Below are 57503 nucleotides of genomic sequence, written 5' to 3' on the forward strand. Positions count from 1 at the left end.
GACCGCAACACCAGAGACGCGTCGAGGTCCTCGCCGGGCCCCGCCTGGCCGTACGGTGCGATCCGCAGACCCTCGACGCGAGTGCCGCCGAGAATCTCGACCGGCGCGGCCTGGAAGCGTAGCGTGATCCTCCGCCTGCCCGGTTGCGGACGCCGGTGCGCGTACTCGGCGATCGTCTGCAGCTTGATCGAGGCGCCCTCCGGCGCGTCGTAACCGCCGTGGACGGTCACGTCCAGCTCGGGCAACGAGCCCAGCGCCAGCAGTTCCGGTGTCGTGAACGCCCCGTGCTCGGGGCCGCGGCGCCCGAGCACCACCACCTCCTCGATCGCGCTGCGGCGCAGTACATCCAGAGCATGCTCCGCGATGTCGCCGGGCACGAGCCGCTCGGGATCGCGTGCCAGGATCCGCGCTACATCCAACGCGACATTGCCGTTGCCGATCACCACGGCGCGACGCCCCGACAGATCGAACGTACGGTCGGCGTAGTCCGGATGCCCGTTGTACCAGGCCACGAATTCACGTGCGGCAAAGCTGCCCGGCAGGTCTTCCCCCGGGATACCGAGCTTCCGGTCGTCGGAAGCGCCGCCTGCGTGGATCACCGCATGGTGGTGGTCGAGCAGTTCGTCGACGCTGAGGTCACGTCCGACCTCCACACCGAGAAATGCGCGGAAGCCGTTGCGGCCGGCGGTACGGGCGAAGACCCGCTCGACGGCCTTCGTCGTCTGATGATCCGGTGCCACACCGAAGCGGACGAGCCCACCGACGACGGGGAGTCGCTCGAACATGGAGACCTCCACGTCGATGTCACGCCGTTTCAGCAATTCCTCGGCAGCGTAGAAGGCGGACGGACCGGAACCCACGATCGCCACCCGCAGCGGACCGGGCCGCTCGGCGACGACGACGGGCTCCTTCGGCACCTCCGTCGGGCCGGACACGGTCGGGTTCCCCAGGAAGTATGCGGCATTGAGATCCTTGTAGATCTCGGTCTCGGGTGTGAGATCGCTGTCGGGCGCGATCGCCTCCACCGGACACACGTCGGCGCACGCCCCGCAATCGATGCAGGTGTCCGGATCGATGTAGAGCATCTCGGTGCGCGCGTACTGCGCTTCGTCGGGAGTCGGGTGAATGCAGTTCACCGGACACACCGCGACACACGTCGCGTCGTTGCAGCAGGCTTGGGTGACTACGTATGTCATGGATACTCCGGTTGATCGTGTGCTTCCGAACTCTGTTCCGGCGGGAGGAAGCGGTGGCCGTAGCGGTCGGCAAGTTCGCGGGCGCGAGCCGTGAATCCCTCCGCACCACCGGTATAGGACCGCCTGAACGACACGACCCCACCGGTGTGCGCGGGGAATCCGATGCCGAGAACGGATCCGGTGTCTGCGTCGGCCTCGGAACCGATCACACCTTCGTCGAGACAACGCAGCGCTTCGATCACCTCGACGAAGAGCAACCGGTCGCGCATGTCGTCGACCGGGATACTCCGGGTCGTCCCGAACACGTCGCGAAGGCCGGGCCACAACCCGATTCGCGTGCCGTCGGTGTCGTACTCGTAGAATCCGCGTCTCACCGATCGACCGACTCGACCGTGCTCGTCGATCATCCGGTCGCGGACACGGTCCGCACCAGTCGCCCGCCACGCGCCGCCGGCGGTCCCGACAGCGGCTCGGTTCTCTCGCTGCACCGCGCGGTTGAGGGTCAACGTGATCTCGTCGAGCAATTGCAATGGCGGCACCGGGTATCCCGCTTCGAGCGCCGCACGCTCGACGAGGACCGGATCGATTCCTTCCCCGACCGCGACCATCGCCTCGTCCAGATAGGGCTGCATCACCCGGCTGGTGAAGAACCCCCGGCTGTCGCGCACCACGATGGGCGTCTTCCCGAGCTTCCGTGAGTACGTCAAGGATGCCGCGAGAGCGGTCTCCGAGGTGCGCGTACCGGTGATCGTCTCCACCAACGCCATCCGGTCGACGGGCGAGAAGAAGTGCATCCCGACGAAGTTCGCCGGACGTGCCAGCGTGGATGCGAGCGTTGTGATCGGCAGGGTCGACGTCGTCGACGCGAGGAAGGTGCCCGGGTCGGTGACGGCCTCGACCGACTGCAGGACCTGTTGTTTGGCGGCGACGTTCTCCGCCACGGCCTCGACCACCAACGAGGCCGGCGCGAGGTCCGAAACCCGTTCGGTAGGCGTGATGCGGGCGAGCAACGCCTGTGAGACCGCCGTATCCGTCGTCCCGGCCTGCAGTGCACGCATTTCGCGCCGGTCGGCGTACGCCCTTCCGCGGCGCGCACCCTCGAGGGTCCGCGCAACGAGCACGACGTCGGCGCCGGCCCGTGCGCACGTGTACGCGAGGGCCGATCCCATCATCCCGGCGCCGACGACACCGATCGTGGTGCCGGTCAGAGCACCCGACTCCCCGGTCATGACTGCGGCCTTTCCACGCGGGTGACGTCGACGGGGAAACCGTTGAAGATCGGGGCGCCTGTCAGCGGCTCGACCACGGTGTCGTCGACCAGGGCATTGACGTTCGCACCGGGTGCAGCGGCCGAGCGAGTGGTGCGGAGACCACGGCCGTCGTGACCCCACCCGTGCGGCAGGCTCACCACGCCCTGACGCATCGCGTCGGTGATGCGCAGTTCGGCGACGACAGCGCTGGTCTTCGATGCGATACGCACCGTGTCGCCGTCCACGAGGTTGCGTGCGGCAGCGTCGAACGGATTCATGAACAGCGCACACTGACCTGTGTCGGGCTGTGGCAGCGCATTGTGCAGCCAGGAGTTCATACCGCGACGCTGTCGCCGGTTGACGAGGACCAGCTCCGGCACGGGTTGTGCCAGCGTGTCACGCAGGCGCGGCAGGTCGGCGGTCAACGCATCGGGGACGAGGTTGATCCGTCCATTCGGGGTCCGCAGCACCTCGGGGATTCGCGGTTGCAACGGCCCGTAGTCGATGCCGTTGGGATTGCGTTCGAGCAGTTCGAGGGTCAGTCCGCCGGGAACGGCACCGAACCGGTCGCCGTACGGGCCGCTGCGCAACCTCAGGTCCAGCAGCCGCTGCGGGCCGGTGCGGCCCGCGGTCGCCCGTACGACGTCGTCGAGTTCGCAGCCCGCGAGCTTCGCTGCGCGACGGATCGCTGTGGTGGCGACCTCGTCGTCGAGCTCGGTGACCGGCCGCTCCGGTTCGCCACGGACGATTGCCGCGAGGCGCAGCAAAATCTGCCACTCGGGGACCTGGCCCGGACTCGGCTCGAGCAACGGGGCCGTGTACCGGGCCACATTGCGCACCTGGAAGTGGGTGAGCGCGAGGTCGTGGTGGCCCCGCGTCGTCAGCGGTGGAGGTGGCAGGATGACATCGGCATAGCGGGTCGTCTCGTTGAGGTACCCGTCGATGCACACCATGAATTCGAGATCGGCCAGGGCGGCCTCGACAGCGTGGCTGTTCGGAAACGACCGTGCCAGGTTGCCGGAGATCGTGATCAGGCTCCGCACCTGTCCCGGGCCCGGGGTCAGGACTTCCTCGGCGAAACAGACCGCGGGGATCTCTCCCATCGCCTCCGGCATGTTCCGGACCCTCGACCGCCATCGGTCGAACACGAGCGGAGCCTTCGGGTTGGCGGGCCAGGTGGTCGGACCGCCTGCCGGTGGCACGGGGAACATCGCGCCCCCCGGCCGATCGAGGTTGCCGGTCACGATGTTGAGGATCTCGACCATCCAGTTGGCGACCGAACCGAACTCCTGTGTGCACGAACCCATCCGGGAATGGGCAACGGCCGAGTCGGCAGCGGCGAAATCCCGTGCGATCCGGCGGATCACGTCGGCGTCGATACCGCAGATCTCCGCGACCGCGTCCGGGGTGAACTGTTCTGTGAGCCGAAGGACGTCGTCCAATCCGTCGACGTACCCGGTCAGGCGCCCGGGCGCAGCAAGCCCCTCGGTCGCGATCACCGAGACGAGTGCGAGCAGGAGAAACGCATCGGTACCGGGCCGGATGGCGAGATGGAGGTCGGCGACCTCCGCCGTCCGGGTGCGCGCCGGGTCGACCACCACCAGGGTGCCACCGCGCTCTCGCAGCGCTTCCAAACGCCTCCCGATTCCCGGCGCGGTGACGGTGCTGCCGTTCGACACGAGCGGATTCGACCCCAGGATCAGCAGATACGACGTGCGGTCGATATCGGGGACCGCCATTCCGAGCCCGGTTCCGTAGAGCAATGCGTTCGCGTAGTTCTTCGGAAGGGTGTCGATGCTGGCGGGCGAGTAGACATTGCGGGTGCCGATCGCCGAGATCAGCGGCAACGTGTAGAACGACGGGTCCAGGTGGTGCGCGGCCGGGTTGCCCGAGTAGACAGCGCAACTGTTGGGGTCCGCCGCGATGATCGGAGGCAGTCGCCGACCGATCTCGGCAAACGCCTCGTCCCACGTTGCCTCACGGAAATCGTCCCCGTCGCGGATCAACGGAGTGCGGATGACGTCGGGGTCGTTCTCCAGTTGCCCGAGGCCCAGCCCCTTCGCGCAACTGTGCCCTGCGGTGAACACGTCGTCGGGGTTCGGCCTCACCGACGTCACCGTGCGTCCGCCGAGTTCGAAGAGCAGACCGCACGTCGCTTCGCACAGCGGACAGATGCGTGCGCCTACCGTCGTGGCGGAAGTGTCAGTGAGCACCGGCGGGGACCTCCGATTCGACGGCCACCGGGACCGCAGTCATCACCGGCATCGCGTTGATGTTCTGGACTCGGTCGTAGCCGGTCAGGTCGTTGACATTGCTGCCGACTCCGCGGGGGTCCGCGTCGGCGTCGGACGCACCCCAGCAGTGGGTCATCGAGACCGTGCCCTGTCGGACGGTGGGGTCGGTGTGTGCGACAGCCCGGATGCGGCCGTGGGCCGAGCGGATGCGCACGATGTCGCCGTGTTCGATGCCGAGCTGCCGCAGGTCCTGCGGATTCACGTGTGCGGGGTTGTAGCCGAAGCGTGCGAGCCCGCTGACATCCCGGCCCACCGAATTCATCAGCTCCCGCATGCGGCGCACCGTCAGCCGCATGGTGAGCCCGCGTTGTGGCGTCGACTCACCCAGTGCAGCAGCGATTTCTGCGCTCACATCGTCCGGGCACAGGGCGAGGCGATGTTCGGACGCTCCTTCTGCGGGCGGACCGACCACCTTCTCCTCCGGAGGCGCGAGCGTGCCGCGTCGTGCCGACATCACTTCGTCCATGGAAACGCGCCCGCGTTCTGCGAACATCGCGAGCATTTCGTCCGAGGTGGGCGGCACGTCCGGATCGAGCACCCGCCCGGCGAACTTCACCGTGTGCCCGGCCGCAGAGGCAAGGCGGAAGAAGAACTCCCAGTCCTCGATCACGCCTGCGGGCGGAGCCACGAGTCGTGGTGTGTATTGCGCGAAGGGCCGGGCGAAGAAGAACTCCATCAGCAAGGTGTGGTCGGGTCGCTCGTACGCCATCGTCGGCGCGATCACATAGTCGGCCAGCCGGGCGGTGTCGGACATTCGCGTGTCGACGCAGACCAAGAGCTCCAGCTCGCTCAGTGCACGTTCGACCTTCTCCCGATCCGGCAGGGCCCGCGCCGGGTTCCCGCCCGAGACCACCAGTGCCCGCACCCGGTCGGCGCCCGGCTCGAGGATCTCGTCGGCAAGAATGCCCGACGGCAGCTCGCCGTTCATCGTGCCGATCCCGCCGATGCGGCTGCGGAACCCGGATTCCCAGGTCCGGTACGGCGGACGAACCTCCGCCTTCAACGGGGTCGTCCGTGCGAGAACGTTCCGGTTGGGTGTCACCTCGCCTTCGCGGAGGTACCGACCGCAGACGACGTTCAGGCACGCGGCCAGGTGTTCGGCGACATTGGAATGCGGGCCCATGCACACCCCGGTGCCCGTTGTCGCCATGCCCCGCCGCCCCGCCGCGAACATCCGGGCCGCGCGGATGACATCGGCGGCCGGCACGCCCGTCACCGCTTCGGTGTGCGCCGGTGTCGCCGGTGCGACCGCCGCGCCGAGCTCCTCGAGGCCGTCTGCGACGCGCTCGCAGAACCCGTGATCGTGACAACCCTCGGACAGGATCACGTGCAGCAGTCCTGCGAACAGTGCGGCATCGGTGCCGGGGCGGAGCTGCAGGTGCAGGTCCGCACGAACCGCAGTTTCGGTGCGCCGAGGATCGACGACGATGAGCTTCAGCCCTCGCTCGCGCGCCCTGCGGATCGTCACGGACGGGTTCTGGGTGATCGCGCCGTCCCCGTCACCGCCGTTGAGCGACACCATCGGGTTCGTGCCGGCCAGCAGCCACACGTCCGCGGTGTCGAAGCGCTGGCGCCCGCCGAGATACTCCCCCATCCGCGACTGCACGATCCACTTGGCGGACTGATCGATCGTCATGGTCGAGAACAGTTTCCGGGATCCGGTGGTGCGGAACCACGCCCGCGCCATCGGGCCGGTCAGCGCCGCGAAGTTCTGCTGGGTTCCCATGAACAATGCCAGTGCGTCCGGACCGTGCTCCCCCGTGATCGCTTCGAGGCGCTCGGCAATCTCCGCGATCGCCACCTCCACCGGGATGGGCTCGAAGTTGCCGCCGGGGGTGCGGCGCATCGAGGTGGTGAGCCGATCCGGCCCCTGATGGAAGTCGCCACCACGACGTCCTTTCGGACACGAGTAGCCGCCCGACAACGGGTGCAGTCCGTCGCCGACGATGCCGAGGATCCGATCGCCGTCGACCTCCACCCGCACCCCGCACGAGGCGGGGCACAGGCGGCAATAGGACAACTTCACCGGCACTGTCCGCTCCGTCCGCTGTTCGGCAGAGGCGATGGGCTCTGCAGGATGTGATGATCGTCACCGACGTCATCGCAATCTAACATCTGTAGGTAAATGGCACAACATGAGCCTGTTGCGGCGGCCACGAACGGCAAACGGTTATTCACCAGCAGAACTCCATGCGGTGAATAACCGTCAACCGCGTAGGGCTATTCGGCTGCAGCCATGGTGTGGGGTGTCGTAGCGGTCTCGGAACGGCGGTTGCTCTGCGCTCGGCGATTCCGGATGGACATGACCCCGAGGGTCACGACAGCGAGCAGCGTCGGCACGATCGTGAGGAGGAAGATGCTCTGCGCACCCAACCCCGCCGCGATCAGAAGCGCGCCGACCGCCGGACCCGCGATCGAGCCGATTCGCCCGAGGCCCATTGCCCAGCCGACACCCGTCGCGCGGACCGCAACCGGATACACCGTGGCTGCGATCGCGATGATGCCGGCCGAGCTACCGGACATGCCGAATCCGACGAAGAAGACCGCCAGCAGCAGCAACCATCCGCTGCCGAGAAGCATTGCGACCAGCGCAGTGAACACGGCTCCGAGCGTGTAGCCCGCCATCACCACGACGAAGCCGTTGCCGATCCGGTCGGTGATCCGGCCGAATGTCAGCGCACCCGTCATCCCGCCGAGGTTGAACAGCGACGCGGCGAGCAACGCGGTCGATGCGCTCCGACCGCCTTCGCCGAACAGCGTCGGCATCCAGCTGAGCAGAAAATAGATGACCAGGAAGTTGATGACGAACACGCCCCACAACAGGACCGTGTCGACCGCGCGGCCGCCCTGGAACAGGACGCTCACCGGCGACTTCGTCACGGTCGACGTGTCCTGCACGAACCTGGCCGTGGCGGTGACGCGTGCGTGGGGCGCGATCTCGTCGACGATGTGCGCGGCCTCCTCGTTGCGGCCTCGGGCAACGAGGAACTTCACGGATTCCGGCAGCCACCGCATCGCCACAGCCATCAAGATCAGCGGTAACACGCCACCGACGACGAACAGCGCCTGCCACCCGAACTTCGGGATGAGGAACGCGGCCGCGAAACCACCGACGAAGCCACCCAGCGACATGCCCGCGACCGTCACGGTCACCATCGTCGCCCTCATCCGGGCAGGACTGTATTCGCTCACCATCGCGATGAGATTCGGTGTCACACCGCCGAGGCCGAGACCCGCGATCACGCGCAGCACGATCAGCGCCGTCATGGAGGTCACCAGCGCGGTGGCGAGCGTGAACACCGCGAAGATGACAGTGCACACCATGATGATCCTGCGGCGGCCGTAGCGGTCGGCCAGCGGCCCGAAGAGCAGGCTGCCCACGACCATCGCGCCGGTACTCAGCGCGAGCGCGAAGCCGAAGGACGCGGGCGACAGTCCCCAGTCCGCCGACATGGCAGGAATGACGAACCCGATGAGTTGTGCGTCGATGCCATCGAGGATCGCGAGACCGAGGCACAGGGCGAGGACACGCTTCTGCAGGGATGACAGGGGCGAGTCGTCGATGATCTTGGTGATGTCCACATCGCGGGTACTGCTCACGGTGCGTGTCCTCTCGGAGAAGGGGAAATGAACCTCAGGACCGGGACGTCGCGGCATCCGCCGACTGCGCCTCTCGGGGTACCGGGATCGCATGGGCCGGCGGCGTCTGAAAGCGCTCTCGGAGAACAGCCTTCGCGAGCTTGCCCGAGAAGGTGCGCGGCAGCGGTTCGTCGAGCGCGAGCGCCACCGCGGGGCGCTTGAATCTGGCCAGGTTCCCGCTCGCGACGCACGCGATGTCGGTGACGATGTCGTCCGCCGGCCGGTGACTGTGGAACACCACCATCGGGACCTCACCCCATCGGTCGTCCTTGACGCCGATCACCGCGAGGTCGACCAAGCCGTCGATGCCGTGCAGCGCCTTCTCGATCTCGGCCGGGTATACGTTGAGTCCACCGGAGATGAGCATGTCCTTGCGGCGGTCGACGACCTTGAGGAAGCCGCCTTCGTCCTGCAGGCCCAGATCGCCGGTGCGCAACCAGCCGTCGACAAGCGTGTCCGCCGTCGCCTCGGGCTTGTTCCAGTACTCCCGCATGACGTGCTCGCCGCGCACCAGAATCTCGCCGACCTCGTTCGGTGCGGCGAAGCCACCGGCGATGCTGCCGATGCGCACCTGGGTGCCGGCCAGGGCCAGGCCGGCGAAGCCCGGCCGGGTACGAGCGTCCTCGTAGTACAGCGTCGAGACCATTCCCGACGCCTCGGTCAGTCCGTACGCCTGGGTGAGCGGCACGCCGCGGCTGTTGTAGAAGTCGAGCAGGTCCAGGCTTACGGGTGCGCCACCGGCGCCGGCGAACGTGAACTTCGCGAGCTTGCGGGTTCCGAAGTCCGGGAGCTGGGCCATGCGCTCCCAGATCACCGGCACCGTTGTGGTCGCGGTGACCTGCTCACGCTCGAACGTGTCCAGGGCGATCGCCGGATCGAACTCGCGCAGCAGCACCATCGTCGATCCCGGCAGCACCACGAGCTGCATGAAGATCGACAGGACCGAGCCGGTGTAGACGAGGGGCGCCGAGCACATCACGCGGTCGCGGCGGGATATGCCGTGGCTGAGCACCTGCGCGATACCGGGCGCGAGTGCGCTGCGATGTGTGACGAGCGCACCCTTCTGTATACCCGTGGTGCCCGAGGTGTAGCAGATGAATGCCGGATCGGACGCCTCGATGTGAACGTCCGGCACGTTTCCGGGGTCGAGCAGCGTCTCGTATGCACGGTGGTCGCTTCCACCGATCGCGAAGATCTCGAACTCGGTTTCGGCCGCTGCCTCCTCGAGCAACGGAGCCAGCTCGTTCTCCACGATCACGACCCGCGGCGCCGAATCCACGAGCATCGGAGCCAGTTCCTTGCCGAGCAGTCGGAAGTTGAGCGGGACGCTGATCGCACCGAGCTTGAGTGTCGCGAGGATGACGTGCGCCAGTTCCGGTCGATTGAGCATCATCACCCCGACGCGGTCACCCTTACGAACGCCCCGGGCGGCGAGGCCACGGGCCAGCGCGTCGGTGACTGCGTCCACCTCGGACCACGTCTGGGAGGTGTTGCCGAACACGATCGCCTGCTGGGCGGGACGAGTCTTGCCCCAGTATCGAACCAGATCGGTCAGATTCATTGTCGTCTCCTCATGCTCGCCGTGGCGGCGTACCCCGCTCTCGCTCACGGCGGTGGGGGTGCGGCCCGCGCCGGGCCCGTCCACCCGATTCGGACGCGCCTCCGTCGGGCGGCGCGTCTGGAGTTGCTGCGCGACCGTCGGGCCGGATCGCCCACCGAGGCGGTGTGTGATCGCCGTCACCGAGGTCGCAGTTAATCTAACATCTGTAGATAGTTGGCACAACAGAATGCGGGGATTCCGACCTTGCCGCCCCTACCCGCGCGAGATCGGTCCCATCGCGTCGGAATGGTCGGATACACTGCGTGTTAACACTTTTCGGAGGACTTCCGCTGTGTCCGCCCCGAGCTCCGGCGGTAGCGACGGCGCGAACTTCTCATCCTGCACCCGGACCGGGCTCACCACGAACTCGAGCTCACCCACTCCCTCGTACTCGACGCGGTACGTGTTCGCGCGACCGGCGAAGTGTGGATCGGCGATCATGTCCCGGACGCTGTTCACCGGTCCACCCGCGATGTCGTGCGCGAGGAACAGCGCGACCCACTCGTCACGGGTGCGCTGTAGGAAGATCTCGCGAAGCTCGCGGTATACACGGTCGGCGCGCGCCGGCGCTTCCGGATCGGTACCCGCCAGATCGATCTCGAGCAGATCCGGCCGGTCGACGGCCATGCAGAAATTGCGCCAGAACTTGTCGACGTGCGAGCCGAACAGCACGGCCTCGTCGTCCTTCGTGCGGTACGCCTCGAGTCGCGGCCAATCGGGCAGCCGTCCGTCCGGCAGCCACGTGGGGCGATGGATGGATCGATCCTTGTTGAGTTCGGCATCGACCAGGTCCGGCATCCACGACGCGGCCACGTCGATGCCCGCCACCTCGAGCTTGCAGCCGCGACCGGTGCGACCGGCACGATGTACCGCTGCGAGCAGGCCCATCGCGCCGTAGGCACCCAGCGCGTACATCGCGATCGGCGCAGTCGTGGACCCCGCGATCCCGTCGGTCGGCGGTTCCTCCGGCGTGCGCACGTCGCGCAGCCCCGCGTACGCATCGAACACAGGACCCCCGGTCCCGAGCCGGCTGTAGGGCCCATCGGATCCCATACCCGAGACCGTGCAGAAGACGATCTTCGGATTGACCTCTCGCAGCTGGTCGTAGCCGACACCGAGCCAGTCGAGGTAACCGCTGCGCATGCCCTCGACGACCGCGTCACACGTCCGGGCGAGATCGAGGAAAGCCTGCGCGCCTTCGGGGGACCGCAGGTCGAGTGCAACGCTCTTCTTACCCCGGTTCCACCTCAGATGCATGAACGACGGACCGTCCTGGTCGCCGATCGCGCGGCTGCCGCCGATGCGTACCGGATCGCCGAGCGGCCCTGATTCGATCTTGATGACTTCGGCACCCAGGTCGGCAAGGTGCCCACCGACCGATGCGGGCGCCAGTTGTGCGACCTCGAGGATGCGCATGCCCTCGAGCAACGAGTAACCACTCATACGTCTCCTCCTTCGGAAATATTGAGCGTCTGTTCGGGTTTCAGTTCCACCCAGAGTCCGTCCGCATCGGCGACGAGCACCTCGCCGTGGTACATGGTTCCGCGCATGAACCGCTTGCGTCCGTCCTGTCGCAGGTACTCCGCCTCCACACGGAGTTCGACGTCGAGTGGGGCAGGCGCCCGGAAGTTCACGTTCAGATAAGCCGTACGCGCCCAGGGACGTCCGGAATCATTGGCGAGCCGGGCCATGATCTCGTCGAAGATCAGCGGTGTGACACCACCGTTCATCGCGTAACGACCGGCATGGAAGCGCCCGACCGTGACCCGCCCACGAGCGGTCGTTTCCGTCACCGCGTCGATGTGCAGCGGGGGCGCCAGGGCCTGTCCCCGACCGGCAAGATCCCAGCGATGACCCGCGATCTGATCGTCCTCGCCTACCTCGAGTTCTTCCAATCGCTGTGCAACAGAACGCAGTGTCCCGGCGATACCCGACGCGGCGGCAGGGTCGGGACGCGACCGCGTGAAAGCCTCCTGTACCGCACGGACTGCGGCGACCAGCTCGGCGAACTCGTCGCCGGCCTCGACTGTCGGATCGAACGGATCGTTCCAGTCCGGATTCCAGATATCGATCGGTGCGCTCGGGCGTAGCGAGACGTCCATGATGCCCCTTTCAGTCGGTTCCCGCACGGGCACCGAAGAATTCCGTGAACATGTCGCCGATGGGGCGAGGGCGCAGCGCGGTGCGTGCGACCGCGTTCTCGCGGTCGAAGCGGCTGCGCAGATCCTTACCATGCCCGGCGAGCAGAAGCGATTTGATCTCCCGGACCGCCTCGGGTGGTTGCGCTGCGATCTGCGCCGCGGCCTCCAGCGCGGTCCCGAGAACGTCACCGTCACCTGCGTATCGGGTGAGCAGGCCCATCCGATATGCCTCGTCGCCGGCGACGGCACGCGAGGTCATGAGCAGATCTCGCGTCTGTCCGGCCCCGATCAAGGTGTCGAGCACCCAGGTCAGGTTCGCACCACCGTACTTCGCCGCAGTCACGGTGAATTGTGTCGACGATCCGCCGACCCGTAGGTCGGAGCAGACAGCGAGCAGTGTCCCGGCGCCGTACGACACGCCCTGAACTGCCGCGATCGTGGGCTTGGCGAATTCGAGATACCGCCAGAGCAGTTCCTCGCGCTCGAGCATCGCCTCCAGGTTCGCGTCCGACGACAGTGCCGCGAGTTCCTGCAGGTCGTACCCTGCCGAGAAGGCGCGCTCACCGGACCCGGCGATCACCACGACCCGGACGGCGTCGTCGCACGCTGCACGGGTCAGCGTCTCGTCGAGTGCCCGTTGCAGCGACAGCGAGATCGCGTTGTGTACCTCCGGACGATTCAACGTCAGTTGCAGTACACCCGGTGCGGGAGACGATTCGAGCAACTCACGCGAGGTCATGTCGTCACGCCGGCCTTCTTCCGCCGCTCCTCCGCGATCGCAGCGGCATCGCCCGAGATCATCTTGTGGAAGACCTGCCCAGGCAGTTCGTTCCGTCCGTAGACGAGTTCGTCCACCTGGCCGTGCGCGACGTTGTCGGTGATCGTCTTCGTGACGAACCAGTCCTCCGCGTGGAGAGTCTCCATCAGGAGTTCCCAGTTCTTCTCGAGTACCCGCTTCTCCCGGGGAGTCGTGGGTTCGGCCGGAGACAGCAACCGGATGGTGCAGTACGAGACGTTGGGATCGTCGACGTCGGGGACGATGGTCCAGACCTCGAAGTGATTCGGCTCGGTGACCAGCATCGTGCCGGGATAGATCGTGTAGTTCGCGAGCGAGTAGTCGCGGACATCGAAGGAATCCGGATCCGCATCGCGAACCTCCGTGATCGCCTTGCGCGCCACAACGATTCGCCACGACCTGTCGACGAGATCGAAGGCCGTGATGTTGCCCTCGAGGAAGTTGCACACGGTCTTGGTGTGCAGCTGGCACAGATGGTAGGAGTCCTGCACGCCGTCGACCGCGATCTTCCAGTTCATGTCGAGCTTCCAGGTCTCCTTGCGGACCTGGAACGACGTGGCAATACCGGTGTCGGCGACCTCGGCGTCGTGCTTCTCACCGAGCACCCTCGCGATGTCCAGTTCGGCACCGACCGTCGGCACGACCCAGACGAGCCCGTGCCGCACCTCGCACGGGAACTCGACCAGCCCGTACTGCGATCGATCCAGGCCGTCGAACCCTTCGGCGTGAGGCATTCCCCGCAGCGCACCGTCACGGCCGTACGCCCAGTTGTGGTAGGGGCAACTGAAGAGGCGCTTGCATCCCGATTCCTCGAATTCGACCTTGGAACCTCGGTGCCGGCACACGTTGGAGAACGCCTTGACGCTGCCGTCGGACTGCCTGATCACCAGCAGCGGCGTGCCGATGAGCTCGGTGGTGACGAAGTCGCCGGTCTTCTTCAGCTCGTCGATGTGCGCCACGATGTGCGGAAATCGGCGCACGACGTCACGTTCGAGGCTCGCCAGTTCGGGGTCGTTGAACACGGAGAACGGAACACGAAGCATCTCGTCCGCGTAGTCGGTGCTGTTGTTGTCGACGTGCGCGATCAGGCGCCGAGTGAGGTCGATCTTGTCTTCACGCTGCATGACCCCAGCGTGGCACATGAGACATGTGGCGTCTAGTGTCTTATCCAGATTACCCGGCGGTATGGTGCATGCGTGGCACACAAGACGGACACCGAGACCACGGACGTCGGCGCAGCGATCCTTGTCGCCGCCGAATCATGCTTCGAACAGTTCGGTATCACGAAGACCACGATGGCCGACGTCGCGCGAGCTGCAAACATGTCCCGGGCGACCGTCTACCGCTACTTCTCGGACCGCGAATCGCTCATTGTGGCGTCGATCGTCCGCCGCGCACGGATGAACATGGAGCCGTGGCGAGTGCGCATCCGGAAGTACCCGACATTCGGCGAACGGATCGTCGAGGGCCTGTGCGCCAATATCCGCCGAGGCCTCCGCGACCCGATGATCCATCTCCTCGTTTCCCCCGCCGAGGCAACACTCGCCACAACCCTGCTCGCGACCTCGGGCCGTGCCGTCCAACTCACCCGCGAACTGTGGGAGCCGATTCTGCTCGAGGCCCGGGAGTCCGGAGAGCTTCGCGCCGATGTCGATCTGGACCTGCTCTACGAATGGCTGTCGGAGATCGAGATGAACTACATCAGTGCGCTCGGCGCCAGTGCGGGCTCGCTCGACCGGTTGCGGGCGAAGCTGTACGCGTTCGTCGTGCCGTCGCTACTCGCCCGCCCGTAGACCCCGCGGGACCACCACTCCCCATCGACGCCGCGCGATCGGGCGTTCCCCGCCCGCTCCGGGCCGATCACTCGACCCCGTGGGGAGCCGGCCCCGGAGGAGCCGCCGAGGCTCGGGGCCGCGGCGTACCCACGCCGGGGACCGACCGTCGTGCCGTGCGCCGACTCGTGCCCAGTCCCATCGTCCGGCCCCTCCGCACGCGTGCCGCTTCGCCGGGCGACGCGGGGCATTGCGTCACGCACTTGTCCGAACTATAGTCCAGACAACTGTCCAGACAAGGGGCACCCGAGGCACGCAGCGAAGGCGTCAGCATCGCGTACCGACCGGTCCCCGCCATGTGCGCATCCGAATCTCCTACTACACCTGACACTTTCCAATCTCCAGAACGGAAACGTCCGATGTCCCTGATTCCCGGCGACAGCTCGGCTCTGCTCGTCGACGGCAAGCTGGTTCCCGGCTCCGGCGGCACGTTCGAGGTCGTGAACCCGGCCACCGCGGAGGTGCTCGGCACCGCCGCCGACGGCACCGCCGCCGACATGGACGCCGCGATCGAGGCGGCCCGTCGCGCCTTCGACACCACGGGCTGGTCCCGCGAGCACGCCTTCCGCGCCCGCTGCCTGCGTCAGCTCCGCGATGCGCTGCGCGGCCACATCGAGGAACTGCGGGCGATCACCATCGCCGAGGTCGGCGCACCCCGGTTCCTCACCTCCGCCGCCCATCTCGAGGGCCCCGTCGACGATCTCGGGTACTTCGCCGACCTGGCCGAGAACTACCCGTGGCAACAGGATCTCGGCAATGCCGCACCGATGGACATCCCCACCCACCGCTACGTGCTCCGCGAGGCGGTCGGTGTCGTCGGGGCGATCACACCGTGGAACTTCCCGCACCAGATCAACTTCGCCAAGCTGGGTCCCGCGCTCGCCGCCGGCAATACGGTGGTGCTCAAGCCCGCGCCCGACACCCCGTGGTGCGCCGCGGTCGTGGGCCGGATCCTCGCCGAGGAAACCGACATCCCGCCGGGCGTCGTGAACATCGTGACGTCGAGCGACCATGCCGTCGGCGCCCTGCTCGCCACCGACCCGCGGGTGGACCTCGTGTCGTTCACCGGCTCCACCGCCACCGGACGGTCGGTGATGCGCGCCGCCTCGGAGACGCTGAAGAAGGTGTTCCTCGAACTCGGCGGAAAGTCGGCGTTCATCGTGCTCGACGACGCCGACCTCGGAGCCGCATGCTCGATGGCCGCCTTCACCGTGTGTACCCACGCCGGGCAGGGCTGCGCCATCACGACCCGTCTGCTCGTCCCCCGGAACCGCTACGACGAGGCGGTCCGCGTCACCGCCGACGCCCTGCGCGGCATCCGGCCCGGCGACCCGAACGAGCCCGGCACGGTGTGCGGTCCGCTGATCTCCGAGCACCAGCGCGCACGGGTCGAGGGCTACCTGCGGCTCGCCGTCGAGGAGGGCGGGACGATCGTCGTCGGCGGCGGCCGTCCCGCCGAGCACCGGCGTGGCTTCTTCCTCGAACCGACGCTGATCGCCGGGGTCGACAACACCGCTCGCGTCGCCCGGGAGGAGATCTTCGGGCCGGTCCTCGTGATCCTCCCCTACGACGGCGACGACGAGGCGATCCGCATCGCCAACGACTCCCCCTACGGCCTGTCCGGGGCCGTCTGGGGCACCGACGAGGACCGGGTCCGCCGGGTCGTCGAGGGGGTCCGCACCGGCACCCTGGGCGTCAACGGAGGCATCTGGTACGCCGCCGATGCTCCCTTCGGCGGCTACAAGCAGTCCGGAATCGGCCGCGAGATGGGTGTGGCCGGATTCGAGGAATACCTGGAGACCAAGCTCGTCGCCGAACCGGCGGCGAAGCAGAGAGGCTGACGAACATGACCCGCAGCACAACGCGTTTCGCCGACCGCACCGCGATCGTCACCGGATCGGCGCAGGGAATCGGCGAGGCGTACGCCAGAGCCCTTGCCGCCGAGGGCGCCTCCGTCGTCGTCGCGGACATCGACACCGAACGCGGCGAGCAGGTCGCCGAGCAGATCGTCGCCGACGGCGGCATCGCCGTCTTCAAGACCGTCGACGTCTCCGATCCCGACTCGGCCACCGAGCTCGCCGCCTTCACGGTCGAGACGTTCGGCAGCATCGACCACGTCGTCAACAACGCCGCCATCTACGGGGGCATGAAGCTCGACCTGCTGCTCACCGTCCCGTGGGACTACTACAAGAAGTTCATGAGCGTGAACATGGACGGCGCGCTCAACATCACCCGCGCGGCGTGGCCGCACATGACGGACCGCGGCGGTTCCGTCGTCAACCAGTCCTCGACCGCCGCGTGGGTGTACTCCGGCTTCTACGGCCTGGCCAAGGTCGGTGTCAACGGCCTGACCCAGCAGCTGGCCGTCGAACTCGGCGGCTCGAACATCCGCATCAACGCGATCGCCCCGGGTCCGATCGACACCGAGGCCACCCGCACCGTCACGCCGGGAAACATGGTGGCGGACATGGTCTCCACACTGCCGCTGAAGCGGATCGGTACGCCCGGGGACCTGGTGGGAATGTGCCTGTTCCTGCTCTCCGACGAGGCGAACTGGATCACCGGGCAGATCTTCAACGTCGACGGCGGCCAGGTGATCCGCTCGTGACCAGGCTCGGCTACATCGGCCTCGGCAACATGGGCGCGCCGATGGCGAAGCGGCTGCTGGACCGGCCGGGTGGGCTCACCGTCCTCGACGCCCGGCCCGAGGCCGTCGAGCCGTTCACCGCGGCCGGCGCCCGGGTCGCCGGCGACCCCGCCGACCTGGCGCGCGACTGCGACGTCGTCTGCGTCACCGTGGTCGACGACGCGCAGGTCCGCACCGTCGTCGCCGGGCTGCTCGACACGGCCCGGCCCGGCACGGTGATCGCGGTCCACTCGACCATCGCCGACACCACCGCCGTCGAGCTCGCCGCCGAATGCGCCGACCGCGGCGTCGAACTGGTCGACGCGCCCGTCAGCGGCGGGGCCCCCGGCGCCGAGCAGGGCCGGCTCGCGGTGATGGTCGGCGCCTCCGACGCGGCGTTCGACGCGGTACGCGAGCCGTTCTCGCGGTTCGCCGACCTCGTCGTGCACGCCGGTCCGGTCGGCGCGGGCACCCGGATGAAGCTGGCCCGGAATCTACTGCACTTCGTGTCGTTCACCGCGGCCGCGGAGGCGCAGCGCCTCGCCGAGGCGGCCGGGCTGGACATCACCGCGCTCGGGAAGGTGGTCCGCCACACCGACGCGATCACCGGTGGCGCCGGGGCGATCATGCTCCGGGACACCACCGCACCGATCCCGCCGGACGACTTCTGGTTCCCGATCCTCGACCACGTCCGCGCCCTGGGCGAGAAGGACCTGTCGCTGGCCCTCGGCCTCGGCGCCCGTCTCGGCGTCGACCTGCCCCTGGCCACGCGGGCACTGACCGGCCTGGGACCCGGACTCGGCGTCGGCACCGGAGACGTCGCGAGCCGGAACCGACGAGAGGAACGCATATGACCGACGATCGCCGCCGCCGCGGCCTGGACATGATGTCGAAGGTGTACGGCTGGGAGATGCAGGACGGGCCCGGCGACCACTTCGCCGTCACCGCGGACCACCTGTTCGCCGACATCTGGTCCCGGCCCGGGCTCAGTATCCGCGACCGGCGGCTGCTGCTGCTCGGTGCGCTCACCGCACAGGGACTGATCGACGTGGCCGAGATCCAGGTCGGCGCCGCCCTCCACAACGAGGAACTCGACGAACAGCAGCTGAAGGAGATCGCCCTGTTCCTGTGCCACTACGTGGGGTGGCCGCTCGGCACCAAGCTCGACTCGATGATCGGCGGCGTGCTCGCCGAGCGCCGCAAGGCGGCGAAGTGAGCCTGCCACCGGCTCACCGTGCGGCACGAGAACACAGGGAGTGACGAGTGCAGGACTTCGCGGACCGGCCGGGCGCGGCCCTCGTGGCCGGCGGCACCGGCGGGATCGGCCGAGCGGTGTGCCGGGTGCTGGCCGAGCGCGGCAGCGACGTCGCGTTCATGTTCCGCCGCAGCGGGGCGGCCGCCGCAGCCCTGACGACCGAACTGTCCGCGCTCGGCGCGAAGGTGCTGTCGCTGCAGGTGGACCTGGGCGACAGTGCCGCGGCCGCCGGCGGCGTGGACGCGGTGATCGAATCCTTCGGTGCGCTGCACACTCTCGTCTACGCGGCGGGGCCGCACGTGCCGATGCTGCACCTGAGCCGGGTCACGCCCGCGCAGTTCCGCGACCAGCTCGTGGGCGACGCGGGCGCGTTCTTCAACCTCGTCCGTCCCGCCCTGCCCCGGCTACGGGAGTCGCGGGGCAGCATCGTCGCCGTGACCACCGCCGCGACCCGCCGGTTCCCCGTCCGGGACGGTCTGTCGGCCGGGCCCAAGGGTGCGATCGAGGCCCTCGTGCGGGGCCTGGCGGCCGAGGAGGGACGGTTCGGTGTGCGCGTGAACGCGGTGGGGCCGGGCATGCTCACCGACGGCACGGCCGCCCGGCTGATCGGGTCCGGCGATCTCGACGAGCACGCACTGTCGGTCGCGCGGAACAACATTCCGCTGCGCCGCTTCGGCGACGCCGAGGACATCGCCGAGGCGGTCGCGTTCCTCGCCTCGGACCGCGCGGATTTCGTGTCCGGGCAGACACTCGACGTCGACGGCGGTTACGGCGCGTGATCGGCGCCCACCGTGCGCGGGGTACCGCACCGGAACCGGCGATGGGTAATGTGCTCGTCAGTACACGCCGCTTCAGCACCCGCCACCGGACCGCAGCGAACGGAGACCGCCGTCATGACCCGTACCACCCTGCCCCGGGAGATGATCGAACTCGCCGAGGCGACACCGGGTTTCATGCCGATCGACGAGGGCACGGCCCTGCACGACGCCGCGGTGCGCTACCTCGGTGACGGTGTCGGTGTCGAGATCGGCACCTACTGCGGGCGCTCGACCGTCTATCTCGGTGCCGCCGCGAAGGCCACCGGCGGCACGATCGTCACGATCGACCATCATCACGGGTCCGAGGAGCACCAGCCCGGGTGGGAGTACCACGATCCGGCCCTCGTCGACGCGCACACCGGCCGGCTCGACACGGTGGGCCGGTTCCGCCACACCCTCGCCGACGCGGACCTCGAATCCCACGTCGTCGCGGTGCTGGGGCGGTCGGGCCAGGTCGCGGCGTTCTGGCGGACCCCGGCGGCGTTCGTGTTCGTCGACGGCGGTCACAGCAGCGAGGCGGCGCAGGCGGATTACGCGGGCTGGGCTCCCTGGGTGCGTGTCGGCGGGGCCCTGATCATCCACGACGTGTTCCCCGACCCGAAGGACGGCGGACGACCCCCGTACGAGGTCTACCTGCGCGCGCTCGGCAGCGGCGAGTTCGCCGAGGTGTCGGTGACCGGGTCGCTGCGGGTGCTCGAACGCACCGGTGGCACCGTCGGAGTGCTGCCGGGCTGACGGCTCAGACCGTCACCCGGCAGTCCTCGTGGCAGTTCTCGGTCGCGACCCATCCGGAGGGTGCGGCGGCATCGCGGAACACACCGTTGCCCGCGGTGCTGCGTGAGAGCGCGTCGGCGGCGAGGATCACGGCGGCACTGGTCCAGGAGCTCTTCTCCACGGGCCAGCGCTTACCGTCCGTGAAAACCATTCCGGTCCAGTACGACCCGTCCGGATCGCGCAGATGCTGCATGGCCGCGAGCAGTTCCCGGGCCGTCGTGGCCTCACCGATCGCGTCCAGCGCGAGCACGAGTTCGCAGGTCTCGGCCCCCGTCACCCACGGCCGATGGTCGACGCAGCGGATTCCGAGACCTCCGACCACGAAATCGTCCCAGCGTTCCCGGATCCGTTGCCGGGCCGGCGCACCGCGCACCGCGCCGCCGAGGATCGGGTAGTACCAGTCCATCGAGTACTCCGGTTTGGGCGCGAACGCCTCCGGGTGCCGGCGCAGCACGTGCCCGAGCCGATACCATGCGACCTCCCAGTCCGGGTGGGGATCGCCGACCACCTCCGAGAGGCGCAGGCCGCACTGCAGGCTGTGGTGGATGCTCGAGCACCCCGTCAGCAGGGCCTCGTCGGCCGCGCCGTGTTCTCCTCGTGCCCAGTAGATCTCACCGCCTGGCGCCTGCAACTCGAGCACATGGTCGAGGGCCGTCCGCACCGTCGGCCACAGCCGTTCCACGTGGTCGACGTCGCCTGTGACGAGGTAGTGGTGCCACACCCCCACCGCGATGTATGCGGTGAAGTTCGAGTCGGCGTCGTGGTTTTCGACGGCGTCCTCGCGGAACTGCATGGGCCACGAGCCGTCCGGCCGCTGGGTGCGACGGGACCAGTCGAAGGCCGCCTCCGCCTCTTCGAGCAACCCCGCGGCGGTGAGAGCCATCGCGGACTCGATGTGGTCCCACGGATCCGTGTGACCACCGGGGAACCACGGGATCGCTCCGGAGGACTCCTGCATGTCGGCGATCGCGCGGGCGGTGTGCAGGCACTGTTCCTCGGACAGCACTCCCGGCACGGCCGGAACCGCCGGCCGTGCCCCGCCGGGGCGGAAGTCAGCGGCCGGCAACGGGAACCGTCGGCTTCTCGAGGTAGAACACGACGCTCTTGCCGAGCACCGGGTTCAGCAACGACTCGGCGGTGCGCGTCAGCCACGGCCCCTGCATCAGGTCCCACACGAGGAGCCGGTGATACGCCTTCGTCAGGGGGTTGTCGTCGTTGTCGACGCCCACAGCGCATTTGAGCCACCAGTACGGCGAGTGCAGGGCGTGCGCGTGCTCCCGGCCGCGCACCGTCAGGCCTGCCGAGGTCAGCTCGGCCGCGAGCTCGTCGGCCTTGTAGATCCGCACGTGCCCGCCCTCGACCTCGTGATACGCGTCGGACAGCGCCCAGCAGATCTTCTCCGGCAGCCACCGCGGCACGGTGACGGCCGCGACGCCGCCCGGCTTGAGCACACGCACGAATTCGGCGATGGCACGGTCGTCCTCGGGCACGTGCTCGAGCACCTCGGAGATCAGCACGACGTCGAAGGTCTCGTCGTCGTAGGGCAGGGCGAGGGCATCGCCCACCTCGGCCCGGGCGAGGGCACCCTCGGGGACCTGGCCCTCGAGTTCCATCGCCGCGAACATGTCGCCGACGGCCTTCATGTCCTCCGCGCTGCGGTCGAACGCCACCACGTCGGCGCCCCGACGGTAGAGCTCGAACGAGTGCCGGCCCGCGCCCGCCCCGATGTCGATGGCACGGTCGCCGGGCTTGACCCCGAGCCGGTCGAAATCGACTGTCAGCATCAGGTGTTCGTCCTTCCTGCCTGCGCCGCCACGGTGTCCTGGTAGGCCCGGACGGTCCGGGCGGCCACGGCCGCCCAGCTGAATCGCTCGAGCACGCGTGCCCGTGCCACCGACCCGAGACGGATCTGCTCGGCGGGATCGTCGAGAACCCGCGCCAGCGCCGCGGCCAGCTGTTCGCTGTCCCCCGGAGGCACGAGGATGCCCGCGTCGCCGACCACCTCGGGGATCGCGCCGGCGCGGCTCGCGACCAAGGCGGTGGCGCAGGCCATGGCCTCGACCGCGGGCAGCGAGAACCCCTCGTAGAGCGACGGGACCACAGCCACCTGCGCCGAACCGAGCAGCTCGGCCAGCTCGCGGTCGTCGATCCCGGAGACGGTGCGCACCGCGTCGCCGATGGCCAGCTGCTCGATCAGCTTCTCGGTGACCCCGCCGGGCGCGAGCCGGGTGACGAGCACCAGCTCGACCCGCCGTTCGGTGCGCAGCTTCGCCACCGCCTCGAGCAGGTTGGCGACGCCCTTGAGCGGCGCGTCCGCGCTGGCCACGCACACGATGCGGCCGGGCACGCGCTCGGCCGTCGGCGGGGCGAAGACCTCGGTGTCGACGCCCAGCGGGATCGTGCGCAGCCGCCCCTCGGGGATCTCGAAGGCGGTACGGATGTCGTCCTCGGAGGACTTCGAGACGGTGAGCAGGGTGGGGATGCGCCGCGCCACCCGGGCCTGCATGCGCAGGAACCCGTACCAACGGCGCAGGGTGAGCTTGCGGCGCAACGTCGGCGCGCTCGCGAGGTCCAGTTCCCGGTCGCGGGTGATCGGGTGGTGGATCGTCGCGACCAGTGGCAGGCCCGCGTCCGCGATGCGGAGCAGGCCGTAGCCGAGGCACTGATTGTCGTGTACGACGTCGAACTCGGCGGCCCGGGCCCGCAGCAGCCTGGCGGCGCGCAGGCTGAAGGTCAGCGGCTCCGGAAAACCCGCCGTCCACATCGTGCCCAGCTCCAGGAGGTCGATCGCGTCGCGAATCTCGCGCGGGTGCGGAAAGCGGAACGGATCGTCCTCGCGGTAGAGGTCGAGACTGGGCACCTTCACCAGGGTCACCCCGTCGTCCAGCTCGGGGTACGGCTGGCCGGAGAATACCTCGACGTCGTGGCCGAGCGCCGCGAGCTCGCGGCTGAGGTGTCGAACGTACACGCCCTGACCACCGCAGTGCGGCTTGCTGCGGTACGACAGCAGAGCTATTCGCACAGATCACCTCGTTCGTCGTGTCGCCGGAGCGGGTCCGTCCAGAAGATCGAACTCACTCTAGAACATGTTCTCGTCCGACGTGCAACCCGGCGCAGCCCTGCGGATCAGCGCCGGAACCGCACCAGGTCCAGTGCAAACTGAACGTACAGGGTGGCGAGCCGTTCCGCCGTCGAAGACCCGCCGGGACGACACCGGACCGGGCCTGCGGTGCGCATTGCGAGCGGGCGGCGCGCCCTCGTCCTCCGCGGGTTGACACCCGGCGATGTGACCTACACCATAAGCGCACGCTTACCGTACGAACGCTCGGTGAGCGACGAGTGCACCTCGACCCGAAAAGGAGACGGTATGTCCGACGCCCCGTCCATGCGCGAACTGCTCGGCGACGACGCCCCCAGCAACTGGGGACGCTGGGGCGCCGACGATGAGCTCGGAGCTCTGAACTTCCTCGGCACCAAGGAGGTTCTCGGCGGAATCGGCGAGGTCAAGTCCGGCGACGTGTTCACCCTGCAGATCCACATGGGCCGCAAGGAGGCCCCCGGCGATCCCCTGTGGCCCAGCCGCAGCGGCATCGATCGCCGCAACACCCTCGACGAATCGTCGTGGGACGGCGAGGACGCTCCGCAGTTCCCCGGCGGACTGCACTACGCCGACGACACAGCCACCCTCTTCCTGCAGGGCTCCACCCAGTACGACGCCCTCGGCCACGTCTGGTACGACGGCAAACTCTGGAACGGATACGACGCGCGCAGCACCGTCGGCAGCATGGACAAGGCCTCGGTGCTGCCGATCGCCGAGAAGGGCGTCGTGGGCCGGGGGATCCTGATCGATATGGCGCGCCACCGGGGCAAGGACTGGCTCGGCGCCGGCGAGACCTTCGACCACAACGACCTCGAGGCGGCCGCCGCCGCCCAGGGCGTGACCATCGAACCGCACGACATCCTCGTGATCCGGACCGGCTGGCTGAAGTACTGGTACAGCCTCGACGACACCACCGAGTTCTACACCGACTTCTGCGAACCCGGCCTGACCTACAGCCGCGAACTGGTCGAATGGTTCCGGAACCGGGAGATCCCCAACCTGGTCACGGACACCATCGCCAACGAGGTGACCACCGACCCGGCCAGTGGCGTGGCGCTGCCCCTGCACTGCGCGCTCATGCGCAATCTCGGTGTGGCCCTCACCGAGATCGCCTGGCTCGAGGACCTCGCCGACGCGTGCGCCGCCGACAACCGCTGGACCTTCCTGTACACCGCGGCACCACTGAAGGTCGTGGGCGGCACGGGCGCTCCGGTCAATCCGGTCGTCATCCGATGAGCGCAGCCGGACCCCGCCACGCACGCACGGGCGTCTACGACAGCAAGCCTTGGCTCGCGCGCTACGCGCCCGGCCTGCCGATCCACATCGAGCCGGAGTACACCGACGCGCTGGAGATGTTCCGCGCCACCGTCGCTCACGATCCGGACGCGGACATCATCCGCTACTTCGACGGGCGCCTGACCCGCCGCGAACTCGACGAGCAGTCCGACGCGTTCGCGGCCGCACTGACGGCCCACGGCTTCCGCCCGGGTGAGCGGGCGGCGCTGTTCCTGCAGAACGTCCCGCAGTTCGTCGTGGCGCAGCTCGGTGTCTGGAAGGCCGGCGGCATCCCGGTCTCCGTCAACCCCATGAACAAGGAACGCGAGCTCGGCGAAATCCTCCTGGACTCGGGGGCTACCGTGCTCGTCGCACTCCAGGGGCTGTACCGGGACGTCGCACAGCACGTCGTCGCCGGCACCGCCGTCCGGATCGTGATCACCACGTCCGAACTCGAATACCAGACCCGCGGAGACGAGCGGATCTTCTCCGGCATCGAACGCCTCGATCTGCCCGACACCCTCGACCTGCAGACCCTCCTGGCCGAGTTCCGGGGACGGCCCGTCCCCGTGCACACTCTCGGCCCGGACGACATCGCGTTCCTCACCTACACGTCCGGTACGACCGGGCCACCGAAGGGCGCGATGACCACTCACCGCAACGTGGTGTTCAACGCCCGCACCTACCGGGAATGGGTGGGACTCGGCGCGGACGACGTCGTGCTGGGAATCGCCCCGCTGTTCCACATCACCGGGCTCGTCGGGCACATCGCTGTCGCCCTGCTGACAGGTGCGCCGCTGGTGTTGATGTACCGGCTCGACCCCGGCGTGACCCTCGAAACGGTGGCGGTGGAGCGGGCGACGTTCACGGTCGGCTCGATCACCGTGTTCATCGCGCTGATGAACGCCCCCGGCGCCCGCGGGGAGTCGCTGAAGACGCTGACCAAGATCTTCTCCGGCGGAGCGCCGATACCACCGAGCACCGTCGCGGCGTTCGAGAGATTCTCCGGGACGTACATCCACAACATCTACGGCCTCACCGAAACCACCTCCCCCTCGCATGCGGTTCCGTTCGGCACCCGGGCTCCGGTGGACGAGGCGTCCGGCGCCCTGTCGGTCGGAGTCCCGACCTTCGACACCGTCGTGCGGATCGTCGACGAGGACGGCAACGACCTCCCGTCGGTGCGGTGGGCGAGCTCGTCACGTCGGGCCCGCAGGTGGTCGCCGGCTACTGGAACAAGCCCGAGGAGACCGCGACCGCACTGCCCGGGGGTGCCCTCCACACCGGGGACGTCGGGTACATGGACGCCGACGGCTGGTTCTACATCGTCGACCGCAAGAAGGACCAGATCAACGCCGGTGGGTACAAGGTCTGGCCGAGAGAGGTCGAGGACGTGCTCTACGAGCACGAAGCGGTGCGCGAGGCCGCGGTGGTGGGGGTGGTGGACAGCTACCGCGGCGAGACGGTCAAGGCGTTCGTCAGCCTCCGTCCGGGGCATTCGGTCACCGCGGAGGAACTGATCGCCTTCGCCAGGGAGAGAATGGCGGCATACAAGTACCCGCGGCTGGTGGAGATCATCGACGAGATCCCGAAGACCGTGTCCGGCAAGCTTCTTCGCCGGGAACTCCGGGCCCGCGGCTGAACCGGTCGGGACGGCGAAGGCCCGGTCCGTTTCGGGACCGGGCCTTCGCCGTGAAGCGACCCTGACGGGACTCGAACCCGCGACCTCCGCCGTGACAGGGCGGCGCGCTAACCAACTGCGCCACAGGGCCGTGTGCACCCCCGAAGGGGTTTCCACAGAAAACCCACCGCCGAGCGGTGGGTCTACCGTATGAAATTGTGTGGTGGCCAGGGCCGGGATCGAACCGGCGACCTTCCGCTTTTCAGGCGGACGCTCGTACCAACTGAGCTACCTGGCCGGACGGCACCCGAACCGAATGCCAATTGCCAACTCTGCGACCCTGACGGGACTCGAACCCGCGACCTCCGCCGTGACAGGGCGGCGCGCTAACCAACTGCGCCACAGGGCCATGCTCTTCACTTGTGGTCAAACCGTACTGCATGCGGTGATACTGCTTCCGCAAGCGTACCCCCTACGGGATTCGAACCCGCGCTACCGCCTTGAAAGGGCGGCGTCCTAGGCCGCTAGACGAAGGGGGCCCGCCGGATTACTCCGACCCGCACCCTCAACGGGTTCGCGTTCCGTTGGGAGCTTGGATAGCTTAGGACACGGGTTTCCGGATTCACAAATCAGCAGGTCACGCCGGTTGTTCGCCTTCGAGGCGCAACTCCGGCGCACCACGCCGCCGCTCGAGCCACTGCGGCGCAGCCGTCGCCTCGAGGCAGACGTCCAGGCATTCCGCGAACCGGGCCCGGACGTCGACGTCCTCCGCGGTGAGGTCGTGGAAGTAGCGCTGCCCGGCCAGGCACGCACTGAGCACACCCAGGAACCGTTCGAGGTCGACCCCGGCACGGAACAGCCCCGCTTCCTGCGCCTCGACGGCGAGCCGGTGACCGGCCTTCCCCCACACCGAGCTGCCGCGCAGTTTGGCCTCCGCGTCGAACTCGGGCTCGGTCACGAGCTTGAACTCTGCCTGGATGATGACGTCGCCGTGCAGGGCATCGGCGAGATCTCCGACGAGGCCGTACAGCCGCTCGAACGGATCGAGCCCCGGCGCGTCCAGCCACCGGTCGGCGATCACCCGGTAGCGCTCGAGGCCCTCCGCGAGCACCGCCCGGGCGAGCGCTTCCTTCGAATCGAAGTGGAAGTACATCGCACCCTTGGTGGCCCCGGAGTGCTCGAGGATCGCGTTGACCGAGGCGGCGCCGTATCCGCGCCGGGCGAATTCGATCGCCGCGGATTCGACGATCGCCGCGCGTGTGCGCCGCGCCCGCTCTTGCTGACGTGACATGGGGGGTTCGTGCCTCCGTACGTGACCGGCAGTCCCCCCCCGGACGCCACTGTAGCCGCCGTCCGGCCCCCACGCCCGCAACCAGGCGTTTTCCGGCCTTCGCAGAGAACACACCAAGTGGTATGCTTTTGCGCGGCTCGGGTGCGCCGCAGGGGGTGCGCACCCGAGCCTTCGAACGGCCCGCGCGTCCGATACTGTTGTCCGGCGCGATGCAGCTAGACTGTGCGCCCACGCCCCTATAGCTCAGTTGGTAGAGCTACGGACTTTTAATCCGCAGGTCCCAGGTTCGAGCCCTGGTGGGGGCACCACACCCTCGCCCGCCCGGAAGGACGGGAGCGCCCCGGCACGAGGCGGCTCGTCGTCGCCCGTCACTCCGGAGCGCCGACCACCTTGCCCGGCCGGTCGCTTCGTAGCTCCGGCTCCTGCCGGCCCCGCTCGTCACGCTCCCGCTCGAGGTCGCGACCGCGTTTGCGGTACGTGTAACTCAGGGCCGCGAACACCAGGAACACGATCACGCCGACGACGGCACCGACGAGCGTCGCGCCCCGGAAGCCGGGGGCGTCGACGTCGAGGATCCGCTCCCCCGCATGGGCCGCGTTCCCGTTGCCCAGCACGATGCTCAACGTCATCAGGTTGGGGATCGCCACCACCACGGCGGCGGCGGCGAACACCACCTGCAGGACGCGGTGCCGGCGCCACGTCCTGATCCGCCACGCGGCGGCGAACAGGGCCAACGGCACGAACGTGCACACGAGGCCGAACAGCAGGCCCCAGGCTATCCCGCGGGCGAAGCCGGCATCGGCCAGCCCGGCGATACGCTGCGCCCACCACCGGGGGACGAATGCCGCCAGCACGAAGTACGCGACCACCAGCGCGAGCAGGGCCCCGACGCTCCACAGGGCCTTCTTGGCCCACGGCGGAAGACCCGACCGCTGCACCGTCTCGTTGCCCACCATTGCGTTGTTCCCCTTCCGGGTCCGGGTGTGCCGCTCCCCTCAGATTACGTACCCGCAAGCCCGACACGGCGCCCGAATCGTCGGTTCCGCGCTGCTGCCGCACCCGAATTGCGGTTAGGGTGTGGTCGCTCACAAAACCGATCCGACGATCGATGGGAGTGGCGTGCGCAGCTTCGTGGACCTGGGTCTGTTCCTGTCCGCCGTCGCCCTGGGGATCGGCTCGTTTCTCCCGGTGCTGGCCGGGACCCGGCCGACCGACGTCCCGCTGACCGAGTTGCGCGACGGGATCGCGGCCGGCGACGTCTCCGCCCTCGGCGCAGCCGACCTGCCCGTCCATCAGACACTGGCGGCGCCGCTCGTGCTCGCCGCCGTGCTGCTGCTCCTGGCCGCCCTGTTCGACTCGGCGGTGGCCGGCTGGGCCGGGGTGGTGATCGGCCTCGTCGCGGCCGGCGCCTTCGCGGTGCGGGTCTATCAGCGGTTCGGCGACTACGTGCAGGTCAACCACGCTACCGCGCTGACCAACCAGACGGGGTTCGTGCTACTGCTCAGCGGGTTGGGGGTCGCCCTGCTGTGCGCGGTGATCGCGGGGCGGCGGGCGTCCGCGTAGCCGAAACGCCGACGCGGGATCCCGGAGCGGGCGACCACGGTGGCTACCCTCGGTTCCCATGCCTTCCCTCGACGATCTCCTCTCGCGGATTCCGGTCGACCAGATCGCCCGCCGGCTCGACGTGGACGAGCAGACGGCGGCGACGGCGGTGCGGGCCGCCCTGCCCACGCTGGTCGGCGGCCTCGAGGCGAACACACGGCATCCGGACGGCGCCTCGTCCCTGCTGTCCGCGCTCGACCAGCACCGGAACCCGGCCCTGCTCGACGGTGGAGTGGACGTGACCGACGTGGACACCGCGGACGGCGACCGGATCGTGGCGAACGTGTTCGGCGACCACAAGGACCGGGTCGTGCAGACGCTGGGCCGAGCCGACGGGGCGGGCGGCAACAACCTCGTCGCACGGCTGCTGCCCATCCTCGCCCCGATCGTGCTGACGTACCTGGCCGAGCAGGTCGGCAGAAGTTCCGGCGGCCAGGGCGGCCTGGGCGAGCTGCTGGGCGGGCTCCTGCGCAGCGCGACGAACGGCACCGGAAGCGGCGGCGGTCTCGGCGGAGTGCTCGGCAGCGTTCTCGGCGGCAACGGGGGTGGCCTGGGCGAGCTGCTCGGCGGACTCCTCGGCGCCGGCAAGCGCTGAGGTCACGGCGGGATATGGATTGCCCCCGCGCGTCGCCCCGGGACGCCGTTCGCGCCCCGGTATGATAACGACGTCGCCGTCTGTGAGTGATCCCATCGGCGGGTAGGCCCCGGTCGGCCGAACTTGGAACAGGTAACAGACAAACGGGTGCCGAACCTACGGTGCCGTAGGCTGTAATTCGTACGTGACACGCACAGTTATGGAGAGGTAAACGGAATGACGCGAGTTCTGACTCAGCTGGAGCTTCTGCGCGAGCTGGAGCCCGTCGCCGAGGCGAACGTCAACCGCCACCTTTCGATGGCCAAGGACTGGCACCCCCACGACTACGTGCCCTGGGACGAGGGGCGCAACTTCGCCGCCATGGGTGGCGTGGACTGGGAGCCCGAGCAGTCGAAGCTCGACGAGGTCGCCAAGGCCGCGATGATCACCAATCTCCTCACCGAGGACAACCTGCCGTCCTACCACCGCGAGATCGCCGAGAGCTTCTCGCGCGACGGCGCCTGGGGCACCTGGGTGGGCCGCTGGACCGCCGAGGAGAACCGCCACGGCATCGTGATGCGCGACTACCTCGTCGTCACCCGCGGTGTCGACCCCGTCGCCCTCGAGAACGCCCGCATGGAGCACATGACCAACGGGTTCGCCTCGCCCAACGAGGTCGGGATGCTGCACTCGGTGTCGTACGTCACCTTCCAGGAGCTGGCCACCCGCGTCTCGCACCGCAACACCGGCCGGGCGTGCCACGACTCGATCGCCGACAAGATGCTCCAGCGCATCGCCGCCGACGAGAACCTGCACATGATCTTCTACCGCAACATCTGCGAAGCGGCCCTCGACGTCGCCCCGGACCAGACCCTCGCGGCGATCACAGACGTGCTGAAGAACTTCCAGATGCCCGGCGCCGGTATGCCCAACTTCCGCCGCAACGGCGTGCTGATGGCCAAGCACGGCATCTACGACCTGCGTCAGCACCTCGACGAGGTGGTCATGCCGGTGCTCCGCAAGTGGCGCATCTTCGAGCGTGAGGACTTCGGTGCCGAGGGCGCCCGCATCCTCGACGAGCTCGGCACCTTCCTCGAGGATCTCGAGAAGCAGGCGGTGAAGTTCGAGGAGATGCGCGATCGGTCCCTCGCCCGCGAGGCCGCCCGCCGCGAGCGCAACGAGGCCGCGTCCTGATCCAGGCCGTTCCGTGATTCGGGAGCAGCGGCCCCGAACAGCTATCCTGTGCCCGGTACCGGATTCGGTGCCGGGCACAGTTGCACGCACTTCTTCTTCACGCCGTCTTCGAGGTTTTTTCATGTCACCCCTTCGCATCGGCTCGCTCGAGTTGAACAGCCCGGTCGTACTCGCGCCGATGGCGGGAATCACCAATGTCGCCTTTCGCACCCTGTGCCGCGAACTCGAACTCGAGCGGTCGGGGAGCACGTCGGGGCTGTACGTGTGCGAGATGGTCACCGCCCGGGCACTCGTGGAACGCCACCCCGTCACGATGCACATGACGACGTTCGGCCCCACCGAGACGCCGCGGTCGTTGCAGCTGTACACCGTCGACCCGGACGTCACGTACCAGGCCGCGAAGATGATCGTCGACGAGAACCTCGCCGACCACATCGACATGAACTTCGGCTGCCCCGTGCCGAAGGTCACCCGCAAGGGCGGCGGCTCGGCGCTGCCGTACAAGCGGCGGCTGTTCGGCAACATCGTCGCGGCCGCCGTCCGCGCCACCGAGGGCACCGACATCCCGGTGACCGTGAAGTTCCGCATCGGCATCGACGCCGATCATCACACCCACCTCGACGCGGGCCGGATCGCGGCGGCCGAGGGCGCCGCCGCCGTCGCGCTACACGCCCGCACGGCCGCGCAGCGTTACTCGGGTGAGGCCGACTGGAACGAGATCGCCCGCCTCAAGGAGCACGTCACCGACGTGCCGGTGCTGGGCAACGGCGACATCTTCGCCGCCGAGGACGCCCAGAAGATGATGGAGCAGACCGGCTGCGACGGCGTCGTCGTCGGACGCGGATGCCTCGGCCGGCCCTGGCTGTTCGCCGAACTCAGCGCCGCACTGAACGGCACCCCCATGCCCACCCCGCCGAACCTGGGCGAGGTGGCGGCCATCATGCGCCGGCACGCCGAACTCCTCGCCGACCACCACGGCGAGGACCGCGGCACGCGTGAGATTCGCAAGCACATCGCCTGGTACCTGCGCGGCTTCCCGGCCGGATCCGACGTGCGCAACGCCCTGGCGCGCGTGTCCGGTCTCGCCGAGCTGGACGACCTGCTCGGCCGGCTCGATCCGACCGTGCCCTTCCCGAAGGACGCGGAGGGCCCGCGCGGTCGCCAGGGCTCCCCCGGTACCGTCGCACTGCCGGACGGCTGGCTCGACGACCCGGAGGACTGCATGGTGCCGGCGGGCGCCGACGTCATGCACTCGGGCGGCTGACCGCAGGGTCCGCCGTGCGGGCCGGACGAACCGGACCGGTGCTCGGCGGACGCTCGATCCGGACCGAGGCCGCCAGTATCATGACGGAATCGCCGTGGTGGCGGATGCGTACGAGAGCGGAACATCCGCGGAGAGGCGAGGGAATCGGTGGGTGAGGAGCACGAGTCGGGCCTGCCCGACAGTCGCGCTCCGTGGGAACGTCCTATCGCCGACTCCGGGTATCGCAGCTCACATTCCGGCCGGGTGCGACGACGTCCGGAGGGTCTTGCGCCGCCCGCCGACGCCGGACCCGCGCCGTCGGGCCGGGGCGCGGATACCGGCCGCCCCCGCCGCTCGGCCGCCCCCGACGAGAATCCCGATCAGGTCACCGTCGCCGCGCTGATGAACAAGGTCGGGCGCGACAGCCCGCCCGGGCGGCACCCCGAACCCGAACCGGCCGTGCCGGGCCCGCAGCCGGGCCGGCCGCGGCGGACGCCGGCCGTCGACGACGACCCCACCGAGAAGATCCCGCCCGTGGCCGCGGCCCCGCCGACCGGCCCGCCGCCCCCACCCCCGCGCGACGACCGTGCCGGACGGCGGAGCGACGACCCCGACCAGCCGCCCGCGCTGCCCCAGGCCGTCGGGGGCGACGGCCTGAGCAGGCTGGCTCTGAACAAGCGCCGCAAACGCCGGCGCCTCGCGACCGTGGGCCGCACCGTTCTGGCGCTGCTGTCCGTGCTGACCCTCGTCGGCAGCGGCCTGGTGTGGGGCTACGTGCGTTCCACCGAGGCCGGATTCGCCCAGATCGCGGCGCTGGACACCGAATCCACCGACATCGTCGACCCCGGCGGGCAGACCGGCGACGAGACCTACCTGATCATCGGCACCGACACCCGCGCCGGGGCGAGCGGCGCGGTCGGCGCCGGCACCGTCGCCGACGCCGAGGGCGCACGCGCCGACACCGTCATCCTCGTCAACATCCCCGCCGACCGCAGTCGCGTCGTCGCCGTCTCCTTTCCGCGCGACCTGGACGTGACGCGGCCCGTGTGCCGCGGCTGGGACAGCACCACCGGCGAGTACACGTCGGAGACGTTCCCCGCCGCCGAGGGCGACAAGCTCAATGCCACCTACGCGCTGGGCGGGCCCAAGTGCCTGGTGAAGGTGATCCAGAAGCTGTCCGGCCTGAAGATCGGGCATTTCGTCGGAATCGACTTCGCGGGCTTCGAGAGCATGGTCAACGAGGTCGGCGGCGTCGAGGTGTGCACACCCACCCCCCTGGTCGACGGGGAACTCGGCACCATCATCGAGACGGCGGGCACCCACACCCTCGACGGCCGCCGGGCCCTGGACTACGTGCGGGCCCGCAAGGTCGAGTCGGAGGGCAACGGCGACTACGGGCGTATCACCCGGCAGCAGAAGTTCCTGTCGTCACTGCTGCGCTCGGCCATGTCGAACAAGGTCCTGTTCGACCCCGGCAAGCTGAACGGGTTCATCAACGCGTTCACCCGCGCCACGTTCGTCGAGAACGTCGACACCGAGTCCCTCGTCCGGCTCGGCCGCTCGCTGCAGCGGGTCGAAGCCGGCGCCGTCACCTTTCTCACCGTGCCGACGGCCGGAACCAACGAGTGGGGCAACGAGATTCCGCGTCTCGACGACATCAAGGCGATCTTCAACGCGATCATCGACGACGAACCGCTCCCCGGCGAGAAACGCGATGTTCCCGAGCCGGAATCGTCAGCGCCGCCGGCAGCCCCGCTGCCTGCACAGACCGCGGTGGACCCCTCGACGGTGTCGGTGCAGGTGTCCAACGCCTCCGGCGAATCCGGCCTCGCGGCCCGGACCGCGGAAGAACTCGGCGCCTACGGTTTCCCGATCTACAGCGTCGGCAACTACTCCGGGACGAGCAAGGAGACCGTCGTCCGCTTCTCCCCCGGGCTGGAGGCCGAGGCGTTGACGCTGGCCTCCGCAGTTCCGGGGGCCGTGCTGCAGGAGTCCCAGGACCTCGGCGGCATCGTGGAACTCGTCCTCGGCACCGGGTTCGTCGGCAGCATCGCGGCTCCGACCGAGGTGGGTTCGGTCCTGCCGACGGTGCCGATCCAGGCCGCCGAGGAGAACGAGCTGCCGGTCGACCTGTCGATCACCAACGCGGGCGACGATTCCTGCGCCTGAGCAGCACCTCGAGCCCGTCCATTCACCCGGCGTTCACCCGCTGCTCGTGACTCGGCTTTGTCTGCGCCGTAGTCTGTGCCATTATGCGCGTCGTATACCACGAACAGATGACCGAGCTCGCCGATCTCCTCGGAGAGATGGCGGGCCTTGCCGGCCTTGCGATGGAGCGGGCCACCCAGGCGCTGCTCCAGGCGGATCTGGCGCTCGCCGAGACCGTCATCGGCGAGCACGACAAGATCACCGACCTGAGTACCCAGTGCGAGGAGAAGGCCTTCTCGCTCCTCGCCCTCCAGGCGCCGGTCGCCGGTGATCTGCGTTCCGTGGTCAGTGGCATCCAGATCGTCGCCGACATCGACCGGATGGGTGCGCTGGCACTGCACGTCGCCAAGGCGACGCGACGCCGGCACCCCAATCATGTTCTGCCCGAAGAGGTCAACGGCTACTTCGCCGAGATGGGCCGCATCGCAGTCTCGCTCGGCGCAGCGACCAGGGAGATCCTCGAGACGCGCGACCCCGAGCGGGCGGCCCGGCTCCACCAGGAGGACGAGGCGATGGACGATCTCCATCGTCACCTGTTCACCGTGCTCATGGACCGGGAGTGGAAGCACGGCGTGGCCGCGGCTGTGGATGTGACGCTGCTGGGCCGGTTCTACGAACGGTTCGCCGACCATGCCGTCGAGGTGGGTCGTCGCGTGATCTTCCTGGTCACCGGCAAGCTCCCCACCGACGAGGATTTCCGGGCGATGCGCGAGCGCGTCGACAAGCTCACGGTGTACCCGCAGGATCAGTAACCCGACTCGGCACAAGGCCCCGCCCGGAGTTTCCGGGCGGGGCCTTTCCGCGTCCGCGGTGCCGAAGTCGCAGCCGGCTCAGCCGAAGCGGCCGGAGATGTAGTCCTCCGTGGCCTTCTGGGTGGGGTTGGAGAAGATCTTCTCGGTGTCGTCGATCTCGACGAGCCGGCCCGGCTTACCGGTGGCCTCGAGGTTGAAGAACGCGGTCTGATCGCTCACGCGCGCGGCCTGCTGCATGTTGTGCGTGACGATCACGATGGTGTAGTCCTGCTTCAGCTCGGCGATCAGGTCCTCGATGGCGAGGGTGGAGATCGGGTCGAGAGCGGAGCACGGCTCGTCCATCAGGAGCACCTCAGGCTGCACCGCGATGGCGCGGGCGATGCACAGGCGCTGCTGCTGGCCACCCGACAGGCCGCCGCCGGGCTTGTCGAGGCGGTCCTTGACCTCGTTCCACAGGTTCGCGCCGCGCAGCGACCGCTCGGCGATCTCGTCGAGCCTGTTCTTCTCGCGCACGCCCTGCAACTTCAGGCCGGCGACGACGTTGTCGCGGATCGACATGGTGGGGAACGGATTGGGGCGCTGGAACACCATGCCGATCGTCTTGCGGACGCCGACCGGGTCGACGGACGAGTCGTAGATGTCCTCGCCGTCGAGCAGCACGGAGCCCTCGACGCGGGCACCGGGGGTCACCTCGTGCATGCGGTTGAGCGAGCGCAGCACGGTCGACTTGCCGCAGCCCGACGGTCCGATGAACGCGGTGACGTTCCGCGGCGGCACGGACAGCGTCACGTCGGAGACGGCGTGGAACTTGCCGTAGAAGATGTTGACGTCCTTGAGGTCCAGACGCTTGGCCATTACCGGCTCCCTACTGGTGTATCGAAATCGAAGGGTGTGTACATGAGGTGACCTACTTGGTGCGCACCTGGGAGAAGTGGCCGACCACCTTGGCAACGATGTTGAGGATGGCGATGACGAGGATGAGGGTCAGGGCAGCGCCCCAGATCCGCATCGTGCCTGCGTCGGTCGGGTTGTTCATCTCCGCCACCATGACGCCGGGCAGGCTGCCCATCTCGCCGCCGAACAGGTTGAAGTTGATGAACGGCGCGTAGCCGACCAGGATCAGCAGCGGAGCGGTCTCGCCCATGACGCGGGCCAGGGCCAGCATGACGCCGGTGATGATGCCGGGCAGCGCGGTCGGAATCACGATGCGCGCGATGGTCTTCCACTTGGGCACACCGAGGGCGTAGGAGGCCTCGCGCAGATCCTGCGGCACGATCCGGAGCATCTCCTCGGTGCTGCGCACAACCACGGGAACCATGAGCAGGACCAGCGCCAGGGACACCGCGAAGGCGGACTTCGGGAAGCCGAAGGTGGCGATCCACAGTGCGTAAATGAAGAGCGCGGCAACGATGGAGGGGACACCACTGAGGATGTCCACCATGAAGGTGGTGATCCTGCCCAGTCGCGTGCCGGCGCCGTACTCCACGAGGAAGATCGCCACGAAGATGCCGATCGGGATGGAGATCACCGCGCACACCAGGCCCTGCAGCAGGGTCCCGACGAGGGCGTGGTAGATGCCACCGCCCATCGCGGACGCGGACAGACCGCTCAAGGAATTCGTGAACCAGGTGGCGCTGGCCAGGGCGGGAAGACCCTTGACGATCACGGTGATCAGCACCCATGCCAGCGGCACGAGAGCGATCAGCACCGACACGGTGACCAGGACGGTGGCGGTGAGATCCGAGACGCGCCGACGGGTGCCGACGCCCCGGAAGGTGGGGCCCTTGACCGGTGTCTCGAGGAGAGTGGTCGTCATGGCTTCAGTCCTTCTTTCCTGCGACGACCGCACGCGCCGCGGCGTTGACCACGAAGGTCAGCACGAAGAGCACCAGACCCGCGGCGATGTAGGCGCCGGCCTGGATGTCGTTGTTGAACTCGGCGTAACCGAGGGCGATCTTCGAGGCGATGGTGGCACCGCCGTCGAACAGCGACCACGAGAACGGCTGCGACGTGGTGCGCAGGATCAGGTACAGCGCCATGGTCTCGCCGAGTGCGCGGCCGAGACCGAGCATCGAGCCGCTGATGTAGCCCGACTTGCCGAACGGGATCACCGTGGTCTTGACGACCTCCCAGCGGGTCGCACCGAGAGCGAGCGCCGCCTCGATATGGGACGTCGGCGTCTGCACGAACACCTCCCGGCTCACCGCGGCGATGGTCGGCAGGATCATCACGGCGAGCACGATGCCCGCGGTGAAGATGGTGCCGCCGCCGAGGATGGAACCCGATCCGGACGCGAACAGCGGGAACCAGCCGAGACTTTCGTTGAGCCACGTCGCCAGCGGCCGGATCGCGGGGGCCAGGACCAGCAGGCCCCACAGGCCGTAGACGATGGACGGCACGGCGGCGAGCAGGTCGATGACGTACGCCAGGGGCTTCTTGATGCGCTCGGGGCAGTACGAGGTGAGGAAGATCGCGATGCCGAGTGCGACCGGCATCGCGAGCACCAGCGCGAAGAACGACACCAGCACGGTCACCTGGAACAGGTCGAGGACGCCGAACGCCATAGCGGCGATGTCCTGGGTGACCCACTCGCGGCTGGTGAGGAAGTTGACGGTGTTGCGCTGCAGCGCCGGCACCGCACGCCAGACGAGGAACACGCCGATGGCCGCGATGATCACCGAGATGAGAACGGCGGACCCGGAGGCCAGTGAACGGAAGATCCGGTCGCCCGGCCTGGTCAGCGGCTTGCTGTCGCCGCGCGCTGGAGTGGTAATCGTGGCCTCCGGGGTGTTGCCGTGCGGACCGCCCGCCCCGGGCCCGGCATCGCTGCCGGACCCGGGAGTGCGAGGTGCGGATTTGGTGGGCGCGTCACTCATCTGCGCTCGCGATCTCTCTCTGCTGGGGATTGACGGTACGGTCCGCGGCGCTCATCGGCTAGGCGATGGCGTTGATCGACTCGGTGAGCTTCGCCTTGAAGGACTCGGGCAGCGGCACGTAGCCCTGCTCGGCGAGGCCTTCCTGGCCCTCGTTGGCCGCGCTGACGAGGAACGACTTCACGGCCGCGGAGGTGTCGGCATCGTAACCGGCGGAGCACACGATCTCGTAGGTCGCGAGCATGATCGGGTAGGCCCCCTCCTCCTTCGTACCGAAGATCGAGGTCAGGTCGAGCGTCAGGTCGCCCTCACCGGTCGGAGCGAAGGTCGCCGCCTCGATGGCCTTCGACGCGGTCTCGTCGGTCAGCTCCACCGCGCCGGATCCGTTGTCGATCTGTGCGACGTTCAGGTTGTTCTGGTCGGCGAAGGACTTCTCGACGTAGGTGATCGCGCCGGGGGCGCTGGCGACGGCCTGGGCGACACCGGCCGATCCCTTGGCGCCTTCACCGACACCGCCGGTGAAGTCGGAGCCGGCGCCGGTGGTCCAGGCACCGTTCGAGGCGGCCTCGAGGTACTTCTGGAAGTTGTCGGTGGTGCCCGACGAATCCGAGCGGACGATCGGGGTGATGGCCGAATCCGGAAGGCTCACACCCTCGTTGAGAGCCGCGATGGCCGGGTCGTTCCACTGCTTGATGGTGCCGTTGAAGATCTTGGCGACGGTCTCGCCGTTGAGCACGAGGTTGTCGACGCCCTCGACGTTGTACGCGACGGCGACCGGACCGAAGACCAGCGGCAGGTTCCAGGCGGGGTTGCCGGCGCAGCGCTCGGCGGCCTGGGCGGCCTGCTCGCTCTTGATGGCGGAGTCGGAGCCGGCGAAGTCGATCTGCTTCGCGATGAACTGGGTGCGGCCGTCACCGGAACCCGACGGGTTGTAGGCGACGTTGACGTTCTTGCCCTTCTCCTGGCAGACCGCGATGTAGGTGGACACGAACTGGTCCATCGCGTTCTTCTGCGCGGACGACCCGGCGGCGGACAGCGTCTCCTTGCCCTCACACGTCGCGGCCGATGCGGACGCGTCCACGTCCGTCGAGGCGGCATTGTTGTCGCTGCCGCATGCGGCCAGGGTGAGGGCACCTGCAGCCACCACACCGAGCAGGGCGCCATTGCGCTTGAGGTTCACTCGTACTCCTCCGGAATTCGCGACCGGCACGCCCGCGACACGGGCGGCGGCATCAGGCGCGGGGTGATCCCGGCGCCGGACCGGCATGCTGCGGCCCGTAATGGAAAGTTAATGAGGACGGGTTGACGGTTGGGCGCCCGAAGGTGAACGCGACGTGAACGCGAAAAGTACACCTGCAGTCCGTATGGTCGACGTCACACGACATTCACGGGCCGGACTCGTTCGGTACGTGCTCCGCTCACGCTCTCGCGTATGCGAGGTCCACGTGGAATCGCTCGAATCCGAGCCGGCCGTAGGTGCGCAGCGCGGCGTCGTTGTCGCCTTCGACGTACAGCAGCACCGCGCCGAGCCCGCGTTCCCGCAGATACCGCAACCCGGCGAGCGTGAGCAGCCGGCCGAGACCGCGCCCCTGCGCCCCGGGATCGATGCCCACCACGTACACCTCCCCGATCGCCGGCTGGTCCGCCGTGGCGGCGTGCACCTTCGTCCAGTGGAAGCCGAGGAGCCGGTCCGGGTCCTGCTCGTCGAAGGCGAGGAACACCCCGGCCGGGTCGAACCAGGACTCGCTGCGGCGCTGCGCGACGTCGCGCTCGGTCCAGCGGCCCTGCTCGGGGTGCCACGCGAAGGCGGCGGCATTGACCCGCAGCAGTTCCGCGTCGTCCTCGGGTCCGCAATAGGTCCGCAGGATCAGCCCGTCGGGAACCTGCAGGGCCGGCAGCCCGGGCTCCCCGAGGGGGCGCCGCAGCTGCAGGAGTTCCCGGACCGGGGTCAGGCCGAGCCGCGCCGCGAGCGCCCGCGCGGACTCGAGGTCGCCGTGTGCCCACACCCGGGTGCCGGCACCACCGGCGTCGAGGGCCGCGGCGACGAGCCGCGACCCCACGCCGCGGCGGCGGTGCGGCGGATCGACGACCACCTCGGCCATCGCCGGGTGCTCCCCGTGACCGGGGACCAGATTGGCGTAGCCGACGATCGCGGCGGCATCGACGGCCGCCAGGTGCCGGACGTCGCCGTCGCCGGTGAGGGAGTGCAGCACCTGCTCGGACACGGGGGCCGTTCCGTCGGCGGCGTGGGCGCGGGCGACGAGCGCCCGCACCTCGGCGGCCTGCTCGGCGGACAGTCGGCTGACGAATTCCACGACGGCGAGCCTAGTCCGCGAGTTCGGCGTCCTCGAACTCGATGGTGGTGGAGCCGCCCTTCCCGGTCTTGGTGGTGGGCCGCACCGCCTTGTAGCCGACATTGCGGACCGTGCCGATCAGGGACTCGTACTCGGGGCCGAGCTTGGCGCGCAGGCGCCGCACGTGCACATCGACGGTGCGGGTGCCGCCGAAGAAGTCGTAACCCCAGACCTCCTGCAGCAGTTGCGCGCGGGTGAACACCCGGCCGGCGTGCTGCGCGAGGTACTTGAGGAGCTCGAACTCCTTGTACGTCAGGTCGAGGGGGCGGCCACGCAGGCGAGCGGTGTAGGTGCCCTCGTCGATCGAGAGCTCCCCGAGGGTGATCTTGCCGGTGTTCTCGGGGCCCGCCGCACCGCCGGACCGGCCGACCAGCAATCGCAGCCGCGCGTCCAGCTCGGCGGGGCCGGTGGTGGTCAGCAGGATGTCGTCCAGCCCCCACTCCGGGTTCACCGCCACCAGGCCGCCCTCGGTGAGCACGGCGACGACCGGTATCGCCGACCCGGTGCTGCCGAGCAGCCGGCACAGGCCGCGGGCCGCGGCCAGGTCCGTGCGGGCGTCGACGATGGCGATGTCCGCGGAACCGGCCTCGAGGAGCGAGGACACCTCGGTCGGTGCCGGGCGCACCGAGTGCGCGAGCAACGACAGCGAGGGCAGGACCGCGTCCGGGTTGGGGTCGGAGGTCAGCAGCAACAGCTCCACCGTGCCTCCATTCTTCGCGGGCTGCGCGAAACTCGTGTAAACGACGCGCTACAGATTAACGCCACGACGGCGTTCACCGGGCAACCGCACTCGGGAAGCGGCGCGAGCCGTCCGTCACAATGGTGCGGTGCGCAAACTCATCCTCGCTCTCGTGACGCTCGTCGGAGTCGCGCTCCTGATCGATTTCGGCGCCGCGGCGTGGTCCGAGTACCGGGTCTCGCGGTCGCTGCGGGAGGGTGGGGCGCTGACGGCGGACCCGGCGGTGACCATCCACGGATTCCCGTTCCTGACCCAGGCCCGGGCGGGCCGCTACGAGAACGTGGAGATCCGGGCGCAGGGCGTGCCCAGCGGGACGCTCGGCGACATCACGATCGAGGCCAACCTGATCGGTGCCCATGCGGCCGCGGGCGAGCTGCTCGACGGTTCGATCCGCTCGGTGCCGGTGGACCTGCTGTACGGGCGCGTGATGATCGACGCGACCGAGCTCGGTCAGCTCTACGGCATTCCCGACCTGCAGGTGTCCGCTCCCCCGGCCGACAAGTCCGACGGCACCGGCGGGTCCGGCGGCTCCGGACGCACCACCGCGGGCGGGGTCGTCCTCACCGGCACGGTTCCGGTCGGCCCGGTCTCCGCGGAGGTCAGCGTCCAGGCGGACCTGCTGCTCGAGGGCGACACGGTGCGCATCGTCGCGTCGGACCTGTACTTCGGCCCGGAGGGACAGGCGGACTTCACCGTGCCGGATCCGCTGAAGCCGGCGGTGCTGGGCCTGTTCACCACCACGATCGAACCCCAGAACCTGCCGTTCGGGGTGCGCCCGACCGCGGTCGAGGCCCGCGGCTCGACGATCGTGATCGAGGGCGAGGCGCACCAGACCACGATCGACCTCGAGGAGGTTCAGCGCCTGTGACCGCCGTCGTCGTACTACTGGTGGTGGTGGCTGCCGCCCTGATCACCGGGACCGTCCTGCGGGCCCGCGCGGGCAAGGTCCGCGCCGTCGCGGCCGCCCCCACGCCGGGGCCCGGCCCCCTGCTGGCCGCGGTGGGCGTGGGCACCGGCAGTGCGCCGGTGGTGCTGCACTTCTCCGCCGACTGGTGCGGACCGTGCGCCGCGGTGCGCCGGGTCGTCGCTCAGGTGGTCGCCGACCTCGCGGCCACCGGCGACGGGCTGCCGGCACCCCGCGACCTCGAACTGGACATCGACGAGAACCCGCAGTTGGCAAGGGAACTCGGCGTGCTGTCGCTGCCGACGACGTTCCTGTTCGACGCCGCCGGCACCGAAAGGTACCGGGTTTCGGGGGTGCCGGCCGCGGCGGACCTGCGGGCCGCGCTGGTGCCGCTGCGCACCCCCTGGGCCCCGATCCGTCGAGACGTCGGCTAAGCTGCCTGCCGTGTCGACCTGCCGAGAGCTCATGCTCACCCGACGCCGCACAGTCGATCTGTGCCGCCTCGGCGGCTTCTGCTGTACCTGCTGCTGATCACCCCGGCCGAGACGCCCGACCGTCTCCGCGGCATCCGCTGCCGTCACCGGTGTGATCCCCGCGGTTGCCACCGCGACGGTTCGCCCCCATGCGTCCCCTCCCAGCAGGAGCACCCCTCATGTCCACCACCGCCCCCGCCGCCCGCCAGGGTCAGCAGGTAGACGTCCGCGGCCCCCGGTTCGCGGCGTGGATCACCACCGCCGTCCTCGTCGTCGTCCTGGCCGTCGCGACGGTCTCGACCACGGTGGCCGGCGTACTGCTCGCCGTCCAGACCGCGGTGTTCGCGGCCGGTGCGGCCCTCGGCCCGCGCCGCAGCCCCTACGGCCTGCTCTTCGCGCGGCTCGTCGCGCCCCGGCTGGGCGCCCCCACCGAGAAGGAACCGGTCGCCCCGCTGCGGTTCGCGCAGCTCGTCGGGTTCGTGTTCGCCGCCGTGGGCACCTTCGGATTCCTCCTCGGCGCCGACCTCGCCGGTCTCGTCGCCACCGGGTTCGCGCTGTTCGCCGCGCTGCTCAACGCCGCGTTCGGGGTGTGCCTCGGTTGCGCGATCTACCCGCTCGTGGCCAGGTTCCGGGCCGTCGCCGCCTGACCACCGTTCCCTCCGCACCGTTCCACTCGACCGAGAGTGTCAACACCGAAAGGAAACTCCATGGCTCGCTCCGACGTCCTGGTCTCAGCAGACTGGGCAGAGCAGAACCTTCACGCACCGAAGACCGTGTTCATCGAGGTCGACGAGGACACCGCAGCCTACGATGGCGGGCACATCGAGGGCGCGATCAAGCTCGACTGGCGTAAGGACCTGCAGGACGGCGTCCGTCGCGACTTCCTGAACCGGGAGCAGTTCTCCGCCCTGCTGTCCACGAAGGGCGTCGCCGACGACGACACCGTCGTGCTCTACGGCGGCAACAACAACTGGTTCGCCGCCTACGCGTACTGGTACTTCAAGTTCTACGGGCACCGGGACGTCAAGCTCATCGACGGTGGCCGCAAGAAGTGGGAGCTCGACGGACGCCCGCTGTCCAAGGACGAGGTCACCCGCCCGGCCACCGAGTACAAGGCGCAGGAGCCGGACTACTCGATCCGCGCCTTCCGCGACGAGGTGATCGACGCGATCGGCACCAAGAACATCATCGACGTCCGCTCCCCCGACGAGTTCTCCGGCCGGATCCTCGCCCCGGCCCACCTGCCGCAGGAGCAGGCCCAGCAGCGCGGCCACGTCCCGGGTGCGATCAACATCCCGTGGAGCACCACCGCCAACGAGGACGGCACCTTCAAGTCGGACGACGACCTCGAGGCCCTCTACCGGGCGAAGGGCTTCGACGACAGCCGCGAGACCATCGCCTACTGCCGGATCGGTGAGCGCTCGAGCCACACCTGGTTCGTGCTGCAGGAGATCCTCGGCAAGAAGAACGTCAAGAACTACGACGGCAGCTGGGTCGAATACGGCTCGCTCGTCGGAGCCCCGATCGAGTTGGAGGTTCGCTGATCGCCAACCACGTCTGATGCGTCGGGCCGTTCCGTGCGTCCGCATACTGGCGCGGCCGTCACGAACAGGAGGGCTGTCACCGGCCGGCCGGTCGGCGGTGCCTTCGTGCGCCTGCTCGACGGCGCCGGCGAGTTCACCGCGGACATGGGGGTGAGCGGGACGCATGCTGAGTACGGAGTCACGTTGCGATCGAACCGAAATGGCGGCGGGCATGCCGGAAGATCCGACCATGTCCGCCGTCTGTGTGTCAGTGGTCGGTCAGTCGTTCGGGGGTTCGGTCGAGCAAGGGTCTACGCGGTGGCATTCGTGGGAACGGAGGCGATCCCCCTTGGGGAGCGTGGGCCCGCGCGTTCCCCGTGCAGGGACGCCAGGTACTTCTTCATGACGGCGGAAGCGATCGTTGCTGGCCACACGGTCGGTGGCGCGGTCACCGGTTTCGACCTGCCATCGGTGCAGGCGCGCGGCGAGTCGGAGTTCGATTTCGGCGAGCCGGAACCGGCATTCGGAGGGCTCGCGTCGCCGTACACGCGCAGCCCGATCGACACGGTTCCGCATCGGTGCGGTACCGAAAGTCCGGCTTGTTTAGAACCATCTCGAGCGCAACGGTCGCTCCGGTTCGATGCCGGTGGGAATCTCGACGGAAGATCTCGATCGATCGTGGGGAACATTCGCTGCATTCTGTCCGGCGGGAATCGGCAACGAAGAGGACGGACTCTATGCGTAGTCAACCGGTGATCGGTATCGACCTGGATACGGCGGTGGTTGCAGCGTTGTTCGGTCCCGACGCGCCGTTGTCGCCCCGCGCACTGGGCGGGCTTCTCGACGCGTCGGGCGTGGACTTCGTGGTGTTGGGGGGTGACGTCCTCGATCCCGAATCCGCCGTGGAGTCGGCGTTCGATGCGAGCGTCGCTGCTGCGGTGCTGTCCGCACACACGGACGGCGTGGGCTTCGTTGTCCCGGCCGATCCCCGAGTTCATCATCCGTACAACCTGTCGCGGCGGCTGGCGTCACTCGATCATGTGAGCGGTGGACGAGTCGGTTGGCTTGTCGGAGCACGTTCACTTGCAGAGGATTCCGTCGAATCACGGGTAGCGGCATCCGTCGATGCCGTCGTGGTGGCCCGGAAGCTGTGGGAGAGCTGGCCGGCCGAGAGCATCGTCGCCGATCCGGAACGAGGTGTGTTCGTCGAATCGGAGCGCATCACTTTCATCGACCACGAAGGGGTGTTCTCGGTTTCGGGTCCGCTGAATGTACCGGAACCACCTCAGCTCAAACCGCCCGTGCTGTGGCGGCCGCACAGCGAATCGGAACTCGAAACGGCACTTGGGGTGGCGGATGTTGTGATCGTCCCGGCCCGTCACACGGCGACGGATGCACCCGCGCTCGTCCTCGAGGAGGCGCAGTGGACCGGTTCGTGGTCCGCAATCGTGGGCGTGCCGCACCACGCCGCCGGCATCGTCGTCCGGATTCGGGGCACAAGTGACCTCGATACGGCGCTGGTGGCTGCCTCGACGGAACTGGTCCGGGTCGCCGCCGCGCCGTTCCGTAACCGAATCGGTCTGCCCGTGGCCGAAACCGTTCTCGACGGATATCGGCGCAGTGCCTTTCCGTCTCTTGACCGCTCCGAATGCAAAGGATGATCATGACCATCGAATCCGACGTCCGCAGCGACTCGACCCAGCCCCCGGCTCCGGAACCATCCCTGTCGCGCAAGGAGATCGTTGCCGCGATCGCCGCCGACGCCAGGCGGCGCCGAGCAGCCGGTGGAACAGAGCCTCCCCTCACGGCGATCGACTTGCTGAAGAAGCAACGGATCGGCTCGGTGCGTGTTCCGGTGGAGCTCGGCGGTGCCGGGTATACGCTGCGAGAACTGTTCGATCTGTTCATTGACCTTGCCGAAGCCGATCCTGATGTGCCGCACATTCTCCGAGTACACTTCGCCTTCGTCGAGGAGTTGTTGCGCGTGCCCGTCACCGACCAGAAGCGACGGTGGCTCACCGAGGTCGTGGCGGGCACTGTGTTCGGTGGTGCCAGCTCCGAGCTGACGTCCCGGGCCGTCGGGCGCTATGAGTTCGACACCACGCTTACTCCGGACGGCGACGGCTATCGACTCGATGGCACCAAGTTCTACAGCACCGGGACCCTGTTCTCCGACTATGTCCGCGTGTCGGCGGCCATGCCTGACGGGACGCCGCTCAACGCGGTAATACCGACGCATCGTCGCGGTATCGAGCACGTGGACGACTGGGACGGAATCGGTCAGCGCCACACGGGAAGCGGCACAACCATCTTTACCGACGTCGAGGTCGGCGAGGACGAAACGTTCCCGTTTCAGCTCTTCGGTGACAAGGTGCGCGCCCGGCAGTCGTTCACGCAGCTGGTTCTCCATGCGATCGCGGCCGGCATTCTCCGGTCCACGGCCACCGACGCCGCCGACCTGGTGCGGGGCCGGCAGCGCAGCTACACGTTCGCCACCGCGGCCGAACCCCGGCACGACCCGCAGTTGCTCGAGATCATCGGATCGTTGACCGCGACGGCGTTCGCGGCGGAGGCGATCGTGCGCTCGGCTGTAGAGGCACAGGACGAGGCCACCGACGCTGCGCGCACTACCGGGGTCGACCCGGCACTCGAAATCCGTGCGTCGGTGCTGGCCGCCAAGGCGAAGGTGGCGATCGAGGAGTCGGCGCTGCGGGCCGCTTCTCGGATCTTCGACGTCGGCGGCGCTTCGGCGACGCGGCAATCGGCGCATCTCGATCGACACTGGCGCAATCTGCGAACCGTGTTCTCCCACAACCCGACAGTGTACAAGGCGCGGGTTCTCGGCGACCTGTTCGTCAACGATGCCGAACTCCCCGACACCGGATTCTTCTGAGCAGGAGGGACTCCCATGACTCGCACGGGCCGACAGCTGGTCCTCAACGTCAACGTGCTCGATGTCGGAATTTCGCCGGGCGCGTGGACGCTCGGTGTTGCTCCGAACGCATTCGTGGATCCGTCCCACTTCGTGCGCGTGGCTCAGACGGCGGAACGTGGCACGTTCGACGGGTTCTTTCTGGCCGACAGTCCCGGATTCTGGGAGAACCCGAGGGTCAAACCCACCCGTGCGCTCGAGCCGACGGCGATTCTGGCGACGGTAGCCGCGCACACCACGAGTATCGGTTTGATCGGTACGGCGTCGACCACCTTCAACGACCCGTACGAACTGGCGCTGAGATTCCTGTCGTTGGATCGAGCCAGCGGGGGGAGGGTCGCATGGAACGTCGTGACGACGTACTCCCCGGTGGTCGCGGGGAACTTCGGCGTGGCGGACCTGCCGGACCGCGACGCGCGCTACGCCCGTGCCGCGGAGTTCGTCGACGTCGTCGTCGGGCTGTGGGAATCCTCCGTCACCGGTGCGCCGCTGGAGTATCTCGGTGATCATCTGACGGTGTCGGGTGTGCTGTCGGTCGCGCCGTCCGCTCAGGGGTATCCCGCGCTCATCCAAGCCGGTGGTTCCCCGGCCGGACGCGAACTGGCGGGACGCACAGCGCACGGCGTGTTCACCGCGGAGCTGACCCTGGCAGCTGGGATCGAGAACTACCGGCACGTGAAGCAGGCGGCCGCACGCGCAGGCCGTGACATCGACAAGGTGAAGATTCTCCCGGGATTGATCACCGTGCTCGGGTCCACCGAGCGGGAAGCGATCGAACGCCACGAGCAGTTGCGGGTGGGTGCCCCCGAGGACGTCGGAGGGGATCGTTTGAGCGGCACGCTGGGTGTCGATGTTCGATCCCTGGACTGGGATGCGCCGATCCCGCCCGACGTACTCGCCGCGCCTGCCGACGTTGCTGGCTACCAGGGATCGCTGGGGTTCCGGGAATCGGTGGTCGGGCTCGCGCGGGAACGCAACCTGACGATCCGCCAGTTGTTGCGCGCCCTAAACGGTAGCGGCGGGCATCGCGCCGTGATCGGTACGCCCGAACAGGTCGCGGACACCATCGAGGAGTGGTTTGTCGCCGGCGCTGCAGACGGGTTCAACCTCATGCCGGACGCGTTTCCGTCGGGCTTGGACGATTTCGTCGATCACGTCGTCCCCATCCTGCGCCGTCGCGGACTGTTCCGGCGCGAGTACACCGAATCGACCCTCCGCGAGCGGTTCGGGGTGCCCCTCCCGGACCTCGATCCGGTGCCGTAGTCGGTCCACCACAGCCCACCCGGGACCACCTCCGAACGAAAGTCCAGACATGACACACGCCGCACCACGAATCGAGGTACGCCCGCAGTCCGGCTGGACGGGCGCAGAGATCCACGGAGTCGACCTCGGGGGTGAACTCACCCCCGAGGAGGTGTCGACGGTCCGGCGGGCGCTGCTGCAGTGGAAGGTCGTCTTCTTCCGTGACCAGTTTCTGAACCACGACCAGAACCTGCGCTTCGCGACGTACTTCGGTGCACCGACGCCTGCGCATCCGCATTTCGATGCGATTCCGGATCCGAACTACCCGTCGATCTATCCGATCTTCCGGGACCGCTTCAAGGCTCGGATCGCGACGAGTTCCGGCTACGACGGACCCGGTTGGCACGCGGACGTCACCGCCGCGGTCAACCCGCCGGGCGCGTCGATCCTGCGTGCGGAGGTGTTGCCGCCGTACGGCGGCAACACCCAGTGGTCGAACTCCGTCACCGCCTACGAAGGCCTGTCGGGGCCGCTCGAGGGGGTTGGCCGACGAGCTGGGTGCGGTGCACCGGTTCAGCGTCGGCGCCGGCGCGACGCCCACCGCGGACTACCTGCGACGGGTGCAGGAGAGGCCGTTGCTCTCCGAGCATCCGGTGGTGCGCGTGCACCCGGAGACCGGCGAGAAGGCGCTGTATGTCAATCCGGGTTTCGCCAGTCATCTGGTGGGGGTGTCACCGCACGAGAGCCGTCGACTCCTCGATCTCTTCTACGAGGAACTGGTCCGTCCGGAGTACACCGTGCGGTTCCGGTGGGAGCCGGGGGCGGTCGCGTTCTGGGACAATCGCTCGACAGTCCACCTCGCTCCGAGGGATTTGACGACCGACGACGACCGTCGGCTGTATCGCGTCACCCTGGTCGGGGATGTGCCAGTCGGACCGGACAACCGTGAGTCCATCGCGCTGGGGGGGCGAACCGTTCGATGCGATCTGAGATCGACAATCCGGTGGCGTCCGGCCGGACCGACGTAGTGACCGTGCCCGAGAAGAGGGAATGGCGATGACCACGTTCATGTATCGGCGAACGCGTCTGGGCGCCTCTACGAGGGGGATCCGTTGCCGGTGGTGGTCGCCGCGACCACCTACTACCAGGCCGGTGCCGTCACCTTCGGCGTGGAAGGCCGGGCCGTCTACGGCGACGACAACGACGCGTCATGCGCCGAGGGTCCGACCCTGCACGTGTTCGACACCGAGACGGGTCTCGAGCACCTCCGGTTCGATGCCTTACCCGGGGAGGAGCATTACCACTATCTGACTCCGGGAGAGCAGAACTACTGGATCGGATTCGACACCGTGGCGAACGGCGAGTTCACGGCCTGGATCCTGGACCGGGTTCGGACCAGGCTACCGGACCTGCTCCGGGAGGCCGGTGCTGCCGACCATGCTACACGTGTCGACCCGGAAGCGGTCGACACGATCCTCCCACGGGTGGAGACTCACCTTCGGATCCGAGACCTTCGGCTGCCCGCCAATCGACCGGCGGCTGCTCCGAGGGTCGAATAGCTCGTCGAGCTGCTGGGTCGCCGAGAGGAACTCGCCGGTCTCGGATACCTGGGCGTCTCGACCCTCGAGGGTGGCGTCGACAGCTGGAGGCGGTCCGGTCGAGAGGTGTACACCTCCGCCAAGTGCGGTGGGGCACCACTTCGGGGTGTTTCGCGAAAGTACTTAAGGGGCATTATATTTCATGGGAATAATGTCGAGGTCTCGGGACCGGATCGATGTGGTCCGGTATCGGACCGCACCTGCCCGACCTCCGGGGGGGGTGAAATGTACCTGTGTGTAGTCGAAGACGAGCCCCCGAACGCGATGGACCGGGCCTGCCGTCGGCACGGCTCCGTAGGTCGATGGGATGGAACGGATTTGAAGATTTCTTCATGGTGAATATATCTATAGGGAAAGCCTGCAGTAGAGCCCTACTTTCCCAATCGAACAGGTCTCGGCAGTCACCGGCCGCCCGGGAAGCGACGACTATGACCACCGCGAGAGAGGAAACGCCGTGAGCGGCAAAACAACGCATGGGGAGACGCGAGCATGAGCGTCTTCGGCAGTAAGCGCCTGACGAAGAAGTTATCCACATGGTCGGCCCTACTTGTTGCGGCACCGCTGGTGCTGGCCGGGTGCGGCAGCAGCGGCAATGAGGACGGCGTGGTGACCTTCCGATTCGCCAACTCGCCTACCGCCCTGTCGCTGGTCAGGATCGCTGACGAGTTGGGGTATTGGGACAACGCCGGTGTCCGTCCGGAGTACGTCGGGCCCGCCACGGCTGTGCCTGCGGTGCAGCTGCTCGACCAGGGGGCGATCGATATCGCAACGGGTATGTTCAACAACGACATTGACGGGAAGGTGAAGGGCTTCGAGTTTACGGCCATTGCCTCGAGCATGCTCGACCTGCCGGACAAGCCGCACATGGCCTACTTCACCAAGGCCGGCTCGGACATCACCAAGGACAACCTGAAGGCCCTCGAGGGCAAGACGATCGGCCTCTCGGGATTCAACAGCTGCACCGACCTGGTGATCAAGCGGTATCTGCAGAACAACGGCGTGGACCTGAACAAGGTCAACTTCCTCGAGCTCAAGAATGAGCTCATTGCGCCGGCGATCGAGAGGGGTGAAGTCGACCTCGGAGTCTTCCATCCGCCGCTTGTCGGTGTACTGCAGAGCCAGCCAGACAAGTTCACGCAGGCCTTCACCTCTTACGACGACTGGGGTGCGCTGGGTGGCCAGGCGCCGTTTGTCGCAAGCAACGCCTGGTTGCAGAAGCACCCGGAGGCGGCGCGTGAGTTCGTAGGCATTATCGCGAAGACGGCCAACTGGGCCAACGCTCATCCGAAGGAGTCCGCGGAGATCGCCGGCAAGACCACCGGGTACCCGGTGGAACAGACCACCAACTGGCACTACGCGCCCAATGCACTCCTCGACAAGGCGAGCTTGCAGTTGTGGTGGGATCTGGTGGAAGAGGTAGGTGAGCCGCTGCCGGGCTCGGAGAACTTGAAGCCCGAGGACATTGCGACCAACGCCTTCAATCCTTACGCGAAGTCGGCAGACCTTCTGGAATCGCAGGATGAGAACACCTCGATCCTTACCGAGGAGCAGAACGACGGGATCCTCGAGACGCACCTTGTGGACATCGAGGGGCTCGAAGAGTGATCCCACGCGATACACGTTGAGCGCGCCACATCGAAGAACAAGGTTCGCCGGCGCTCGGCAAGGGCTGGGGCCGGTGCCATCCGCATCCCCACAGGAAAGTCGATCGAAATGAGTCAGCAAGTGCTAATTGAACAACTCGACCAGGACGCAGGACCGATTGCACCACGGGCCAACGGTACGGACTGGAAGATCGAGGCGAAGCGCGTCGCCAAGCTCTACCCGAAGCCCGGATCGAGGTCGACCAAGGAGGCCACTGCCGTCCTCGACGGATTCGATCTCCAAATCAAGAGCGGCGAGTTTCTCTCCCTGTTGGGGCCGAGTGGCTGCGGAAAGTCCACATTTCTGAACATCCTCGCGGGCTTGGAGACCCACAACGGGGGCGCTGTCCTCGTCGACGGTAAGCGAGTCGAAGGCGTCAACAAGAACGTCGGCGTCGTCTTCCAGGGCTACGCTCTGTTCCCCTGGCTCACGGCACAGAAGAACGTCGAGGTCGGTCTCAAGATTCGTGGCGTCCCCAGGGCAGAGCGTAGCGAGCGGGCGGCCGAGATGCTGAAGACGGTGGGCCTGGAAGCTGCTGCCAATCGGCTTCCTCACCAGCTTTCCGGTGGTATGCGTCAGCGGGTCGCGATCGCGCGCGTTCTCGCTTACGAACCGGAGGTTCTGGTGTTCGACGAGCCGTTCGCAGCACTGGATGCGCAAACGCGTGAGTTCTTGCAGGGCGAGTTGCTGCGCATCTGGGAATCCGGTGAAACGAAGAAGACGATCCTCTTCGTCACCCACTCGATCGACGAGGCCATCTTCCTTTCCGATCGGATTGCGGTCATGACCCGAGCCCCCGGCAAGGTCAAGACGGTGTTCGACATTGATCTGCCGCGGCCCCGGGACAGCGAGGCCCGGAGTTCGGAGGAGTTCGCGCACATCCGGTCGCGAGTCGCGCGGATCCTCGAGGAGGAGGTGCAAATTGGCAACGACGATCACTGAGCCGGTGCGCGGTGAGGAACGGCAGCAGGAGCACCTCACTCCGCCCAAGTCGCCCAACCCGTGGCTCGTGAAGTACGACAGATTAATCTATGGAAGCATCGGACTCGTTGCCTTTCTGGTGATCTGGTGGTGGATCGTTGAATTCGGCTACGTCAGTGACCTGTACCTGTCGAAGCCGCAGGACGTGGCCAAGGCGTTCGTCGACGGACTGGCGGATGGCACCTTGCGTTCTGAGATCTGGCCCAGTGTCAGTCGGGCGTTGGTCGGATTCGCGATTGCACTCGTGGTGGGCATCGCGCTCGGCATCCTCGTGGGATCGTTCCGGATCTTCCAGAAGCTTGCTGAGCCGGTACTGCTGTTCTTCCGGAATCTTTCGCTGCTCGCGCTCCTGCCGGTCTTCGTTGTCTTCCTGGGGATCGGCGAGGAATCGAAGGTCGCCATCGTGGTGTGGGCGTGCTTCTGGCCGATCTTCATCAACGCCGTCGGAGCGGTCGGAGGTGTGGAGCGCATCCTGTTGAATGCGGCACGTACCCTTGGAGCAGGACGGGCGTACATTTTCACCCGTGTTGTTCTTCCTGCGGCCATCCCGGCAATCTTCCCCGGTATCCGATTGGCTGCTGCCAACGCCTTTACGGCGCTGGTTGCAGCCGAGCTCGTCGGCGGTGCCCAAGGTCTGGGCATCTACATCAACAACGCCGCGTTGCGTTACCAGACCCCGCAAATGTATGCCGGTATCCTCACGCTTGGACTGATCGGCATCCTCGTCAACGGGGTGATGGCAGCTGCGGAATGGCATCTGACTTCCTGGCAACGAGGATTGACGAACAAGTGACAAGCACGCGGCTCCGTGCCGACGTCCGTCATGGTCGGTAAACCCACCGTGAGCCCCCCTGCACCCAGGAACGTGGCCGCGAGTTCCTGGGTGCAGGCCGGCTCATACCTGTCGAAACTGCGCCATGTGGGAGTGGAGTGAGTGGTCGGATGAAACGGACACATCGCCGCAGCCTTGTCAGAGGAAGAGTCATTCCCACCCGGCCCAGAGTCTTCGCGACAGTCGCATTCACCCTCGCGACGTTGACCGGGTTGATTGGTTGCGGGCCGGACACCCAGGTCACGTACGAGTCCGCCGCAACCGACAAGGACGCGCTGGTCGTGTACGTAGGCGCCGGAGACCACCGGGAGATACTGGAATACACGGTTGAGAATCTCTTGCCGGACTCGGTAGAAGTCGAGCTGGTCGACGCGTCCGAGAATTCCAACGCAAAGGTTGTCGCAGGGGATGGCGATCTCTCCTACTTTCAGCACATCCCCGCGTTCGAAGCCGAGCTTCGGGAGAAGTCCTACGACAGTCTGAGCATTGTGTCAAAGGTGAATGTCGTTCCCTACGCCTTGTACTCGTCGAAATGGACAGACGTCAGGGATACCGAGGACTGGGTGAACGTGGGTCTGGTGGAGGATCAGGTCACCGGAGACAGTCTGCCCCATGGCTCCCGGGTGGTACTGCCCGCGACGCCGACCGGTTTCGCTCGGGGACTCTATCTCTTGCAGAGTGCGGGATTGGTGACGCTCGATCGTCCGTTCGGTGGTACCTCGGCGGTGGATCTCACGATCACCCAGGCGAACGTGCTGGACTCGCTGCGGCACCTGTCGCTTCTGGGACTGAGCTACGACGATTACCTCCAGTCTCTCTACGAGAATTACGACGCAGTGGTTCTCAACCCGAGGGATGCGGCATCCATAGGGTTGGAGCCAGCGAAAGACGCGCTCGCTATCGAGCCGGGTTCGGAGAATCCCTATGCGCACGTGCTCGTTGCGCCGTCTCGGTTGGCGGGAGACCGGCGAGTGCTCGAACTGGCACATGCGCTGGAGAGCCCTGAACTGGCGCAGTTCTTGGAGGCGAAGTACCGCGGCGCGAACATCCCCGTGACGGCGGCCGAGGGCAGGTGACGCCCTCGCGTACCGGAAGCGTCATCGACACGCGGATGCCCGGTGCGGGTAGGGGATACATCTTTACCCGGATCGTGCTCCCTGCCGCCTTCCCCACGTCATTCGCGTGCCTGAGGCTGGGCGCATCGCATGTCTTCGCAGCCCTGGTCGCGGCGGAGTACCACGGCGCCACCGAAGGCCTCGGCAGTCGCCGGGTGGCAGTTCGGAATCAGCAGCCGTTGAGGACTTCTGCCCGCCGCGCAGACACCGACGGTCGCCGGGCGGTCCCGCACTCCACCACACGAACCCCGACCCGACGACGAGGCGAGGTCGCAACGCCGAACCACAATCAGAACGCGCGGATCCCGGACGGACGGGCGAGCGGGTAGACCGCCGATGACCTCGTCCTCGCCGACCCGGCGAGAGCGCGCTCCGTCCCCGCCGGGGTAGCTGGATGACCGGCGCGTCGGAACGTCCCGAGGATTCATGGGTCCAGCCCGAACAGCAATCGCAATCATCGAGGTGGTGCAGTATGTCTGAAGCCGAAAGCGGAAACGTTCGGCGCATCCTGAGGACGATCGCGTGGCGCGTGGCTGCAGTGGCGATCCTCGGCGGAGTGGGACTGTTGAGTGTCGCCGCTCCCGCCTCAGCCCATGTCCGAGTCGACGGCGGAGAGCAACCGGCGGAGGGTGGATACGGCTTGGTACGGCTCATCGTTCCGAGCGAGGCGAAGGACGCCTCGACGGTTGGGTTGACGCTCACGGTTCCCGCCGGTGTCGACCTTACTTCTGCACGGATACAACCGATTCCGGGATGGACGGCGACGGTCGAACGTGAAGCGGTCGGCGGCGGTGAACGGGTCGCGCGCGTCAGCTGGCGAGTGACCGATGCCGCGAACGGATTGAAGGGGTCGGAGTTCGGTGTGTTCACTCTGTCGGCGGGTCCGTGGCCTGAGGATGTCGGCTCGGTGCCGCTGCCCACTGAGCAGACCTACAGCGACGGGTCGGTGGTGTCCTGGAACGAGGTCGCCCTAGACGCGGGCAGCGAACCGGAACACCCGGCCCCCGTCGTGGCGCTCGCCGCCGCCGGCCACGGTCACGGTAACGACGGGCACAGCGACACCGCCACAGTGGTATCGGCTGCGGGCACCGCAGCCTACGCCGACGAATCCGGAGCCATAATGAACACTGCTGCTGCCGATAATAATTCGGAAGTCTGGGTGTGGCGCACGATCGCCGGCGCCGCTCTGGTGATCGCAGTGGGGGCAGCGGGCGCGGTGGTTGCGCTGGTACGGCGAAGTCATGCCGTCCGGTCCTAACCGTTCGTCGCGATTGCTGCGAGGTCTGCAGGAGAACGGTCGACGTGCGCCGCGGATCGTGGTGCCCGCCGTTCTCGTATGGCTGGTAACCCTCCTCGTCGCCGCCGGGATGGTGTGGACCGCGGCACCCGCCTCGGCCCATGCCACTGTGCTCTCCAGCTCACCGGCCGACGGTTCGCACGTCGACGAGCCGCCGACCGTGCTGTCCTTCGAACTCACCGAGGCGGCCACACTGGTCGATGGCTCGGCCCAGCTGATCGACAGCGACGGTGCGCGTCAACCGATCGCGGTCGAGCCGGCGGAAGATGGAGGGCGTCGGATCCTGCTTGTGCCGGAGCGGAATATACCCGACGGAGCCTACCTTGCGACGGCACGAGTGGTCTCCGCCGACACCCACGTCGTGTCACTGTCGATCAGGTTCACGGTCGGATCGGTCACCGAGTTCGGGCAGGAGCTGGACACGTCTGTGGCACGCGCGGGGCCGGAGCAGTACCTCGGTTACGCGAGCAAGGCGGCCGAGTATCTCGGGGTGATCCTGTCGTCCGGTCTCTTCGTCGCCGGCCGCTGGGTCTGGCCGTCCGCGCTGAGCGGTCGCCGGTTCCGGACCGCCTACCGGATCGGGGCAGGTCTGCTCATGGCGGGTTTGTTCGGCCGATTCATGGCGCTCGTCGCGCAACAGGCGGGCGGACTGTCCGACACCTCGGTGGCGGCCGCGACAACGGTTCTGGGCAGTCTGCTGGGCATCGCGATCGTGGTTGCAGCGGTGCTCACCCTCGTCTGTTGTGCACTGCCGCCTGGTCGTGTTCGCGTGGCGGATGCAGCGGGTTACCTGCAAATGGCATCGGCGGTCGCGGCCGTCACGCTCGGCGGTCACGGCGGCTCGACCGAACGGTGGCCGCTGTCGTTCGTCAGCACCTCGGCGCATGTGTATGCGTCCGCGTTCTGGTTCGGTGGGGTATGCGTCCTGGCGCTGGTTCTCGAGGACGTTCCGCAGCTGGCGCGGTGGCATCGGGTGGTGGCTGGCCACGTGGCGCTCGTCGCCGCCACCGGTCTCGTTCTGGCGATGTTGCAGGTGCGGCCGGCGGCGGCGTTGTTCTTCACCTCGTATGGTGTGACGCTGCTGGTCAAGGTGGCGCTCGGCGCGCTCGTCGCGTGCGCCGGCCATCTGACGTACCGTCGGTATCGGAACCGGACCGCCCTGCCTGTCGCCGGACCACCTCCGGTCGCACGGCGTCCGTGGACCCTGGTCGTCGAGGCCGGCCTCGCGGTCATGGTCGTCGCAGCGACATCGCTCCTGTCATCGCTCACGCCGGCGAAAGACAGTTACACGACGAGTGCGCGCACGGAACTGGATTTCGGTGCCTCGGAGATCCTGGACGTCGAGATCGACTCGGTGCGCCGCGGCTCACAGACACTCACCGTCCGATACCCTCGCGCGAACGGGGAATCCGGTTCTGGAAAAGACCTTCCCGACCTCGATGTCGAATTCTCCTCGGTCCAAGCGAATATCGCGCGTATGCCGGTGGAGCTGACGAGAACCGGTGCTGAGGGCAATGCACTGGTGTGGACCAGCGACGGCCTCATCGTCCCGACTGCGGGACAGTGGAAGGTCACGGTTCGGTTCGACGCCGGCCACGGACCCAAACTGGCGTCCTTCTACTACGAGGCCTTGTAGAGGCAACCAGGAGGCGAACTCGCACCTCGACCGGTATTGGCGCAAGATCCGGACGCTGGCCGCGCACACGTACAAGGCCAGGGCGATCGGTGAGTATGAGCTCACCGTTGAGCCGGTGCGGACCGGCGCCTTCTTCCGATCCACCGGCCGGGACGCGCGCGGCGTTCCGCGCGCGTCCCGGCCGGTGGATCGGTTGCCGTGCGCTCATCGATTCGTTGCCCGGAACTATGGCCCGTGTTGCCTACCGTCGCAGCCGTGGCGCCGAGTGAACCTTGCGGA

51 protein-coding genes, 5 tRNA genes and 3 pseudogenes are annotated in these 57503 nt (G+C 67.9%); 34 read left to right on the top strand and 25 right to left on the bottom strand.

All coding sequences use genetic code 11. The annotated features are described in order from the left end of the window. From AIIKEEIJ_RS13275 to AIIKEEIJ_RS13320, 10 genes are all read right to left on the bottom strand, one after another. Positions 1–1196 (bottom strand): 4Fe-4S binding protein (locus AIIKEEIJ_RS13275; RefSeq protein WP_161995838.1); only part of this gene is annotated, 1196 nt, incomplete at its 3' end. Beyond that, positions 1193–2425 carry a 3-hydroxyacyl-CoA dehydrogenase NAD-binding domain-containing protein gene (locus AIIKEEIJ_RS13280; protein WP_161995839.1) on the bottom strand — a complete coding sequence of 411 codons (1233 nt, stop codon included), beginning with the start codon at positions 2423–2425 and terminating at the stop codon, positions 1193–1195. The genes AIIKEEIJ_RS13280 and AIIKEEIJ_RS13275, both read right to left, overlap by 4 nt. Then, positions 2422–4659, bottom strand: a complete 2238-nt coding sequence (locus tag AIIKEEIJ_RS13285) for a molybdopterin-dependent oxidoreductase (RefSeq protein WP_065922964.1) — start codon at positions 4657–4659, stop codon at positions 2422–2424. The genes AIIKEEIJ_RS13280 and AIIKEEIJ_RS13285 overlap by 4 nt, the downstream gene beginning before the upstream one ends. Beyond that, positions 4649–6772, bottom strand: a complete 2124-nt coding sequence (locus AIIKEEIJ_RS13290; RefSeq protein WP_161995840.1) for a molybdopterin-dependent oxidoreductase — start codon at positions 6770–6772, stop codon at positions 4649–4651. Before AIIKEEIJ_RS13290 ends, AIIKEEIJ_RS13285 begins: the two co-directional genes overlap by 11 nt. Positions 6773–6960: 188 nt before the next feature. Continuing rightward, entirely contained in the window at positions 6961–8340 is a 1380-nt protein-coding gene (locus AIIKEEIJ_RS13295; RefSeq protein ID WP_161995841.1) for an MFS transporter, read from the bottom strand. A gap of 34 nt (positions 8341–8374) precedes the next feature. Further along, on the bottom strand, positions 8375–9940 hold the full coding sequence (locus AIIKEEIJ_RS13300) for an AMP-binding protein (RefSeq protein WP_161995842.1): 1566 nt from the start codon (positions 9938–9940) through the stop codon (positions 8375–8377). Between the two features lie 252 nt (positions 9941–10192). Next, positions 10193–11422: a CaiB/BaiF CoA transferase family protein gene (locus tag AIIKEEIJ_RS13305; RefSeq protein ID WP_161995843.1), complete on the bottom strand. Its 1230-nt coding sequence runs from the start codon at positions 11420–11422 to the stop codon at positions 10193–10195. Then, a complete protein-coding gene (locus AIIKEEIJ_RS13310; RefSeq protein WP_029541585.1) occupies positions 11419–12081 on the bottom strand; it encodes a PaaI family thioesterase in 663 nt (220 codons plus the stop codon). Before AIIKEEIJ_RS13310 ends, AIIKEEIJ_RS13305 begins: the two co-directional genes overlap by 4 nt. 10 nt (positions 12082–12091) lie before the next feature. Further along, entirely contained in the window at positions 12092–12859 is a 768-nt protein-coding gene (locus tag AIIKEEIJ_RS13315) for an enoyl-CoA hydratase/isomerase family protein (protein ID WP_029541583.1), read from the bottom strand. Next, complete coding sequence (locus AIIKEEIJ_RS13320) at positions 12856–14040, bottom strand: aromatic ring-hydroxylating oxygenase subunit alpha (protein WP_043799881.1); 1185 nt, start codon at positions 14038–14040, stop codon at positions 12856–12858. Before AIIKEEIJ_RS13320 ends, AIIKEEIJ_RS13315 begins: the two co-directional genes overlap by 4 nt. Positions 14041–14112: 72 nt before the next feature. Between AIIKEEIJ_RS13320 and AIIKEEIJ_RS13325 the strand changes: the two genes are divergently transcribed. The 7 genes from AIIKEEIJ_RS13325 to AIIKEEIJ_RS13355 all read left to right on the top strand — a co-directional run bounded on the left by AIIKEEIJ_RS13325 (position 14113) and on the right by AIIKEEIJ_RS13355 (position 20182). After that, entirely contained in the window at positions 14113–14709 is a 597-nt protein-coding gene (locus AIIKEEIJ_RS13325) for a TetR/AcrR family transcriptional regulator (RefSeq protein WP_043799780.1), read from the top strand. A gap of 398 nt (positions 14710–15107) precedes the next feature. Further along, complete coding sequence (locus AIIKEEIJ_RS13330) at positions 15108–16589, top strand: aldehyde dehydrogenase (protein WP_161995844.1); 1482 nt, start codon at positions 15108–15110, stop codon at positions 16587–16589. 5 nt (positions 16590–16594) lie between these two features. Then, positions 16595–17356, top strand: coding sequence for an SDR family oxidoreductase (locus AIIKEEIJ_RS13335; protein ID WP_029541573.1), 762 nt, complete (start codon positions 16595–16597; stop codon positions 17354–17356). After that, entirely contained in the window at positions 17353–18228 is an 876-nt protein-coding gene (locus tag AIIKEEIJ_RS13340) for an NAD(P)-binding domain-containing protein (protein WP_161995845.1), read from the top strand. Before AIIKEEIJ_RS13335 ends, AIIKEEIJ_RS13340 begins: the two co-directional genes overlap by 4 nt. Continuing rightward, complete coding sequence (locus tag AIIKEEIJ_RS13345; RefSeq protein WP_006936371.1) at positions 18225–18590, top strand: carboxymuconolactone decarboxylase family protein; 366 nt, start codon at positions 18225–18227, stop codon at positions 18588–18590. The genes AIIKEEIJ_RS13340 and AIIKEEIJ_RS13345 overlap by 4 nt, the downstream gene beginning before the upstream one ends. Before the next feature lie 47 nt (positions 18591–18637). Next, positions 18638–19408 carry an SDR family NAD(P)-dependent oxidoreductase gene (locus AIIKEEIJ_RS13350; RefSeq protein ID WP_161995846.1) on the top strand — a complete coding sequence of 257 codons (771 nt, stop codon included), beginning with the start codon at positions 18638–18640 and terminating at the stop codon, positions 19406–19408. 114 nt (positions 19409–19522) lie between these two features. Next, on the top strand, positions 19523–20182 hold the full coding sequence (locus AIIKEEIJ_RS13355; protein WP_050034653.1) for a class I SAM-dependent methyltransferase: 660 nt from the start codon (positions 19523–19525) through the stop codon (positions 20180–20182). Between the two features lie 4 nt (positions 20183–20186). Here the strand turns inward: AIIKEEIJ_RS13355 and AIIKEEIJ_RS13360 are convergent, their stop codons facing one another. Genes AIIKEEIJ_RS13360 through AIIKEEIJ_RS13370 form a run of 3 tightly spaced genes read right to left on the bottom strand, consistent with a single transcriptional unit; the run spans position 20187 to position 23243 of the window. Further along, positions 20187–21287 carry a prenyltransferase gene (locus AIIKEEIJ_RS13360; RefSeq protein WP_037200535.1) on the bottom strand — a complete coding sequence of 367 codons (1101 nt, stop codon included), beginning with the start codon at positions 21285–21287 and terminating at the stop codon, positions 20187–20189. Then, positions 21274–22005, bottom strand: coding sequence for a class I SAM-dependent methyltransferase (locus AIIKEEIJ_RS13365; protein ID WP_006936380.1), 732 nt, complete (start codon positions 22003–22005; stop codon positions 21274–21276). The genes AIIKEEIJ_RS13360 and AIIKEEIJ_RS13365 overlap by 14 nt, the downstream gene beginning before the upstream one ends. Further along, positions 22005–23243, bottom strand: coding sequence for a glycosyltransferase (locus AIIKEEIJ_RS13370; RefSeq protein WP_161995847.1), 1239 nt, complete (start codon positions 23241–23243; stop codon positions 22005–22007). The genes AIIKEEIJ_RS13365 and AIIKEEIJ_RS13370 overlap by 1 nt, the downstream gene beginning before the upstream one ends. A gap of 345 nt (positions 23244–23588) precedes the next feature. Here AIIKEEIJ_RS13370 and AIIKEEIJ_RS13375 point away from each other — a divergent pair, with 345 nt between their 5' ends. Both AIIKEEIJ_RS13375 and AIIKEEIJ_RS13380 read left to right on the top strand, forming a co-directional pair. Further along, positions 23589–24557 (top strand): cyclase family protein, encoded by a 969-nt coding sequence (locus AIIKEEIJ_RS13375; protein WP_006936384.1) that lies wholly within the window; start codon positions 23589–23591, stop codon positions 24555–24557. Beyond that, positions 24554–26238, top strand: a pseudogene (locus AIIKEEIJ_RS13380) (class I adenylate-forming enzyme family protein). The gene AIIKEEIJ_RS13375 and the pseudogene AIIKEEIJ_RS13380 overlap by 4 nt, the downstream one beginning before the upstream one ends. A gap of 56 nt (positions 26239–26294) precedes the next feature. Here the strand turns inward: AIIKEEIJ_RS13380 and AIIKEEIJ_RS13385 are convergent. From AIIKEEIJ_RS13385 to AIIKEEIJ_RS13405, 5 genes are all read right to left on the bottom strand, one after another. After that, positions 26295–26368: transfer RNA gene (locus tag AIIKEEIJ_RS13385), tRNA-Asp, on the bottom strand. A 70-nt stretch (positions 26369–26438) separates the two neighbouring features. After that, positions 26439–26515: transfer RNA gene (locus AIIKEEIJ_RS13390), tRNA-Phe, on the bottom strand. Between the two features lie 37 nt (positions 26516–26552). Beyond that, positions 26553–26626 (bottom strand) — tRNA-Asp (locus AIIKEEIJ_RS13395). A 57-nt stretch (positions 26627–26683) separates the two neighbouring features. Beyond that, a tRNA-Glu gene (locus AIIKEEIJ_RS13400) sits at positions 26684–26756 on the bottom strand. Positions 26757–26854: 98 nt separating this feature from the next. After that, on the bottom strand, positions 26855–27508 hold the full coding sequence (locus tag AIIKEEIJ_RS13405) for a TetR/AcrR family transcriptional regulator (RefSeq protein ID WP_006936388.1): 654 nt from the start codon (positions 27506–27508) through the stop codon (positions 26855–26857). Between the two features lie 232 nt (positions 27509–27740). Here AIIKEEIJ_RS13405 and AIIKEEIJ_RS13410 point away from each other — a divergent pair. Continuing rightward, positions 27741–27816: transfer RNA gene (locus AIIKEEIJ_RS13410), tRNA-Lys, on the top strand. Between the two features lie 60 nt (positions 27817–27876). Here AIIKEEIJ_RS13410 and AIIKEEIJ_RS13415 read toward each other — a convergent pair. Further along, positions 27877–28464 carry a hypothetical protein gene (locus AIIKEEIJ_RS13415; protein ID WP_161995848.1) on the bottom strand — a complete coding sequence of 196 codons (588 nt, stop codon included), beginning with the start codon at positions 28462–28464 and terminating at the stop codon, positions 27877–27879. 163 nt (positions 28465–28627) lie between these two features. Here AIIKEEIJ_RS13415 and AIIKEEIJ_RS13420 point away from each other — a divergent pair, with 163 nt between their 5' ends. The 6 genes from AIIKEEIJ_RS13420 to phoU all read left to right on the top strand — a co-directional run bounded on the left by AIIKEEIJ_RS13420 (position 28628) and on the right by phoU (position 35081). Then, on the top strand, positions 28628–29071 hold the full coding sequence (locus AIIKEEIJ_RS13420) for a hypothetical protein (protein ID WP_029541520.1): 444 nt from the start codon (positions 28628–28630) through the stop codon (positions 29069–29071). A gap of 58 nt (positions 29072–29129) precedes the next feature. Beyond that, positions 29130–29705 carry a DUF937 domain-containing protein gene (locus AIIKEEIJ_RS13425; RefSeq protein ID WP_161995849.1) on the top strand — a complete coding sequence of 192 codons (576 nt, stop codon included), beginning with the start codon at positions 29130–29132 and terminating at the stop codon, positions 29703–29705. 216 nt (positions 29706–29921) lie between these two features. Then, a complete protein-coding gene (locus tag AIIKEEIJ_RS13430) occupies positions 29922–30878 on the top strand; it encodes an acyl-ACP desaturase (RefSeq protein WP_006936396.1) in 957 nt (318 codons plus the stop codon). Between the two features lie 121 nt (positions 30879–30999). After that, the gene (gene dusB, locus AIIKEEIJ_RS13435) at positions 31000–32142 is read left to right on the top strand and encodes a tRNA dihydrouridine synthase DusB (protein ID WP_161995850.1); all 1143 of its coding nucleotides are present in this window, start codon (positions 31000–31002) and stop codon (positions 32140–32142) included. Positions 32143–32289: 147 nt separating this feature from the next. After that, positions 32290–34290 carry an LCP family protein gene (locus AIIKEEIJ_RS13440; protein ID WP_338020947.1) on the top strand — a complete coding sequence of 667 codons (2001 nt, stop codon included), beginning with the start codon at positions 32290–32292 and terminating at the stop codon, positions 34288–34290. An 83-nt stretch (positions 34291–34373) separates the two neighbouring features. Next, positions 34374–35081 (top strand): phosphate signaling complex protein PhoU, encoded by a 708-nt coding sequence (phoU, locus tag AIIKEEIJ_RS13445; protein ID WP_010593878.1) that lies wholly within the window; start codon positions 34374–34376, stop codon positions 35079–35081. Positions 35082–35159: 78 nt separating this feature from the next. Here phoU and pstB read toward each other — a convergent pair whose 3' ends face one another. From pstB to AIIKEEIJ_RS13475, 6 genes are all read right to left on the bottom strand, one after another. Next, positions 35160–35936, bottom strand: coding sequence for a phosphate ABC transporter ATP-binding protein PstB (gene pstB, locus AIIKEEIJ_RS13450; RefSeq protein ID WP_006936402.1), 777 nt, complete (start codon positions 35934–35936; stop codon positions 35160–35162). Between the two features lie 52 nt (positions 35937–35988). After that, complete coding sequence (gene pstA, locus AIIKEEIJ_RS13455) at positions 35989–36897, bottom strand: phosphate ABC transporter permease PstA (RefSeq protein WP_161995851.1); 909 nt, start codon at positions 36895–36897, stop codon at positions 35989–35991. 4 nt (positions 36898–36901) lie between these two features. Next, positions 36902–37957 carry a phosphate ABC transporter permease subunit PstC gene (gene pstC, locus AIIKEEIJ_RS13460; protein ID WP_006936404.1) on the bottom strand — a complete coding sequence of 352 codons (1056 nt, stop codon included), beginning with the start codon at positions 37955–37957 and terminating at the stop codon, positions 36902–36904. 58 nt (positions 37958–38015) lie between these two features. Then, on the bottom strand, positions 38016–39134 hold the full coding sequence (gene pstS, locus AIIKEEIJ_RS13465) for a phosphate ABC transporter substrate-binding protein PstS (protein WP_006936405.1): 1119 nt from the start codon (positions 39132–39134) through the stop codon (positions 38016–38018). A 238-nt stretch (positions 39135–39372) separates the two neighbouring features. Next, entirely contained in the window at positions 39373–40269 is an 897-nt protein-coding gene (gene mshD, locus AIIKEEIJ_RS13470) for a mycothiol synthase (protein ID WP_161995852.1), read from the bottom strand. A 10-nt stretch (positions 40270–40279) separates the two neighbouring features. Further along, positions 40280–41008: a winged helix-turn-helix transcriptional regulator gene (locus AIIKEEIJ_RS13475; protein ID WP_006936407.1), complete on the bottom strand. Its 729-nt coding sequence runs from the start codon at positions 41006–41008 to the stop codon at positions 40280–40282. Positions 41009–41135: 127 nt separating this feature from the next. On the opposite strand from AIIKEEIJ_RS13475, the gene AIIKEEIJ_RS13480 reads away from it, so the two are divergent. The 18 genes and pseudogenes from AIIKEEIJ_RS13480 to AIIKEEIJ_RS13560 all read left to right on the top strand — a co-directional run bounded on the left by AIIKEEIJ_RS13480 (position 41136) and on the right by AIIKEEIJ_RS13560 (position 57224). After that, positions 41136–41915, top strand: a complete 780-nt coding sequence (locus AIIKEEIJ_RS13480) for an LmeA family phospholipid-binding protein (protein ID WP_050034647.1) — start codon at positions 41136–41138, stop codon at positions 41913–41915. Beyond that, the gene (locus AIIKEEIJ_RS13485) at positions 41912–42385 is read left to right on the top strand and encodes a thioredoxin domain-containing protein (protein ID WP_161995853.1); all 474 of its coding nucleotides are present in this window, start codon (positions 41912–41914) and stop codon (positions 42383–42385) included. The genes AIIKEEIJ_RS13480 and AIIKEEIJ_RS13485 overlap by 4 nt, the downstream gene beginning before the upstream one ends. 218 nt (positions 42386–42603) lie before the next feature. After that, complete coding sequence (locus AIIKEEIJ_RS13490; protein ID WP_029541494.1) at positions 42604–43071, top strand: DUF4395 domain-containing protein; 468 nt, start codon at positions 42604–42606, stop codon at positions 43069–43071. A 60-nt stretch (positions 43072–43131) separates the two neighbouring features. Then, positions 43132–43968, top strand: coding sequence for a rhodanese-like domain-containing protein (locus AIIKEEIJ_RS13495; RefSeq protein ID WP_161995854.1), 837 nt, complete (start codon positions 43132–43134; stop codon positions 43966–43968). Positions 43969–44001: 33 nt separating this feature from the next. Next, positions 44002–44130, top strand: a pseudogene (locus tag AIIKEEIJ_RS32600) (DUF1416 domain-containing protein); the annotation flags it as partial. 569 nt (positions 44131–44699) lie between these two features. Next, the gene (locus AIIKEEIJ_RS13505) at positions 44700–45608 is read left to right on the top strand and encodes an LLM class flavin-dependent oxidoreductase (protein ID WP_161995855.1); all 909 of its coding nucleotides are present in this window, start codon (positions 44700–44702) and stop codon (positions 45606–45608) included. Between the two features lie 2 nt (positions 45609–45610). Beyond that, positions 45611–46840: an acyl-CoA dehydrogenase gene (locus AIIKEEIJ_RS13510; protein WP_161995856.1), complete on the top strand. Its 1230-nt coding sequence runs from the start codon at positions 45611–45613 to the stop codon at positions 46838–46840. A 15-nt stretch (positions 46841–46855) separates the two neighbouring features. Beyond that, complete coding sequence (locus AIIKEEIJ_RS13515; protein ID WP_161995857.1) at positions 46856–48142, top strand: LLM class flavin-dependent oxidoreductase; 1287 nt, start codon at positions 46856–46858, stop codon at positions 48140–48142. A 49-nt stretch (positions 48143–48191) separates the two neighbouring features. Then, a pseudogene (locus tag AIIKEEIJ_RS34010) lies at positions 48192–48587 on the top strand (TauD/TfdA dioxygenase family protein); the annotation flags it as partial. Positions 48588–48663: 76 nt separating this feature from the next. Continuing rightward, the gene (locus tag AIIKEEIJ_RS34015; RefSeq protein ID WP_338020948.1) at positions 48664–49149 is read left to right on the top strand and encodes a TauD/TfdA dioxygenase family protein; all 486 of its coding nucleotides are present in this window, start codon (positions 48664–48666) and stop codon (positions 49147–49149) included. A gap of 90 nt (positions 49150–49239) precedes the next feature. After that, positions 49240–49680, top strand: coding sequence for a DUF7700 domain-containing protein (locus AIIKEEIJ_RS13525; RefSeq protein WP_202916994.1), 441 nt, complete (start codon positions 49240–49242; stop codon positions 49678–49680). A 528-nt stretch (positions 49681–50208) separates the two neighbouring features. Further along, the gene (locus tag AIIKEEIJ_RS13530; protein ID WP_161995859.1) at positions 50209–51324 is read left to right on the top strand and encodes an ABC transporter substrate-binding protein; all 1116 of its coding nucleotides are present in this window, start codon (positions 50209–50211) and stop codon (positions 51322–51324) included. Between the two features lie 108 nt (positions 51325–51432). Beyond that, complete coding sequence (locus AIIKEEIJ_RS13535; RefSeq protein ID WP_161995860.1) at positions 51433–52305, top strand: ATP-binding cassette domain-containing protein; 873 nt, start codon at positions 51433–51435, stop codon at positions 52303–52305. Next, positions 52286–53137: an ABC transporter permease subunit gene (locus AIIKEEIJ_RS13540; RefSeq protein WP_202916995.1), complete on the top strand. Its 852-nt coding sequence runs from the start codon at positions 52286–52288 to the stop codon at positions 53135–53137. The genes AIIKEEIJ_RS13535 and AIIKEEIJ_RS13540 overlap by 20 nt, the downstream gene beginning before the upstream one ends. A 242-nt stretch (positions 53138–53379) precedes the next feature. Continuing rightward, complete coding sequence (locus tag AIIKEEIJ_RS13545; protein ID WP_238406343.1) at positions 53380–54252, top strand: MetQ/NlpA family ABC transporter substrate-binding protein; 873 nt, start codon at positions 53380–53382, stop codon at positions 54250–54252. A 35-nt stretch (positions 54253–54287) separates the two neighbouring features. Then, positions 54288–54620: an ABC transporter permease subunit gene (locus AIIKEEIJ_RS13550; RefSeq protein WP_161995862.1), complete on the top strand. Its 333-nt coding sequence runs from the start codon at positions 54288–54290 to the stop codon at positions 54618–54620. Between the two features lie 143 nt (positions 54621–54763). Beyond that, positions 54764–55549 (top strand): DUF1775 domain-containing protein, encoded by a 786-nt coding sequence (locus tag AIIKEEIJ_RS13555; protein ID WP_161995863.1) that lies wholly within the window; start codon positions 54764–54766, stop codon positions 55547–55549. Positions 55550–55610: 61 nt separating this feature from the next. Further along, positions 55611–57224 carry a copper resistance protein CopC gene (locus tag AIIKEEIJ_RS13560; protein WP_161995864.1) on the top strand — a complete coding sequence of 538 codons (1614 nt, stop codon included), beginning with the start codon at positions 55611–55613 and terminating at the stop codon, positions 57222–57224. Positions 57225–57503 lie beyond the last annotated feature (279 nt).

Origin of the sequence: Rhodococcus sp. YH1 (assembly GCF_009939605.1) — a bacterium.
GTDB classification, from domain to species: Bacteria; Actinomycetota; Actinomycetes; order Mycobacteriales; family Mycobacteriaceae; genus Rhodococcus; species Rhodococcus aetherivorans.

Coding starts and splice junctions, on each gene's coding strand:
- AIIKEEIJ_RS13280 (WP_161995839.1), bottom strand. CDS start 2,425: ATGACCGGGGAGTCGGGTGCTCTGACCGGCACCACGATCGGTGTCGTC.
- AIIKEEIJ_RS13300 (WP_161995842.1), bottom strand. CDS start 9,940: ATGAATCTGACCGATCTGGTTCGATACTGGGGCAAGACTCGTCCCGCC.
- AIIKEEIJ_RS13305 (WP_161995843.1), bottom strand. CDS start 11,422: ATGAGTGGTTACTCGTTGCTCGAGGGCATGCGCATCCTCGAGGTCGCA.
- AIIKEEIJ_RS13310 (WP_029541585.1), bottom strand. CDS start 12,081: ATGGACGTCTCGCTACGCCCGAGCGCACCGATCGATATCTGGAATCCG.
- AIIKEEIJ_RS13315 (WP_029541583.1), bottom strand. CDS start 12,859: ATGACCTCGCGTGAGTTGCTCGAATCGTCTCCCGCACCGGGTGTACTG.
- AIIKEEIJ_RS13320 (WP_043799881.1), bottom strand. CDS start 14,040: ATGCAGCGTGAAGACAAGATCGACCTCACTCGGCGCCTGATCGCGCAC.
- AIIKEEIJ_RS13330 (WP_161995844.1), top strand. CDS start 15,108: ATGTCCCTGATTCCCGGCGACAGCTCGGCTCTGCTCGTCGACGGCAAG.
- AIIKEEIJ_RS13335 (WP_029541573.1), top strand. CDS start 16,595: ATGACCCGCAGCACAACGCGTTTCGCCGACCGCACCGCGATCGTCACC.
- AIIKEEIJ_RS13345 (WP_006936371.1), top strand. CDS start 18,225: ATGACCGACGATCGCCGCCGCCGCGGCCTGGACATGATGTCGAAGGTG.
- AIIKEEIJ_RS13355 (WP_050034653.1), top strand. CDS start 19,523: ATGACCCGTACCACCCTGCCCCGGGAGATGATCGAACTCGCCGAGGCG.
- AIIKEEIJ_RS13365 (WP_006936380.1), bottom strand. CDS start 22,005: ATGCTGACAGTCGATTTCGACCGGCTCGGGGTCAAGCCCGGCGACCGT.
- AIIKEEIJ_RS13375 (WP_006936384.1), top strand. CDS start 23,589: ATGTCCGACGCCCCGTCCATGCGCGAACTGCTCGGCGACGACGCCCCC.
- AIIKEEIJ_RS13405 (WP_006936388.1), bottom strand. CDS start 27,508: ATGTCACGTCAGCAAGAGCGGGCGCGGCGCACACGCGCGGCGATCGTC.
- AIIKEEIJ_RS13415 (WP_161995848.1), bottom strand. CDS start 28,464: ATGGTGGGCAACGAGACGGTGCAGCGGTCGGGTCTTCCGCCGTGGGCC.
- AIIKEEIJ_RS13425 (WP_161995849.1), top strand. CDS start 29,130: ATGCCTTCCCTCGACGATCTCCTCTCGCGGATTCCGGTCGACCAGATC.
- AIIKEEIJ_RS13430 (WP_006936396.1), top strand. CDS start 29,922: ATGACGCGAGTTCTGACTCAGCTGGAGCTTCTGCGCGAGCTGGAGCCC.
- dusB (WP_161995850.1), top strand. CDS start 31,000: ATGTCACCCCTTCGCATCGGCTCGCTCGAGTTGAACAGCCCGGTCGTA.
- phoU (WP_010593878.1), top strand. CDS start 34,374: ATGCGCGTCGTATACCACGAACAGATGACCGAGCTCGCCGATCTCCTC.
- pstB (WP_006936402.1), bottom strand. CDS start 35,936: ATGGCCAAGCGTCTGGACCTCAAGGACGTCAACATCTTCTACGGCAAG.
- pstA (WP_161995851.1), bottom strand. CDS start 36,897: ATGACGACCACTCTCCTCGAGACACCGGTCAAGGGCCCCACCTTCCGG.
- pstC (WP_006936404.1), bottom strand. CDS start 37,957: ATGAGTGACGCGCCCACCAAATCCGCACCTCGCACTCCCGGGTCCGGC.
- AIIKEEIJ_RS13490 (WP_029541494.1), top strand. CDS start 42,604: ATGTCCACCACCGCCCCCGCCGCCCGCCAGGGTCAGCAGGTAGACGTC.
- AIIKEEIJ_RS13495 (WP_161995854.1), top strand. CDS start 43,132: ATGGCTCGCTCCGACGTCCTGGTCTCAGCAGACTGGGCAGAGCAGAAC.
- AIIKEEIJ_RS13510 (WP_161995856.1), top strand. CDS start 45,611: ATGACCATCGAATCCGACGTCCGCAGCGACTCGACCCAGCCCCCGGCT.
- AIIKEEIJ_RS13515 (WP_161995857.1), top strand. CDS start 46,856: ATGACTCGCACGGGCCGACAGCTGGTCCTCAACGTCAACGTGCTCGAT.
- AIIKEEIJ_RS13530 (WP_161995859.1), top strand. CDS start 50,209: ATGAGCGTCTTCGGCAGTAAGCGCCTGACGAAGAAGTTATCCACATGG.
- AIIKEEIJ_RS13535 (WP_161995860.1), top strand. CDS start 51,433: ATGAGTCAGCAAGTGCTAATTGAACAACTCGACCAGGACGCAGGACCG.
- AIIKEEIJ_RS13550 (WP_161995862.1), top strand. CDS start 54,288: ATGCCCGGTGCGGGTAGGGGATACATCTTTACCCGGATCGTGCTCCCT.
- AIIKEEIJ_RS13555 (WP_161995863.1), top strand. CDS start 54,764: ATGTCTGAAGCCGAAAGCGGAAACGTTCGGCGCATCCTGAGGACGATC.